The sequence below is a fragment of the Iodobacter sp. BJB302 genome, from assembly GCF_002735645.1.
Taxonomy (GTDB): domain Bacteria; phylum Pseudomonadota; class Gammaproteobacteria; order Burkholderiales; family Chitinibacteraceae; genus Iodobacter.
The window spans coordinates 1-45034 of the sequence record NZ_PDZG01000040.1 but is presented as its reverse complement, the minus strand read 5'-3'; the positions used below and the strand labels follow the sequence as shown (position 1 = coordinate 45034).

Here is a 45034-nt window from a genome sequence, read left to right as displayed (position 1 = left end):
AAAGTCTGGCGACCATAGCGAGGTGGTCCCACTCCTTCCCATCCCGAACAGGACAGTGAAACACCTTAGCGCCGATGATAGTGCAGATTACCTGTGTGAAAGTAGGTCATTGCCAGACACCCCATAGTGAAACCCCGATATCGAAAGATATCGGGGTTTTTGCTATGCGCCGAAGAAATGTGACTACCGCGTAGCGAGCAACTACCCGTGGTTTGCGTGTTGGGACGCGATAAAGCTGCTAACCCAACCTGCACAACCTACAACCGTCATGCCTTTTATGTTTTATTCACCCGTGTTTGCAAGGCTGAGTGCTAGCTCGTTTTGGGCTGTGGGTGTGAATGGGTGCAGGTGCGCCAGAAACTGCTGGCTGGCTGCGGCCCATGAGAATTTTTCTGCGTGTTTGCGTACTTCTTCGCGGCTTAATTTTAAAGAGTCTAAGCAGGCTTTTTGCAAATCAGCATTAAGTGCTCCAGGGCCATCTGCGCCAATCACATCAATCGGGCCGGTAACTGGGTAAGCGGCTACGGGGCAGCCGCAGGCCATTGCTTCGAGCAAAACTAAACCGAAAGTATCTGTTTTTGATGGGAAAACAAAAGAATCAGCCGCGTTATAAACTTTGGCAAGCTCTTCCTGGCTAAGCACGCCCAGCCAGTTGATATCAGGATATTTTGCTCGTAACTGTGCGGCCGCAGGACCATCTCCGCATACCCACTTAGAGCCGGGTAAATCGAGCTCTAAAAATGCTTCTATGTTTTTTTCTACGGCTACACGGCCTACATAGACAAAAATCGGGTGGCGGGTTTGCAGGCGATCTCTGTCGCCCGGGCTGAATATTTTGAGATCTACGCCGCGAGACCACATCACTACCTTTTTAAAACCGCGCGCCTCTAAGTCTTTGACTACAACCTGGGTTGGGGCCATGACGGCTTCTGCTGCATTATGAAAGCGGGCCAGCCAGGCGTAAGTCCATGAAAGAGGAATACCAATACGCAGCTGCACATACTCTGGGAAACGTGAGTGATAGGCCGTGGTAAAGGGGAGTTTGTTGCGGATGCAATAGCGGCGTGCAGACAGCCCTAATGGCCCTTCGGTGGCGATATGGATAGCGTCTGGCTTGAAGGTTTTAATGCGCTGCGCAATTTTTCTGCCGGGAAACATGGATAACTGAATTTCCGGGTAGGTAGGGCAGGGAATGGTTTTGAATTCGAGGGGGGAGAGCACGTCAACGATGTGACCAAGATGCTCCAACTCTTGCCGGGTTTGCTTGAGGGTGCGAACCACGCCGTTTACCTGAGGTTCCCATGCATCCGTCACAATCAAAATATTCATGCTGTCAGTCCTTCGAAAAGGGGTGAATTAGGTGCGTACAGGTTGATAAGCTCTGTTTGCTGCTCATGAAAGAATTTTTGCCAGGTAAGGATGCGTAATTCACCTGTTGGTAATTCAACGAGGGCGGTCAGGCTTTCTACCCAGTCGCCATCATTACAGTAGAGCACGCCATCAATTTCACGCATTTCTGCTTTATGGATATGCCCGCAAATGACGCCATCCAGGCCGAGTGCTTTGGCTTCGGCTGCGACTGCGGTTTCAAAATTGGATACAAAACTCACTGCCGATTTCACTTTATGTTTCAGAAACTGCGACAGAGACCAATAACCCAGACCAAACCTTGCACGGGCCCGGTTAAACCAATGGTTTAGTTTCAATGTAATGGTATAGAGGCGGTCACCGACAATTGCCAACCATTTTGCGCATTGCACAACGCCATCAAAGCGATCGCCATGCAACACCAGAAAGCGTTTACCATTGGCCATGGTATGGATGACTTCATCTTCGATGATGATTTCCCCGAACATCAGCCCTAAAAACTGCCTTGCACCTTCGTCATGGTTGCCGGGGATATACGTTACCCTGGTGCCTTTACGGGCTTTTCTAAGGATTTTCTGGATAACATCATTGTGGCTTTGTTGCCAGAACCATGAGCGTTTTAAGGCCCAGCCATCGATAATGTCGCCAACCAAATAAAGATGATCGGCATCACAATGCTTGAGAAAATCGAGTAAATAAGCAGTCTGGCAGCCTGATGTACCAAGATGGAGGTCAGAGATCCAAATGCTGCGAAACTTGAGAGTGCTCTCCGACATACAGGTAGGCTCTGGTGGGGGATGATCAAATCATGCCGGTTGTTTGTGACAGATCAGTGATAGTGATGTTTGACTGTAATTAGTGATTACTTTCCACCACAAGGAGAACGAATATTGGAAAAAAATCGCCCTGATTCACCATGTATTGCCGTTTGTTCAACCGCGCTTGGGGATGAAATTTGCCGTGGATGTGGCCGTAGCGTCGTCGAGGTATCGACCTGGGTCATGATGAGTGATGAAGATAAAAATAAAATATGGGCGCGTTTGGAAGAGCAATGGCGGCAAGGCGGCAAGGTAGCGCCTTGGCTTAGGGAAGGGTGATGATTTCTATGCAGGCGGGAACCCGGCGGCCCCGAATTCCCAGCTGCTGAGAGGAAGATTGCGGCTTTTTGGGCTTAGGAGCGCCGCTCCCAAACACCATATTCAACGCCGTTTTCTATCACTAAAGCACGCCATGTATAGTGGGGCTCCAGCTGAGCCCTCAGCTGGGAGAATGCTGCCGGCCCGCGGGTTTGATCAAAGCGGCTCCACACGATATAGCGAATGTTCTGGCTGTTGAGCCATGCTTCTGCATTGGGAAGAGATGCATGATAAAAGGCACGGATCTTGCCAGCTTCTGCCTGAATAAAGGGGGCCTGATTACGCCACAGGCTTTCATGATCTGGCCAGCCCAGTGCCGCAGGATGGCCGCTGTGCAGGGCAAAAGCACTGGCTGGTGTGTAAGAGCCTGCATCTAGCCCTTCCAGTACCACGCCTTTTTCTGCCGTACGCAGGTGATTCAAAATTGCTCTGTGGGCGAAGTCATTTTTTAACCAGCCATCCCCTGCAAATTGGCCTGCACTGGTTTTTGGGTGATAGCGCCAGTATTGAGCCTGAGGCAGAGTATAGGCGCAGACGGCGATAAGGGGGATTGCAGCCAGATATTGTTGCCAGCGCTTAGGGCTGCTGAGGGCAATTGATCCCAGCAGTATGAGTGCGGCAGGGTAAAGCCAGGACCACCATTTTAAGGTTGAGTTAAACCGGTTATAGGCGCCTGAGAGCGGATCATCGATAAACACGAACTCCATCAGTGCCAGCAATAATAAAACGCCTGCCCCGCTCCAGAAGGCCAGCCGGTTTTTTCTTCCCTGACTAAGTGCTAAAACAGCCAGCAGCAAGACCGGCCACCAGATGGCCAGGCCCTGGCGTAATGGGGTGTGATCCTCTGCTGCAACTAAGGCAAAGCCAGCAGATAAGGCATTGGGCGCGTAGCTATTGATAAAGGGGTAGAGTAAACCCAGAGCGCAAACGGCCCCGGCGATTAAATATTTTAGGTAATAAAATTGCTGGCCTGCCCGGCGATAGACGCACCATCCCAATACCAGCAAGCCCTGCAAGGGCAGATTCCAAGCATTTACTGCAAGCAATAGTGGCACACTTGCACCTAAAGCAAAGGCGAGTGGCTTTGCTTTAGCCTCATTTTCTAAACGGATGATCAGAGCGAGCGCAAAAAAGAGCAGGGCAAAGCCTGCGAGGGGAGGGTGTAAATCACCGAGGTAGATGTAATAAGACAGCGTTTCCAGTGGTAATTCTCTCGCTGCGACCCCTTCGGTTTTGGGAAAGAGTGCCTGGCCTGCTGCGGTATTGATCTGCTGATCATAGAGCCCCGCAAACCGGGTATTCGCCCAAAGGTGGGTAATGACGGCCTGATCATTGCTTGCGGGCTCAAAAAGCACAGGGAGAAGTGGGGCGACCCCTGTGCCACCGACTAAGAGCGCAGCGATGAGCAAGCCTTTTTTCCAGCGCGCTGCAATAAAGTGGCTGGTGATGCTCCAGGCTAGGCTGATGGTCAGTGCGATCGTCAGGCAAAACCCAAAGTTCATGGCCCGCCCTGCATCCAAGGCTAATACACGCCCCATTAAGGCGGTGGCGTAGTGTAAAAAGCCGTAGTAAATATCGAAGCGGTAAGCGGGTAACCAGACATCCACCGGGGGTAGCTGCGTGCCACTGATATAGTTGGATACAAAAGCCAGATCAGTAAGGTGCTCTGATTGGCCATCAATATCGGGGAAGACAAAGCGCCAGGCAAACACATAGGCAAAGGGCAGCCAGAACGGCAGCTCATCCCGCCAGCCACCCGTTTTCCAGTGCTTAAACAAGAGCGGAACACTGAGTAAAGTGCTGATTGGCCAGATCCAGCTTAAGCGCCCAAGACCAATGAAATGCTCAATAAAAAAGAAGCCCGTCAGCAGAGTAAGCGTTCCGGCTGCTCTTGCAAGCTGTGCATCTGCAAAGTAATTACTAAAGAGGCGGCCAAGAGCGGCTAAGTTCACCAGTAAAATAGCGGCTGTCAGCATCAGGTAAATCAAATGCATCGCTTGCTTCCTTATCAGTCATTTCTGACAGATTGTACATAAGTGCAAGCTTAAAATGATTTAATGCTTAGGCAAGGTCTGTTTTTGCTGACAAATCTATTCACTGTATTGCCTGGCTGTAGTTAAGCTAAGTGAGTACTGGGTCGCTATAAAGATGAAAAGGGGAAAAAGGCGGCTTGCCAACAGGGCTTGATTCCCGTCCAATTCACATTAAACAGATGATTAGGGGCACTATCTCTGCCAGAGACAGGTCAACCGGAAACATCAAATTAAAAATGCTTAGAGGATCTGCAGTGCAACAGCCTGAGAGGGATGCGGTGCTTTAAGCACTCTGTAATGAATTGAACAAAGAGTACTGAATGGAAAAAATACTGAAATCGATGCAGGCCGCTACGGTGGATCAGGCTTTCGGGCTGCTTTGTCAGCTGATAGCTGCATTGCGCCCCGCTAAAGCTGAAAACACCACTCAGGCTGTTAATAATATTCAGGCCTTGTGTTATTTGCTGGAACAGCATATTGAATTGCGCACGGCTTTACGCCGCCATTTGCTGCATTTGCTTTCAACAACAAAGCAGGTTCATCTTTATACCGATACTGGCATTCTTTCAAATGAAAGCCTTTATGATGCACTGGTGCGGCGAATTGGCCATAGCCTGCTGCCGCCGACGGTTAATTTATCCTCATTAAAAGATTTATTTGGCGCTGCATTTAATCGCCATGATGATTACGTATGGTTTGGCAATGTGCCGCACGAGGTGTGGCAGGATTTAGGCAATGCACTGCATTTTCATGATGAAACAGACAGAGACAGTATTAATCTGACTTTAGTGCAAATGCTGGAAGCGATTCAGGTTTTATCCTGCCGTGTTTCAGCAATAGGGCTTGAGCCGGAAATTGTAAAAAACCATCCGGATATCGAACGTTTTGAATCGCCTTTTGTGCGGCAAAATGTAGAAACACTGGCCTGGATTGAGCGTTACCGGCAAGATTTAATTCATGATGGCAAGCCTAGCGAGGATGATTTGCAAATCCGAGTATTGCTGGCGCAATGCGAAGAAGTGATTGCCAAAGTACGCAAAAATGCGGCTAAGCAAGGCGTGTCGGTGAGCTTAACGTATTTGCTTATCCGCTTACGCCAGCATATTGATCGTTTGAAAACTTTACTGACTCTGGCTAATCCTGATCCATCGCCAGAAAAATCAAAAACGCTGCTTAATACCCTGCATGCTTTTGTAACGGCAGAAAATCGAAAATATAGTTTAAAGGACCTTTTCGCAGAAAATACCGAATTACTGGCTTTGCAGGTCACAGAGCATGCCAGCCATACCGGCGAGCACTATATCGCTGAAACGCGCCGTGACTGGGTGGGAATGTTTAAATCGGCGGCCGGGGCAGGGATTATTGTTGGCTTTATGGCCATGCTGAAAATTCTGATTACCAAAGCACATCTGCCTTTATTGCTGGAAGCAATTGCATTTAGTTTGAACTATGCGTTTGGTTTTATGTTTATTCATATCATGCACTTTACTGTGGCAACCAAGCAGCCCGCGATGACGGCCGCTAAAATTGCCGCATCAATTCATTCTTCTGCAAAGCAAAAAGACAGCCTAGGTGAATTGGTTGAGCTGATTGTTAAAGTTTTCAGAACACAATTTGTAGCTATTGCGGGTAATGTTTTACTGGCCATGCCTGTGGCATTGCTGATTGGTATGGCCTGGCAATGGCAATTGGGCGAGGCTTTTGTAAATACTGACAAAGCTAATCATTTGTTGCAGGATTTAAGCCCAATTGCCAGCCTGGCTATTTTTCATGCCGCTATAGCTGGTGTGTGTTTGTTTATGTCGGGGTTAATTTCTGGTTATTACGATAATAAAGCGATTTATAACGATATACCTGAGCGAATTGCTGCGCTGCCCTGGTTAAGTCGTTGGTTTGGAGCGGCCAGAACACAAAGAATAGCCAATTATATTGAGCATAATTTAGGCGCTTTGGCTGGTAATTTTTATTTTGGGATTATGCTGGGATCGATAGGTACAATTGGTGCATTACTGGGCTTACCCATTGATATTCGGCATATTACATTTTCATCGGCTAATTTTTCTTTTGCCTTAGTTGCGCAAAATTTTCAGATGGATTGGCATGTCGTGGTGATCTCGCTGCTTGGCGTAGCGCTGATTGGGATGACCAATCTGGTGATGAGCTTTACTTTAGCGCTTTGGGTTGCACTGCGTTCACGTAAGTTGTCTTTTGGTCAGACCCGGCCATTATTAGGCCAGCTTATGCGCCGCTTTTTGAAACAGCCGGCAGATTTTTTTATCCCTACAAAAGACGTAGTATCAGGCGAAACAAATGGGCATTGATTTAATTCTTGATGATTTGGCAGAGCATGGCTTTACGATTGTTCCTCATTTTTTAGACAGCACTGAAGTGCAAATTCTGGCTTCGGCAATGCAGGAGCGGCGGCATTTATTTTATCAGGCAGGGATAGGCAGAAAAGAAGGCCATATCGTGCAGGAGCAAATCAGGGGCGATAATATTTGCTGGATTGATGCGAATGATCCGATTGCTGCCAGGGCATTAAGCCAGCTGGATGAATTAAAGCAAAGCCTGAATGCCGCATTGTATTTGGGATTAGATGAGCTGGAATGCCATTTTGCTGCTTATCCCGTTGGCAGTTTTTATGCACGCCATCTGGATCAGCACCGGGGTGAAGACAGCCGGGTTGTAACGGTTGTTGTATATCTTAATCCGGAATGGACAGAACAGGATGGCGGAGAATTGCGTTTATATTTAGACGAGCACCGCCATTTGGATATCCTGCCTCAGGGTGGCAAGCTGGTGATTTTTTTATCCAATCGTTTTGAGCATGAAGTATTAATTAGCCAGCGGGAGCGTTTATCTTTAACCGGATGGTTTCGCCGCAGATCTATGTGATTCAGCGCATAGCGGGGGCAGGGTGTAAACTTTACAATTGCCGTGGATAAACTTATATCAGTGCTGCCCTTAAGGATGCTGTATCAATGCTAAATAAGACTTTTCATTCCTTTATTATTTGGGAGTGATATATGAATTTATGCCGATGTCTTTGTGTTTTGATTTTGCTATTTAGTAGCCCGTCTTCATGGGCTATTTCGGTTTTATTTGTTAATCCAGGCAAAGAAAGTGAAACATTCTGGGTCAGTGTGAGCCAAGCGATGGCCGCTGCGGCTAAAAACCTGGGTATGGAGCTGAGGGTTGTTTATGCTGAGCGTGATCATTTGCGCATGCCTTCTTTGCTGCAGCAAACGCTGGATCAGGGCCCGAAGCCGGATTATTTAATTGTGGTTAATGAAAGGCAAATGGCGCCGCCTTTACTGGCCATTGCCGAGCGGGCACGCATCCCTGTTTTGCTGGCTCTGAATGATTTAACGACAGATCAGGTTAAACAATTTGGTACTCCCCGTACACATTTTAAATATTGGATAGGAAGCTTATTCCCAGATAATCAGCAGGCTGGTTATTTAACAGGTAAAGCATTATTAACCCGGCTGGTGCAGACTAAAAAACCAGCGGCAAACGGGCAATATCAATTACTGGCAATTGCAGGGGATAAATCGACTCCTGCATCGCAGGATCGTGTGCTTGGCTTACAAAGGGCGCTGAAAGAGTTTCCCAATGTTGAATTAAAGCAAATTGTTTATGGCAATTGGGGGCGCGGGCTTGCTGCAGAGCAAATGAATGTGCTGCGTGACCGCTATCCTGAGGTTGCGGCCGTCTGGTGTGCTAATGATCTGATGGCTTTTGGTGTGATTGCCAGTTTAGAGCAAAGAAAAAGCCGCAATAAAGAAGTATTAGTTTCTGCAATTAATTACTCCAATGATGCCATTTCAATGATCAAGAATGGCCGTTTAACCGCTTTATCGGCGGGGCATTTTATGGTGGGGGCGTGGAGTATGGTGCTGCTGTATGATTATGCCCATGGTCAGGATTTTAGTGGTCAGCAGGGCGCACAAATGCAATTGCCTTTATTGGGTTTAGTGAGCGCATCGAAAGCTAATTTATTTATGGATCGGTTTAGCGAGGAAGGCGTGCAAAAGATTAATTTTGCCCGTTACAGCAAAGTGCTGAATCCCAAAGTAAAGCAGTATGATTTTTCTTTAGAGTCCTTATTACAATGAGCGCACGTAAGCATTTTCAGCCAATCGCACAGCGGCTGACTAAAATTTTATATCGCATTGGCTTTTTGCTGATGCTGGTGATTGTAATGGTCTATGCGGTGCTTAGTTATTTTGATGTGGCTGAGAATTTGCATGCTCAGCTGGTCAGCCTGGCCCAGGAGCACCGGCCCCGTCTGAGCGCCGCTCTGTGGGATATTGATCCCATTGGTATTACCGAAGAAATTGATACCCTTTCGGCTGTAAGCAGTGTGGCTGGTCTTGCTCTGACTACCCCCAGTGGCGCCCGTTATTTAAGGGGGGATAGCAGTGAGGCCCCCAAGGAATTAAGCTATACAGTTGAATTAATGCATAAAAGCAGCGTTATTCCTGTAGGCAGCCTGACTTTAATCAGCGATCGCTATGAAATCTGGAAGCAGGTTGCATATCGTGTTTTTCCTTTTGCGCTGGCGCAATTACTTTTTGTAACCGGTCTGCTCTTTGCTTTACAACTTTTTTTGCGAAAAGTGGTATTACGGCGGCTGGATGCCTTGACCATTCATACTCATCTTTTGCGGCCCGATCATTTAGATACAGCTCCCCCTCCGCCTTTATTTGAAAGCCCGGTTCGTGATGAATTAGATAATCTGTTGCAAGGTTTTGCTAATTTACAAAATAATTTATTACATCAGCAGCAGCAGCGTGGCCAGCTGATTCATGCTCTGGCAGAGAGCCGTGATCAGTTAGAAGTTGAAGTGGCACAGCGCACTGATGAATCATTTTATTTATCTGGTTTTTTACAGTTGTTATCTAAAGACGCTGCTCGTTATTTGAGTATGCCTTTAGATGGTGCCAAAATTGGATTAGAGCAGACATTAAAAGAAACAGGGCAATTAATGGGGCTTGATGCCTTGATTGCCATTCATTTTGCCGATGACAGCCAAAAAGGCGATATCTATTTTTGGGATAAAGATGATAAAAATATCCGCACTGATTTTAATTTGGGCAAGCGTAGTTTATTTCAATTAAGTAAGCAGAATCTTAATTCGCAGTCTGCATTTATAACGGGTATTGGTGGTGATTTACCTGATGAGGGCGATGAGGCTGCGTTATGCCGCGATTTGCATTTAACGCAATTAGCGGTGCTACAGCTTGATTTTAACGGCGAGCGCTTAGGGCTTTTATTTGCGGGGGTATCTGATCAGGACCGTGCGTATTCCGAGCTGGAAATGCGTTTACTGCCTCTCGTGGCGGGTCTGTGCTCCAATGTATTAGCGCATCGCCGTCAGCAATTATCTTTGAAAGAAGCAAAGAATGCTTTGCTGGCCGCAAATTCCCAATTAGAACGTTTAACCCGCCATGATGCTTTAACCGGAATTGCAAACCGGCGCGTTTTTGATGAGCGGCTTGAGCAAGAAATGGCGAATGCCATCCGGGAGCAGCAGCCGCTATTATTAATCGTCCTGGATGTAGATTCATTTAAGCAATATAACGACAGCTTTGGCCGGCATGAGGGCGATATTGCTTTGCAGAAAGTGGCTGCAGTTTTAGCTAAATTTGCTGAGCGTACGGGTGATTGTGCCGCGCGGATTGATGGCAATGAGTTTGTGCTTTTATTGCCTAATACCGATTTGCATGTGGGGAAATTGCTGGCTGAACGTATTCGCCTTGCGATGATTAAGCTTGGGCTGGTGCAGGAAGACGGCTCAGCCCTGACGATTAGCCAGGGCCTTGCCGTTTATTCGGGAGCAGAAGAAATCAGCGCAGCTAACTTCTTACGCTTGGCGGATAAGGCACTTTATCGTGCCAAACGCAGCGGCAATCAGGTGCAGGTGCTTGAGCCGGTCAGCGACCAAGGCGCTGGCAAACGGTAGAAACGGCACCGGCTGCATTAAGGGTATAAAAATGCAGCCCCGGTGCACCACCGGCCAATACCCGGTCAGACAGCTCGGTGACAAAATCTAAACCAAAGGCGCGGATCGAGGCCGTGTCGTCGCCAAAGGCTTGCAGTCGCAGCCTCAGCCAGCGTGGAATTTCTGCTCCGCACATATCAGAGAAGCGCGCCAACTGGCTGAAGTTTTGGATAGGCATAATGCCCGGCACGATAGGAATCGTTACGCCGCGCGCATTCACTTCATCCACAAAACGGAAATAAGCATCGGCATTAAAAAAGTATTGGGTAATGGCCGAATCAGCACCAGCGCGCACTTTATTTACGAAATTGCGAATATCGGCTTCGGCGCTTTGGGCTTGCGGGTGAAACTCGGGATAGGCAGCCACTTCAATATGAAACCAATCGCCAAATTCATCGCGTAAAAAGCTCACCAATTCATTGGCGTAACGAAACTCGCCAAAATCCCCCATCCCCGAAGGAATATCGCCACGCAAAGCCACAATATGGCGAATGCCGTGGTCTTTATAGTTTTGCACAATCTTGCGGATGCTTTCTTTGGACGAACCTACACAGGATAGGTGTGGCGCAGCAGAATGGCCTTCGGATTGAATATCCAGCACGGCGTTCAGTGTGCCTTCCTGCGTTGTGCCGCCAGCACCAAAGGTGACTGAGAAAAACTCGGGCTTAAATTGCGCCAATTGCCGGCGAGTGGTGCGTAGTTTTTCTGCGCCTTCTGGCGTTCTCGGAGGGAAAAATTCAAAGCTGATCGGGGAGGGCGTCATTGTTTTTTATCCTGGGCGCTAATCGTTTCATCTTAACATTGGCGGTGTATGCATTGCATGCAGGCTATTCATTAAAAGCATGAAAGAAATTAATGTTTTTTTCCGAAAAATAGCCGCTTCATATAGATGACGGTTAACGAGGTTTCAAGAACTATTTTTTTGAATTCAAAGGCTTAGCTGCTTGTTTGCTTGTTGTATGCTGACGCCGTGCTTATAACTGCTTCATAGAAAGTAGTGGGCACTTTCAATATACTTAATAAGGATGGAGTTATGACTAAAAAGACTAGCACTACCCGTGTTGCCATGCTAATTGCCTCGCTGATGCTGAGTATTTCAGCCTTCGCTCAGGATAACTGGCAAGAAGGGAATACCTATAGCAGCGGCACTCAGGTGGCGTATGCGGGCAAAACCTATCAGGCCCTGGTAACGCACACTGCCTACGTGGGGGCCAACTGGAATCCAGCGGCAACACCTGCCTTGTGGAAAGAAATTGCAGGCACGCCAACACCAACGCCAACGCCAACGCCAACGCCAACACCAACGCCAACGCCAACGCCAACGCCAACGCCAACGCCAACGCCAACGCCAACGCCAACGCCAACGCCAACGCCAACACCAACACCAACACCAACACCAACACCAACACCAACACCAACACCAACACCAGGCACGCTGCCCAAGCATGCATTAGTGGGCTACTGGCATAACTTTACCAATCCAGCTGGCGATACTTTTCCGCTGGCTCAGGTCAGTGATGACTGGAATGTGGTGGTGGTCGCTTTCGCAGATAATGCCGGCAGCGGCAATGTGGCGTTTAATCTGGATAAAAATGCCGGAGGCGAGGCGAAATTTATTGCCGATGTGGCGGCGCTGAAGGCTAAGGGCAAGAAAGTGGTGCTGTCTTTAGGCGGGCAGGATGGCTCGATCACATTAAACAGCGCTTCCGATGTCAGCCACTTTGTGGATAGCCTCTACGCCATCATCACTAAATATGGCTTTGATGGGATTGATCTGGATTTGGAGAGCGGCAGTGGTGTTTCGATTGGCGCGCCGATTATTAATAACCTAATTACTGGCGTGAAACAGCTCAAAGCGAAGGTGGGGCCAGGTTTTTACCTGTCAATGGCTCCTGAGCATCCTTATGTGCAGGGTGGGTATATCTCTTATGGCAGCATTTGGGGCGCTTACCTGCCGATTATTGATGGCTTGCGGGATGAGCTGACGGTGCTGCATGTGCAGTATTACAATAATGGCGGCTTTACCTCGCCCTATTCAACCGCCACTTTGAACGAAGGCACGGTGGATGCGTTGGTGGCAGGCAGCATGATGCTGATCGAAGGCTTCTCTGTTAGCTATGGCACGGGCTGGACTTTCAAAGGCTTGCGCCCGGATCAGGTGGCTTTTGGTGTGCCGTCGGGGCCGTATTCAGCAGGGCGTGGTTTTGTTACCGCAAAAGTGGTGGCCGATTCGCTGACTTGCCTGACTAAGCTACAAAACTGCGGCAGTATCAAGCCCGCCAAAGCGTATCCCGATTACCGTGGGGTAATGACATGGTCGGTTAACTGGGATAAGCACGACGGGTATAACTTCTCTAAACCTGCTGCAGCTGCATTAAAAACACTGCCTTAAGCGTTTGCAGGCATATGTTTCAGCTAAGTGAGTGATGGGTGGGGCCGGGTTAGGCGCTAAAACCGCTAACCCGGCCCTGTTCACAAGGCTGGCAAGGCATGTTTGTCAGGCGCAATAATCCGCTGTTTTTCTTTCACTCACAAAATGATTGCCATCGCCTTGCAGCTTCACAATGCGCTGATCACGTTTGACTTCCCAATCATCCACCGGATAGGTTTTGGCCCATGCGCACATCAGCTGCTGGTCTTGCCTAGATAGTTTGAGCTGGTAGCGCTCGTACATATAAAAATGAATGCGGGCAATTCGGCCCCGCACTTCTTCCCGTGGCTGGGCTTTTTTGTTTTTGAAATCAACTATCGTCTTGCACTGGCCATACATAGGCTCGGGATTGCGGGTCCATGCGCTATAGGCAAAGTTGCTGCGATCGCCATTGACTTCGCCCACAGACGGCACCAAGTTCACCAAGTTGCCTTCGGCACTTTTAAATTGCGGATCGTTATCGCTGCAGTTTTTGCGCCCGCCGTTTTGCCAGCATTGACGCTGATGGCCTAATACCCAGGCCGGAACCACGTGCTCCCACTCTAAACGCGAGGCGCGTGTTTCGCTTTTTCTGGGGGTATAACCGCAGCTGGCCAAATCCATTTCTTTGCCCTTATAGGCGCAGCCGCAGTAGAAATCGCTTTCCATGCCGCGAAATACATCGGGCAATACTTGCTTGGCACGGTTGAAATCCCGCTGGCCCGTGGCGGTGCGGCCAGTGACTAATTCAACCGGTTCGTTCGGGGATGGATTGGATTCGGTTTCATTTTTTTGATTAAGCGCTTTATCAATTGCTATTTCACCCAGTTTGGCCAGTGTTTTGGCCTCCTGGCTATGGGCTATTTTCTCAATTTGAGCCATGCTGCTATCGTCACAAGCGCTTAAACTAGAAATCAGAATAATTATGGCAATTGCATAAATGCTGTGTTTTTTATTCAACGACATTGCTTGGGCTTATTCCTATGCGGATGATTGGGCGATTGGCGAATTAACACAGAGGCGTACAGCCTCTGGTAAATGCGGTGCATTTTATGAGATGAAATCGATGGTGTAATGTTTTTACAGGAAGTAAAAGCAGCTTAATAGGTGATTATTTCTTAATTAATTGAATTAATTACTTATTTTTATGCCCGTACGCGGATAAAGCGTTCTTTAAACAAGAAGCCCTGCACCATATCAACATCCAGCTGGCGTGCTATTTCCAGCTGTTCAATGGTTTCTACTCCTTCTAATACGGTGCGTTTGCCGGTGTCTTTGGCGTAGCGAATCAGGTTTTCTAAGGCGGTGCGATGATTAGGCTGATCTAGCTCATTAAACCAGCTTCGGTCAAACTTTAAGCAATCTACGGTAATTAATATTGGGAGCGAAAGCATGGAATGCGGCGAGCCAATATCGTCCAATGCCAGTTGAATATTCTTTTCATGAAATGCTTTTGCCATATTCGCGCTTTGGCGTGCATCAGAGATATTACTGTTTTCTATGATCTCGAGCACGATATGGGTGCGGCAATGGATCAGCTCCAGCAGGGGATTGATTTCACCGGCTATTTCGGTCACAGCATAGGCATCGGGATCAAGATTTAAAAACAATTCACCGCTGGGGGCGTTTTCCAGCTGCAATTGCTTCATCTGATATTCCACCTGAAACAAGGTTAGCGGACTTTCATGCAGCGCATTAAAAAAATGATCAGTACGAAGCAGCTGTTCATCTGCCCGATAAAACCGGGCAAGCGCTTCGTGGGCAATTGTTTCTAAATTTTGTGTATGAATTAATGGTTGATATTCAACGCCAAACCGTTGCTGTTGAATTACATCAAGCAAGAGGATTGGAGATAATTTAGGCATTGATGGTTAAAAATGAGAATAATTTTCATATCTTATAATGACTATGGAGCAGGCGAATAAGAAAATATTGTCTTTGTTTGTAATCAACACGCAGCAACATGCCCGCCTCAGGCAAATAGGGGAGTCAGTAAGGGGGCAATCAGCACCATCACCACGCCAGAAACCATCATGGTGATACAGGCGACCACGCCTTCTTCATTGCCAATCTCCCGCGCCTTGGCTGTGCCCACCGCATGGGCGGCTGCGCCAAATAAAGCACCGCGTGCCAGTCTGGAGCGCAGCGGTAACAGCACCAGCATTAGCTCGCCAAACAGCATGCCCATCAGGCCGGTAATCACCACAAATAAGGCTGTCAGCTCGTGTGATCCGCCCCAAGTATCAGATACGGCCAGGGCAAAAGGCGTGGAGATGGATCTGGGCAACAGGCTGCGGGTCAGCTCTGGCGATAAATGAAATAGTTTTGCCAGCAGAACGCAGCTCAGCAACGCGGTAAAGCAGCCAGCAATGACGCCTGCAGATAAAGCCAGCCAGTGTTTGACCATCAGGGCGCGGTATTCATAGAGGGGCACCGCAAAAGCCACCGTGGCAGGGCCAAGCAGCCATAAAAGCCAGCGGGTATCGGAATAATAAGTTTCGTAAGGGGTATGCGTCAGCAGCATAAACGCTACCAGCAGTACCGGTGTTAACACCAGTGGTGCCAGCCACCAGCGTTGATGGCGCGCATATAAAAACTTAGCCAGTGCGTATGCACCAATGGTCAGTACCAGACAAGCAAGTGCAGAGACAGACAGAGTCATGATGCCGATCGCTTTTTGGCTTTTGCCAAACGCAGCTGATGTTCAATTTTAAAAAAACGGTCTACCACTAAGGCGGTCACGCACATCACCAGTGCCGTACCTAAGAAAATCACCACCAATAACTGCCAGCCTTCACTGATAAAGAGTGCTTTGTATTTCACCATGGCAACCACTGCAGGCACAAAAAACAGCAGCATTTCGGCCAATAGCCACTGAGCGCCATCTTTAACCCAGTTAAGCGGCACGCCTGAAAGCAGGAGTGCAAAGACAATACCCAGCCCTAATACGCCGCCAGGTACAGGTAAGCCGGTACGTCGCACAAACCAGTCGGATACCAGCCAAATGGCAATCAGGAGGCCAATTTGGGCGAGCACACGGAAAAAGGAAAACAGCTTGTCAGACACCACTTCAACTCCTTGTCATAAGCCTTGATATTACGCCCTCTGGATAAATAGCTGAAATGACTTATTATCATGATATCTATTCCAATTTGGCATGTGTCGTGGATATCAAAGCACTGCGCTACTTTATCGAAGTCGTGAATTTACAAAGTTTTACAGCCGCAGCAGAAGCACTGAATGTCACTCAGCCAACCATCAGCAAAATGGTTAAAAATCTGGAAGAAGAGCTGGGAACGCCGCTGCTGCTTCGTGAATACCGCCGTTTTCATCTTACTGACGCAGGGCGTGTGGTGCTGAATCGGGGCCTGGACGTATTAGCTGCAGAGGCTCGTTTGCAAGCCGAGCTGGCCGATTTAAATACCATGGCCGTGGGTGAGCTGACGCTGGGGGTGCCGCCTTTGGCCGGTATGTTATTTATACCGTTGATTGCTAATTTCAAACGGCTTCATCCGCAGATCGAGCTGAGCCTGCGTGAAGAAGGCGGCAAAGCCATTGAAGCTGCGCTGGATTCTGGGGAGCTGGAGATTGGCGGATTGCTGCTGCCCGTCGATGAAAATCGTTTTGAAACACTGCCGCTGTCGGATGACCGCTTAGTTTTAGTCGCCGCTGCCACATCCAAATGGCAGGGAAGGTCTGAGGTGTGCCTGACCGAGCTGAGTATGGAGCATTTTGTGCTTTATAGTGCTTCCTATTCGCTGAACGACAGAGTGCTGGCTGCCTGCCAGACTCAGGGTTTTAACCCGCAAATTGCGGGGCGAAGCGGGCAATGGGAGTTTATGGTGGCTCTGGTTGAAAGCGGTCTGGGTGTGGCATTACTGCCCGAATCCGTTGCCCGCCGTATTCCGGCTGGCCGTTGTGTGATTGCCGCTTTAAACGAGCCTGAAATTCCGTGGCGAATCGCGCTGGGCTGGCGTAAGGATGTGTATTTATCGCATGCAGCAAGGGCGTGGATTGAGGCTTTGCGCTGAAGGGGATGGCTTAAAAAGTGCGGTTTTTTTGCGAGGAGTCGGAGCACAGACGAAAAAAAAGGATTTCAGGCTGATGCCATGAAATCCTTTATTTATCAGTACTTAACGAGTGGTGCCCGGGGTCGGACTCGAACCGACACACCTTGCGGCGGGGGATTTTGAGTCCCCTGCGTCTACCGATTTCGCCACCCGGGCTCGTTCAGTGCAGGAGTCGAATTATGTAGAAGCCCGTCTTGCTTGGCAAGTATTATCTGCCGTTAATTGCGGATATTTTCTGGAATATTACATAAATTATTGTTATTTAAGGCAGATTTATTATTAGAGGGTTTGCAGATTCATACATCAGGCTGAACATAAATCGTATAGCTTGATGGATTTGTCAGCAAACCTCTTGTGCTTTATCCGGCAGAAAAAGGTTTATGCTTCTTTTTTAAGCGTTAAAGCACGTTCATACAGGGCGTTTTTAGGTGCGCCGGTAATGGAAACGGCCAGCGCCACGGCTTGTTTGAGCGGCAATTCAGCAATTAAGGGCAATAAAACGCTGTCGTAATCGGCGCCATCGGCTTTTTCTGCACGGGGCGCAGCATTCACCACCACAACCGATTCGCCACGCTCCTGATTACTGTCGCTGGCAACCCATGCGGCCAGCTCGCCAAGTGGCAGGCGGCGGATGGTTTCAAAGGTTTTGGTGATTTCACGGCAGAGTACGGCCTCACGATCCGGGCCAAATACACTGGCCATATCGTTTAAACAATCCACAATACGGTGTGGTGCTTCATAAAACACGCTGATGAAATTTTGCTCTTTCAGCTCAGTCAAAGCATCACAGCGTTGCTTGGTTTTGGGCGGTAAAAAGCCATAAAACAAAGCGTGCGGGCAGTTAAAGCCACTGGCCGATAATGCGGTTGTCAGTGCAGACGCGCCAGGAACCGGGATAATCCTGCAGCCCGCTGCGTGTGCTGCTGCTGCAAGCAGGGCTCCTGGATCAGAAACGGCAGGTGTTCCGGCATCGGATACTTGCGCGATTGTTTCCCCGGCCAGCATGCGGGCTACCAGCTTTTCAGCCATGCTGTGTTCGTTGTGCTCTCGCAAAGACACCATGGGTGTTGAAATATTAAAATGTTTAAGCAGCTGCCCGGTAACCCGGGTATCTTCGGCCGCAATCACATCGGCTCCTTTTAGTGCGGCAATGGCGCGGGGCGTCATGTCGTTAAGGTTACCGATTGGGGTGGCTACCACATATAATGCGGACTTAATAATAGGATTGGATTCTGTATGCACGCCAAGGCTCTCCTTTTTGCTTCGGAATGGCGCAGTGCGCTAGGGTCCGTACTATACGGTGCTGTACTGCTTACTGCCATAGCCGGTTGTGCTGCTGCGCCTGTTATTGCCCCTGCGGCCGTTAAACCCGCGTTTACCATTGCCTCGCAGGCGGCGGCCTCTGCGGCCAGCCCGGCACAGATCTTACCCCTTGCGCCTGCTGAGGCTAAGCCGGTTCGGCGCGATGGTTTTATTGCGGTATTGCTGCCAGGTAAAAGTAAGGCGATGCGCCCTGCGGTAGATGCGATTAAAGCCGGCGTATTGGCCGCTGAAAAAACCAATGGCAGTGTTGATGTGCCTGCAGTCAGAATTTTTGACACTGATGATGTGCCCTCTGAGGTTTTTGAGCAGTTTCAGCAGCTGCATCAGCAGGGCGCAATAGCGGTTATCGGGCCGCTTACCAAGCCTTCAATTAATTATCTGGCCGATGTGGGTGATTTTGATATCCCTGTCATTGGCTTGAATTCTTTTGATGAAAAAACATTGCGCCGTGCTCAGCTCTATAGTTTTTCCTTATCAATAGAGCAGGAGGCCCAGCAAATTGCCAGACAAATGTTTGATGATGGGCTGCGTATGCCTTTAGTTTTGCAAGGGGACAGCCCTCTAGCTGGCAGGATGGTGCAGGGCTTTGTGGATAGCTGGAAAGAGGCAAATGGCACGCAACCCGCGATCTTCACCTTAAAAGATGCACGCAGCCAGGCGCAGGCTTTGAGGGCTCAGCTGAAAGACGGCGGGCATGATTCGGTCTTTTTTGCCGCTGGCTCCAGGCAAACACGGATTTCCCGTCCATTTGTTGGTAACGAGCGGCCGGTTTATGCCACCAGCCAGATTAATCCGGGTGCTTTAAGCAGGACTGCTCGTGTGGATATGAATGGAATCCGTTATTTAGAAACACCGTGGATTTTGCAGCCGGGCAACAGTGAATACGCTTTACTGAATCGGAATCGTTCAAAGTCGAATGATGTTGAGCGTTTATTTGCACTGGGGGTTGATGCATGGAAGCTGGCTGTTTTATTAAGTAAACAGGCAGAAGTTGATTTTGATGGTTTGAGCGGGCACATCACCTTGGGAAGCGGCGGATTAATTGAGCGGGAGCTCACGCTTAATACTTTTAGCAGCGCAGAAGAGAGCGCTCCGGCAACCCCAATACCATGAACAAGCTGGGCCTTGCCGCAGAAAATGCAGCCGTGATTTTCTTGCAGCAACAGGGTTTAAAAATTATCGGGCGCAACTGGCAATGCCAGCGTGGTGAAATTGACATACTCGCTAAGGATGGTAATACCTTAGTATTTGTGGAAGTGCGGCAGCGGCGAAATGCGCGGTTTGGCGGGGCGGCGGCCAGCATAAGCCCTGCGAAACGCGCTAAACTGCGTGCGACCGCACAATATTACCTAATAAATGTTTCTCCTTTACCGCCTTGCCGCTTCGATGCAATTTGCTTTGAAGGGGAAACAATCAACTGGCTCAAAAACTGTATAGACGCCACTGAGGGATAAAAATGGATTTAGCACAACGTATTCGACAGCATTTTCTGGATAGCATTGACGCCAAGCAAATGGCCATGGAGCTGCTATCCCCAGGGATTCGTATTGGTGCCGAGAAAATGGTGCAAACCTTTATCTCGGACGGCAAGATTTTAACCTGCGGCAATGGTGGCTCGGCTGCTGATGCGCAGCACTTTGCCGCAGAAATGGTGGGCCGCTTCGAGCGTGAACGCCCAGGCTTGGCCGCAGTAGCTTTGTCGACCGATACTTCGGCGATTACCGCCATTGCCAATGACTACGATTACGATCTGGTTTTCTCTAAGCAAGTGCACGCCCTGGGCCGCCCTGGCGATTTGCTGATTGCGATCTCTACATCGGGTAATTCTGCGAATGTGATTTCAGCAATTCATGCAGCACACGACAGGCAAATGAATGTGATTGCCTTTACCGGGCGGGATGGCGGCCAGATTGGTGAAATCCTGTCGGGTGATGACGTGCATTTGTGTGTGCCGGTGCAGCGCACGGCACGCATCCAGGAAGTACATATCACCATGATTCATGCTCTTTGCGACGCAGTTGATTTTATGCTGCTGGGCGGCGAATGATGCGGCTAAAAAGCGCACTACTCGCCCTGGGGCTGGCAGCGTCTTTATCCGCCTGCGTACCCATTCTTCTGGTTGGCGGCGTAGCAGTAGGCGCTATGGTGGGATCGGATCCGCGTAAGTCAGAAGTCATCAAAACAGACTTTGATTTAGGCGCAAAAATTAGCAGCGATATCATCGATACATGGAAAGAAAAAGCCCATATTAATGTCACTGCATTTAATGGAATGGTATTACTCACAGGCGAAGTGCCGGATGAGGCGGCTAAGGCAAAGGTGTATGAAATTGCTCAGCGCCAGTCCAGGGCCCGTAAAATTTACAACGAAACCGTTGTGTCTGTGCCTTCCACTGCCGCTAATCGTCTGTACGATACGCAGCTGACCGCCAGAGTGAAAACCGCCTTGCTGGCGGATGCCAACGATGCCGATGTCGTGCATTTGCAAGTCATTACCGAGCGCAGCGTGGTTTATCTGATGGGCGTAAGCAGGCCTGATATCGCCGAATCTGCTGCCCGTGCTGCCAGCCGTGTTTCGGGTGTGCGTCAGGTTGTGAAGCTGGTTGAGCCTTTAGCTGTAAATTAAAGCTTTGGGATGCTTATTAAAAGCGAGCGGATAGGCTCGCTTGCACTGCATAAAAATCATGACCGATGGTCTGCAAGATGGGCAAAGTTTTGCGCGTGCAGTGCTTTTGCTTACAAGGAAAAGGCCGTGTGTGGGCCTGACCATGCTAAAATTGCTAACTGTAAAGTGTGCTTTTAGCGCATTGCCAGCCGTCTTGCTTTCTTACTGTCACCATGCTGTTTAGAGAGCCAGATTGCTTTCACGCCTTCCCAATTACTTTTGCTGGAGTACAGGATGACATCCTCGATTTTTACCGCAGTAGAAATGGCACCTCGTGACCCGATTCTGGGTCTTAATGAAGCCTTCAATGCCGATACACGTGCTGGTAAGGTTAATCTGGGTGTGGGTGTGTATTACGATGATAATGGCAAGATTCCATTGCTGGCTGCGGTAAAAGCGGCAGAAAAAACCCGTATGGAAGCCCAGCCACCACGTGGCTACCAAGCCATCGAAGGCTTGGGTGCATACAATCAGGCCGTACAAAATCTGGTGTTTGGTGCGGGCAGCGAGCTGGTTTCATCCGGCCGCGTAGTCACTGCAGAAGCTTTAGGCGGCACGGGCGCTTTGAAAATCGGCGCTGATTTCTTAAAGCGTCTGAATGCAGATGCCAGCGTTTATATCAGCGATCCAAGCTGGGAAAACCACCGCGCATTGTTTGAATCAGCGGGTTTCAAGGTAGAAAACTACCCTTACTATGATGTAGCCACTCGCGGTGTGAATTTCACTGCCATGAAGGCGGCGCTGCTAGGCCTGCCTGCTGGCTCCATCATCGTATTGCACGCCTGCTGTCATAACCCGACTGGCGCAGATATGAGCGATGCACAGTGGGCCGAAGTGGTTGAAGCCTGCCGTGAGCGTAATCTGGTGCCTTTCCTTGATATGGCTTATCAGGGCTTTGCCGACGGCATCGATGCGGATGCGGTTGCTGTGCGTTTATTTTCTGCTTCTGGCTTGCAATTCTTTGTTTCCAGCTCTTTCTCTAAGAGCTTCTCGATGTATGGCGAGCGCGTAGGTGCTTTGTCCATCGTGACAGAAAGTAAAGAGGAAGCGGGCCGGGTATTAAGCCAGCTGAAACGCGTGATTCGTACCAATTATTCCAACCCGCCAATTCACGGTGGTGCTGTGGTCGCTGCAGTACTGGCAAACCCGGAATTGCGTCAGCAGTGGGAAGACGAACTGGCCGGTATGCGCGATCGCATTCGTGCCATGCGTACCAGCCTGGTTGCTAAGCTGGCAGAGCGCGGCGTAGCACAAGACTTTAGTTTTGTAGCGGCTCAGCGCGGTATGTTCTCTTATACCGGCCTGACAGCGGCGCAGGTTGAAGTGTTGAAAGACGAATACGGTATTTACGCGGTTTCAACTGGCCGAATTTGCCTTGCTGCACTCAATACAAAAAACATTGATTATGTAGCGGATGCGATTGCTAAAGTGCTGTAATTTAGCGGGCACCTAATAAAAACCCACGAAGCGATTCGTGGGTTTTTTATTGGGAAAATGTAATGGCTTGGACCTTGTTGCAAGGCTTTTTATTCAGCCGCCGCACCAAGAAAAATACTTTCCACTTTCTTTTTTTCCTGGCTAAAGATGAGTCCGCCATAGATGCTGCCCGCTATAAAATGATTGGCGTCACTCTCCTCTTTATTCCAATAGGGTTTGTAGGCTTTCATTACATCCTGCATGCTGCTGCCAATCCTGATGCCACGGCGGGTACTTAAAGTACTGGGTGCAAATATGGTAATTGCTGCTATTTTTTTTGCGCCGCGTTTTTTCTCTGAAACCATATCCAGCGTAATACCACAATCGGTATAAGACCACTCCTGATGATAGGCCCCGTCTGCATCCCACAATTTATCAGGCCCGCGTTTTTCCTTGCAGCTGATTGTTTTTATGACTTCTTTTTCAGGAAGATCAATCCGCAGATTGCCTATTTTTTCTTCCCGCAGCAGAGCAAATTCGTCTGCTGCCAAAGTCGTATGGCCAATCAATCCCAATATCATGCCAATCATGATTGTTCTGAGTGGTTTCATTAAGACCTCTGTTTAGCTTGAAATGAGTATAGGGTCAGCAGGTGAAGTTTTTTAAACCTGCCTGATAAGTTATTCACTAATCCGTAATCGCTTTGCGTGAAAAGTCTTTTGGTCTGAAGCCGAGGGCAAAGAGTGCTGCAAAGTAAGCCCCCGCACCGGTGACGACCAATACACTAAGCCAGCCTGCTCTGAGCAGCTTATGCATCCCTGCAAAGGCGGGCATATAGTGCAGCAGCACAAAGAGCAGGGCGCTCATGGTGGCGACGCCCAGAACGATGCGCAGCATAAAACCTTTCCATGCTGCTTGTGGGGCGTAGTAGCCCCGTAAACGAAGCGTGCGGTATAGCAAGCCTGCGTTCAGACACGCCCCTAAGCTCATCCCCAGCGTGAGCCCTGCGTGTTTAAATGGCAGGGTGTACAAGAAGATCAGGTTGATCGCCAGGGTGGCCAGAAGCGTGATAATGCCGATACGCACCACGGTTTTAATATCCTGGCGGGCATAAAACGCCGGGGCGAGGATTTTAATCAGGATCAGCCCGATTAAGCCCACGCTGTAGCCCACCAGCGCCTGCTGTGTCATTAGGGCATCGTGCATAGAAAACTTGCCGCCCTGAAACAGGGTAAGCACTAAAGGCTCAGCAAGGATGGCTAAAGCTACGGTGGCAGGCAGGCAAAGCATGATGCACAGGCGCAGCCCCCAATCCAGTAAGCGGTCGTAGCTGGCCTGATCGCCGCTGGCATGGCTGCGGGCCAGGCTGGGCAGCAGAATCGTTCCTAAGGCCACGCCAAGCACGCCCGTCGGGAATTCCATCAGCCGGTCGGCATAGTAAATCCATGAAACACTGCCAGAAGCTAAAAAAGAGGCAAGGTTGGAGTTAATAATCAGGCTGATTTGTGCAACCGATACGCCAAAAATGGCCGGGCCCATTTGCTTGATAACCCGCCATACGCCCTCGTCTTTCATATCCAGCTTGGGCCACATCAGCATCCCCAGCTTAGCGAGGTGGGGCAGTTGGTAACAAAGCTGGGCTACGCCACCAATCAGCACGGCAATAGCCAGTGCAAAAATCGGGCGATCCATCAGCGGGGCAAGCCAGAGTGCGCAGGCAATAAATGAAATATTTAAGAGCGTGGGAACAAAGGCGGGGACAGAAAAACGGTTGTAGGTATTTAAAATGCTGCCGGCCAAAGAAGAGAGCGAAATCAGCAAAATATAGGGAAACATATAGCGGAGCAGCTCGACTGCCAGATTAAATTTATCCGGATTTTTGGCAAAACCAGCCGCAGAAAAATAAATAATTGCAGGGGCCGCTAAAACACCCAGCAAGGTGACTAAAACCAGAACTAAAGTCAGCATACCGGCAATTTTTGCGACAAAATCTTTGGTTGCTTCTTCACCTTTGCGCGTTTTGTACTCGGCCAGAGTCGGCACAAAGGCTTGTGAAAATGCACCTTCGGCAAAAATTCTGCGCAGCATATTCGGCAGTTTAAAAGCAGTAAAAAAGACGTCCGTGGCAGCACCTGCGCCAAATACATGGGCAATAATGGTGTCGCGGACAAAGCCTAATATGCGTGAAACCAGCGTCATGGAGCTGACTGCAGCCAGTGTTTTAAGAAGGTTCATACCGGAGGGTCTGAGTAGTGAGGGCGCAATTATAAGGCCGTATCTTATCCCTGTAGCAAGCCAGGCGGTGACTCACTGAATTTATGGGAAAAATGAGGTTTTTTCGTACTCTGAGCAGAATCAAGTTGATCATTGCTTGCCAGAACGTAAAAGTGGCGCTATCATCGCCGGTTTCCGAATTAGCCCGCTTTTTGGGCAAGCCCGTCAGGAGTTTCAAAACATGGCTAACAGTGCCCAAGCTCGCAAGCGTGCACGTCAGGCTGAGAAAGCCCGCCAGCACAATACCAGCCAGCGTTCCGCTTTCCGCACCGCGATCAAAAAGGTGCTGAAGGCTGTGGAAGCAGGTGATAAAGCTGCGGCTCAGACTGTCTTCCAACAGTCCGTCAGTATCATTGACCGTATCGCTGACAAAGAAATCTTCCACAAGAACAAAGCAGCTCGTCATAAGAGCCGTTTGTCTGCAGCAATCAAGGCTATGGCCTGATTCTACGGATGTTCGAGTGAAGAAAACCCCAGCCTCGGCTGGGGTTTTTGTTTGCCCGCTATTTACAGATCAGCGGCGTAAAGGTGGCATTCGCAGGCGGAAGGCAGGCATAAGCCGATGATAGTCTGGTTCTTCAAAGGTAAAAAGATGCTCTGCTGCTTCGGTATCAACAAGACAGCTCAGGCGCACAAACCGGCCTGTTTCTTTCCATACGGCGGCGGCTAAGCGCTCGCTCAGCCACTCTGGGCTTTCAGAGCTTGCGCACTCTGCACTTAAATTAAGTAAGCAAGTATCATTACTTAATGGGCGCTGATCTTGCCATAGCGTTACAATGCCTTCTCGCGCAAGCTGAGTGAGGCAGCGCTGAGCTTCAAAGCAAGAAAGCGGTGCAATGCTTAACTGAAGCTGCAAATTTATAGACATAAAGCTCGCTCCTTACATGGGCTGGCCGCTTGTGATATGAATGCAATGCTTGCGGGGGGACGGAGGATTCGCTTAATTTTATGCGCTTTAGAGGTAGCTTACCGCTGGCAAACGAAAAAACTGCAGCAGGTTACAGCAGGGTTTCCTTTCGGGGCCCAATTTAAAACCGGTGGATGCTTGAATATTATCGGATTTATCGCTGCTTACTTGACCGTATATCGGCAGAGCTGACGCGTTTATGCTAAATTTTATCAACGATGCAAGACGAGCATGATTTGATGTCGCAAGTGGATTCAGAACAACTTCATTTACCCCGCATTCTTGTTGTGGATGATTCCCGCATTGTGCGGGCGACAATCAAGAAGCATCTTGCCACCAGCTATGACGTGGTCGAAGCGGCCAATGGCGAAGAGGGCTGGCAGCAGCTGCTGGCCGATGAAACGATTCAGCTGCTTATTTCCGATTTAAGTATGCCGGAGCTTGATGGGCTGGGCCTTTTGGCCCGCGCACGGAGCGCCGGGGATGGCCGGCTGTATTTGCTGCCGGTGATTATTATTTCTGGTGAAGAAGACGACGCAATCAAGCAAAAATGCGTTGAATGTGGCGCGACAGATTTTATTTCTAAATCAACAGACAGAACAGAACTGTTGGCGCGTGTGGCTGCGAATATTCATCTTGCTGCCATGCAGCATGAGCTGGCCATAGTCCGCACAGAACAGGCTCAGGTTGCATCCAGAGATCACACCACAGGGGTGGCCAGCTCGCATTTGCTGATGCTGCAAATGGAGCAATCCATGGCCTACGCCATGCGCCATAATTCTGAAGTGACTCTTTTACTTTTAGAGATTGATCATTATCAGCCGTTAAAGCAAAAGCTGGGTGATAGGCTGGCAGACCAGATGCTCAGCCTGCTAGCTAAGCTGCTGGCGGCAAAATTGCGCCGTGAGGATACGCTGGCCCATGTGGAAGGGCCGCAGTTTGCTATTGTGGCGCCTGGTACTTCATTAAGCGAAGTACGCGTCATGGCCGAGCGTTTAAGGCAATGCGTATCGGCTGCGCGGATTAATTTTCGTGATGAGCGTTTAGAGGTTAGTGCCAGCGTTGCGGTTGCTAACTCTTGGCATGACGATACGCATCTGGCACCGGCATTATTCAGTAAGGCGATTACACGTCTTTATGGCTCTTCAGGCGAAGGGCGGATTTTAATGCCGGATGAGAACGTCAACCGCCTGCCTTTATTGCCGCTGTCTGATGCGCTGCTGATGCTGCATAAAGGGCATAAGGAAGAAGTGCGTCCGCATCTTCCTGCTTTATTAGCAGGGCTCGCGCCACTGATTCATTTGGCGAATGAAGAATACGGCCTGGATTGGTCGCTTGATTTTTTGCAGCAGGCTGAGGCGGTCAGTGATCAGGCATAAAGCCAGGTTCAGGTTAGGCCAGCTGCGCCTCCTGATGGGCCAACTGGCGTTGCTCAACAAATAAGCTGTTCCCCATTTTACTTTTGGCCAGATGCTTGGCATGGGTCGCGGCTGCAGCAACTTCATGGTGCGTTAAATACACGCCGGTATGCGCTTCAATTACTCCGATCGATAAGCTGCTTAGTGGAAAATGCTGCAGCTCGCCGCGGCGGTCTGTGCTGCTATAGCCATTTTGCTGCTGGTGCTCGGGCTTAAATAAGCTTTGCACCTTAAGCTCAAATTCTTTGAGTAAATTCTGGCAGCGCTGCTTCCAGTCTTCTGAACGAAACAGAATCATAAAATCATCCCCACCGATATGCCCGACAAAATCCATTTGAGGATCGGCCACGCTGAGGAGCAACTCTCCCAGCATGCGTATCATTCTGTCACCGCAGGCATAACCATACACATCGTTATAGGGTTTGAAGTGATCCAGATCGATGTAGGCGGCTGTAAAATTACGCTGTTCTGTAAGTAAAATTTCTATTTGTTCTTCGATAGGTACATTGCCGGGTAATAAGGTAAGCGGGTTTGCATGGCGTGCGGCCCGAATTTGTAATTCGGTAATGGCACGCATCAAATCATGGCCTGTTCCCATCCCTAAATAATGCCCCTGTCCGGTGATGATAAAGCCATCGGCAAGGTGCCTGTGATCTGCTGCGGTGACGAGCTGGGATAATTCTTGCAGGCTGGTTGAGTGCTCAACAATCAGAGGCGTGCAATCCATTAATGCTTTGCAGGGTTTATTGCCATACAGCTCGTTGGCAAAAGGCCGTCCAAAAAACTCAATAACTTCATGGCGGCGCAAAAGCCCGACAGGCCGGCCTTCATCAATCACTGGCAGGGCATGAACCTGAGGATATTTGCTGAAGATACGGCAGATTTCTGTGCCGCTTTGTTTGGGGACCACGGTAGGTACTTCAACGAGCAGCTGTCCGGCGCTTTGTTCTTTGAGCCCGCCAGGCCGGTGGTCTTTTTCCTGCAGATTAAGATTGAGCTGCCTTGGCGGGTGGGCATTAGGCCGCGCAATAAAATAACCCTGTACATAGCCAATCCCAATTTTTTGCACAACTTGTAAATCGGGCTGGTTTTCTATGCCTTCGGCAATGGCGCGGGTGCCGGTATTGAGCGCGATATGCTGAATAGATCGTACAAACTGCCTTTTTTGCGCATCGTCTGCCAAGCCCTGGATAAAGTATTTATCAATTTTAACAAATTCAGGCTTGAGCTCTGACCACAGCCGGAGTGAAGAAAACCCTTCTCCCAGATCATCGAGCGCAATTTTAAAGCCCATATTCCGGTAATGCAGCAGCGCTTCTTTAAGCAGATTGTAATCGTGAGTGGGTTGGGTTTCGGTGAGCTCAATGACAACACGTTGTGGTGTAAGGCCTGCATCGGTTAATAGGGCCAGCGTTGCGCCTGGTTCAAAGTCTTGCCCGGCAAGACAGGATGGAATCACATTCAGAAACAGCCGCCCGGATAATTCTTCTTTTACAAATGCCTTAATTACGGCTTTGCGGCAGGCAAAATCCAGTGCATGCAAACAGCCCAGCTCTTCGGCAACGCGGAAAAGATTGATAGGAGAATGCAGAAAACTGGCTGAAGGGCCACGGATAAGCCCTTCATAGCCAAAAATTTCGCCGTCCCGGGTTGATGCAATAGGTTGAAAAAGAGCCGTTAACTGGTTTTGGCTGATAATATTTTCAAGTTCGTGCTTGAGCGACTCAAGGCAGGGTGATTCATTCATATGAAGCCAAATATGCAACGTGAATTGTAAGAATAACAGTGGTGAGTTACGTTCGCGTTACAGATGACTCCAGCCAGTCATCCGGTAATTTAGATGAACTAAATCAATTCGGCAGCTTTAAGCTCTTGTTTTAAGTAAGCATAGAAAATGGGAGCCGCTACCAGGCCGGGTAAGCCGAAGATCGCTTCCATTAACAGCATGGCCAGTAAAAGCTCCCATGCAAATGCATGAATACGTCCGCCAACGATACGGGCATTCAGGAAGTACTCTAATTTATGAATGATCACTAAAAAGGCCAGTGAGCCTGCGGCGACGGATGCCGAAACACTCATGCTGACGGCCACAATGGCGGTATTAGAAAGAAGATTACCAATAACAGGTAATAACCCTGCCAGGAAGGTAATCACAATCAAAGTTTTAGTCAGCGGTAACGATACGCCGAGCGAGGGCAGGATAACGGCCAGATAGATCAGCGTAAAAAAGGTATTCAGCGCGGAAATGCGAACTTGGGCAAAAACAATTTGCCGGAAAGAATTGGCTAAGCGGGAGCAACGTGTTTGCAGTGCGCCGAGTAAGGGGGCCTTGTCATCACTATTGTGATGTAAAGACAGCATGGCACCAATCACCATGGCAATCAGCATTTGTGCCAGTGTATGGCCTGTGCGTGCGCCAATTTGCTGCAGCTGGGCGATATGCTTATCTGACCATTGATAGAACGCGGTTTTCCATGCACTTACATCTTGCGGAAGGCTTTCCAGCATCCAGGCGGGCAGCCAGTTGGCCAGCTCAAGGTGCAGTGCTTCGGCGATCTCGCCCGATTTTCGCATTATGCTGGGCATGGATGCCGACTCGCCATGAAACACCGACGCTAGGCTAAACCCCATTAAGACCAGAAGCAGAATGATGATTGCAGAAAAAATAATCAGTGCCACAGGTTTGGCGTGTTTAGGGGGGAGGCGTGAAACAAGGGGGGCTTGTGCCGCTTGGGCGACTAATTCATAGACTAAAAGACCAATCAGCAAGGCAGGAAGTAAGTGATTGAGCATCACTAAGAGCAGAAATAGCCCGATGATAAAATAACTGGCAATGCGCGAGTAACGGTCGAGCTTGAGCATGATTTAATCCGGGAGTCGGTAGATCGGGTTAAGTGTGAGGGGATGGCTTTGGGAGGGGCCGCCGTTGAGGCCACCCGCTCCCTGCTCACCAAAAGCTACATCGAAAAGCGATTGGTAATCGGCATGCGCCAGTCTTTGCCGAAAGCGCGGTGGGTAATACGCGGGCCTACCGGAGCCTGACGGCGCTTGTATTCATTGATGGTGAGTAAATGCACCACGCGATCCACATCCGCCTTAGCAAAGCCTTTGGCAATAATGTCGGCACGGCTCAGGTTTTCTTCCACATAGGCTTGCAAAATCGCGTCCAGAACTTCATAAGCAGGTAATGAATCCTGATCGGTTTGATCCGGGCGAAGTTCCGCTGATGGCGGGCGGGTGATAATGCGTTCCGGAATCACTACGCCTTGCGTATTGCGCCAGCTGGATAACTGGTAAACCAGTGTTTTTGCCACGTCTTTCAGCACGGCAAAGCCACCCGCCATATCGCCATAGAGCGTAGCGTAACCGGTGGTCATTTCGGATTTATTGCCCGTGGTGAGCACCAGCTTGCCTGATTTGTTTGAAAGCGCCATCAGGAGTGTGCCACGTGCGCGGGCTTGCAGGTTTTCTTCGGTGGTATCCGCTGCCAGGCCTTCAAATTCAGCAGAAAGGCCGTTCATAAAGGCTTTGTAGATCGGCCAGATTTCGATCTCTGAATACTTGCAGCCCAGGATTTTAATCATCTCGCGCGAGTCATTCACGCTGATATCCGCGGTGTAGCGGGAGGGCATCATGACCGCATGCACCTTATCTGCACCTAAGGCATCCACAGCAATGGCGAGCGTGAGTGCAGAATCAATGCCGCCAGATAAGCCAAGCAGCACGCCAGGAAAGCGGTTTTTGCCGATATAGTCTTGTACGCCCAAAACAAGGGCCTGATAGGCGCTGGCTTCATCGCTTAAATCCGGGGTAATTTCAGCGGTTTGCAGATCACCTTTTTGATATTCAACGATTGCCACTTGCCCGCTGAATGCGGGTAGCTGTGCAACCAGTTCGCCTGATTTATTCAGGGCAAAAGACTGGCCGTCGAAAATCAGCTCATCCTGCCCGCCCACCATATTGCAATACACCATCGCCATGCCTGTTTCGTCCACACGCTGGCCGACTACTTCGCGGCGGGTGGATTGCTTGGCCTGGTTGTACGGAGATGCATTCAGTATCAGTAATAATTCAGCGCCTTCGTCATCTGCGGCTGAGGCAGGCTCTACATCCCAGATATCTTCACAAATGGCTAAGCCAATTTGCACGCCATCCTGTTCGAATACAAAGGGCGAATAGCCGGGTGAGAAATAACGTACTTCATCAAATACCTGATCATTAGGCAGCAGCAATTTGTCGTAGCGGCCTAATACATTGCCATCCCGAATCACGATGGCGCTGTTAAAACGCTCGTCGCCACTGGCGCGCGGATAGCCCAGCACCAGCGTAATGCCGTCCAGCTCGTCAATAAAGCGGCCAACACACTGGGCGCACTCGGCTAAAAAGGCCGGGCGCAGCAGCAGGTCTTCCGGTGGATAGCCGCTTAATGCCAGCTCTGGCGTGAGCAAAATATCAGCGCCTTTGGCCTTTGCCTCGGCGGCGGCCGCAAAGATTTTGGTCGTGTTGCCGGCAAGATCGCCGACGATGGAGTTGAGCTGGGCAAGGGCGATTTTCATCGGATGGGTTTCGGCTGGAAGCAAAAAACCTATTTTAAGCCAGAACGCTGCGGGAATGTACGCTGGCCTCAGTTTTATCGCTGCTCTGCAGAACGCTCAGATGATCACCTCATCCTGCCGGTAGCGGGAGACAATGCTTTGCATATCCTGCGCCATATTTTGCAGGCAGGCTGCGGTGTTTGCGGCCTCACCGGCTGCCTCGTGTTGTTGCACCTGCGTATGGTTTTCATTATGCCGGTCCAACAACCTCCCGTGGCTTATTCCTCGTCCGGCATAATGCTTTCGGCGTAATCAAAGAGCGCAGAAAGAATTTCAGCCTGCTGCTCATTGACGTTTTCCGATAGCGTATCAATTGCATCGCCAAAGGCCTCTAAGGTACGCGCACCGCCTGCGCCGTCAAATAATCTGGCCGCTCGATGCTGCTCCCAGCGGCGCAATTCGGCAGGGCTAAGGCTGTGCGGGAAGTTTCTGGCGCGGTAGCGAAAAAACACTTCTTCAAGGCGGCGGTCTTCAAAGCTCACCCGCTCTTTTGCCAGCTCTTCAGGGCTGAAGTGGCGGAGTTTGGCCAGCAGGCGCTTATCGTTATTGCCGATAAACCCGCCGTATAAATCTTCATCCACATCGGCTTGGGCATGCTCGCTGGTAAATACCTGCTGCCAGATTGCGCTCATATCGGGAGCGCTTTCGGCGATTTGGGCGTGGGCTAAGGCCTGCTCTACATCGATATTCCAGTGGGCTGCCCGCTCGCTGCTTAAGGTTTTGAGGTTGCCGATCACAATCGGGGACTTATTAATATGAATGCTTTTAACCGGCAGGCGGGTGACACCCTCGGGCAAATCAGCCGTTTTGCTGAACATGCGCAGGCGTATGGTTTCCGCATCTAAAGTGAAAATCTCGCTTGGATCAAAGGCTAAATCCCAGACTATGATTTCGTTTTTATTGCTGGGGTGCATGGCGAGAGGCCAGACCAGCGCAATGCAGCCACGCTCGGCAGAAAACATGCCGCTGATATGCAGAAATGGCTTGCTGTTAGGCAGGCCGATTTGCTCCAGCACCTTGTCTTTTTTACGAAGTGAAAAGCAAAAGTCGAATAGTTTGGGTTGTTTCTCACGGATCAGCCGTGCCAGAGCGATGGTGGCGCGTACATCAGACAGCGCATCATGAGCCGCTTCGTGGCTGATGCCGTTGGCTTGGGTGAGGTGTTCTAATTTGAAGGAAGGGCGGCCATCGTCGTGTGTGGGCCAGATGATTCCTTCAGGGCGCAGCGCATAGGTGGTGCGTACCACATCGAGTAAATCCCAGCGGCTGCAATCATTTTGCCATTCACGCGAGTAGGGCTCGATCAGATTACGCCAGAACATAAAGCGTGTGACTTCATCGTCAAAACGAATGGTGTTGTAGCCCAAAGACACGGTTTCGGGCGTGGCCAGCTCCGCCTCAATACGGGCGGCAAATTCAAATTCATCCATGCCATTTTCTAAGCAATGCTGCGGCGTAATGCCGGTCAGCAGGCAGGCTTCCGGGTCGGGCAGGTAGTCGGAGGCGGGTTTGCAGAAAATATTGAGTGGCTTGCCGATTTCATTTAACGCTGCATCGGTGCGAATGCCGGCAAATTGCGAAGGGCGATCACGGCGCGGGTTGATGCCAAAGGTTTCGTAATCGTGCCAGTAAAAGGTATGCATATAGATAAAGCCTCAAAGAATCGCTGTCCGATTATAAGGCTTTTGACTTTGCATGGCGCTGTAAACGAATACGCCACAGCGGAAGCGCCATCCCTGTGCAAAACCTGTTTTTGAAACCGCAAGTCCACAGAGAACACGGAGTTCCTCGGAGAAAAACTTGTTTGTGTTTTTCTCCGTGGCTTAAGGTTGGGGTGAGTAGCGTGACCTTACTATGGGGATTTATTGCTTGCGCGGGCTAAGGCTGCGAAACGGCGCGGCCAGCGGGTCACCAATAAATACGCCCTGAGCAGGCCATTCCACACTTTTCCAATAGGCCTCAACGGCAGAGGCTCCGGCCAGATAGTGAAAGAGCAAAACCTGCGGGTGAGGGAATTTTTGCGGATACGAATAAGGCTCGCTTACTGTGCCGTAGCTGGCGGTAGCGCCGGCTTCCAGCCATTTTAAGCTGCTCATCTGGCCGCTGTCGGTCAGCATGCCGCCATAAGAAGTCAGGTGATCGGCCAGTGCGCCGGGTAAAAATTGCAGGGTTTCCAGCTTATCAACCTTTGCCAGCCCTGTTTGATAAATCAGTACATCTTTTTTATTACTAAGGGCATCACTGGGCAGATTTTCTATTCTGACTGGCGGGTGCTGCAGGGTTTGGTTTTTGGGGAATAAGGGCGCTCTGGCGCTGCGCGTTGTATCGCTGGTTGTTAAATAATAAGCAGTGCCCCGTGGGAAATTCCCCCATGCCTCATTGCCCCGGTCAATCAACTTTTTTGCCTCTGCCAGATTATTGGCCGCTAGCATCATACTGGGCCGTATCCCCAGATCACTGAAAGGCAGGGTACTGGCGTGGTTAAAGTAAGGAGAGGCAGGCGTAGGCTTGCCACTTTCCTGGCAAAGCCCCTCTTTATATCCCAGCGTAAAGACATAGGTCATCCCAAGGCAATTGACCCGATAAGGCCTGGCCCATGCGAGCGCCAGTGCCTGAATATGCGCGGGCAGCGCTGCATCCAGCTCAGCCTTAGCCACTGCAAATTCACCTTCACTGACCCAGGTGCGATCAATCGGCAGGCTGATTTCAATAATCTGCTCCGCTTTTAAACCATGTTTTTGAACGTAATAACGGGCAATCTCGGCAGAGAGCGTATCGTTACGATTCACCACCACTGCCAGCTGGCTGGCATTGAGCTGATAAAAAGGCAATTTGGGTGGCGCGGCCCAAAGCGATGCAGAAATAAGCAAAGAAAAAAGGCCGGTCAGTGGCTTCACGATATGGGGGTCCGAATCTTTGAATGAGAGCGATGTTATGTCAGTCAAAGTTGGAATACCAGCTGCTTAAGAAAGGAATCAGTTTTAAGCCTGTGAGCGTATATGCAACAAAGACATATCATTTTTAATTTGAGGAAATGAACTGATGGTTATTTTAAATATGAATATTTATTATTTTTTACTATTAAAAAAGCAATTTTGTTGCGGATTGGTAAAAAAATAAACTTCGGAAGGACACAAATGCCCCCAATTTATTGAATGCTGAAATGCTTATATTAATGTCTTCTTATTCTTAAAAATCTATGGTTTTAACTTGTCTGTGGTAGCGTTTATTCTCTGAAAAAATATTTATGAGGGCTTTTACATGATAAAAAAACTAACGCTTGCAGTTTTACTTGTTTCTTCTGCTTCACATGCTGCTGTGTTTGACTTCAATGGCACCATTAATTTCCACAAAGATGTTGTAAAGCTCGGGTTTACCCTGAATCAGACGAATACAGACGTAAAAGTCTGGACCGATTCGTTTCGTAATGGTGTGAATTTTGATCCAATCACTGCTGTTTGGAAAAAGTTAGGTCAGGAATGGAAGTTGCTGGAACAGAATGATGATGATGGCAGCATTGCAGCCGGGCAAACCCGCTACGACTCTGGCTTGAAATTTACAAGTCTGGGCGCGGGTGATTATCTGTTTACAATTGCAACATATAATAATTCTGCAATTGGCCCGTTGCTAAGCAATGGCTTTTTATTTGATGGCCAGGCGCCGATTCGGCTTGAAGATTGGGATCAGCCGGCAAATGGTCTGAACAGAGGAAAAGAGTGGAGCGTGCACTTAAGCGGGGTAGATACCGTGACCCCGGTGCCGGAGCCAGAAACCTATGCACTGATGGGAATGGGCTTGTTAGGATTATTAGGCGCTGCCCGTCGTCGCAAAGCAGCAGCCTAAGTTTATTATCTGGTTAATAACCAGCAAAGCAAAAAGCCCAACCTTGCGGATGGGCTTTTTGCTTTCTTACTGGGGTGGCTGATGGGGCTCGAACCCACGACAACAGGAATCACAATCCTGGACTCTACCAACTGAGCTACAGCCACCGCTGAGCGGTGCGTTTAAGACTTAAAAATACTACAAGTCTGAAACAAAAAATTTGGTTCGTTTTAATAGTCGATCACACACTTGGCGCACCCGACAGGAATCGAACCTGTAACCTACGGCTTAGAAGGCCGTTGCTCTATCCAGTTGAGCTACGGGCACACTGTACAACCGTACTATAAATCTTCTTATCTGGGTGGATAAGATTTTACTTTAAAACAACTTATCGCATAAGGATAAGTTCTGGTCGGGGCGGTGGGATTCGAACTCACGACCCTCTGCTCCCAAAGCAGATGCGCTACCGGGCTGCGCTACGCCCCGAACAGAGGACGCAATATACTGTGAGGATTTTTTTGCGTCAAGCACCTTCGCGATCTTTTTTCATGATGGTGGGGAAAAAATCATGGGTTAACGGGGGTTTTTCTTACGCTACTTATTGTTTTTTAAGATGATTTTTGCCTGGAAAAATATTTTAATTCTAGACTAAATTTTTTGATATTTCTTACTTGGTTCAATGAGGCTTAGTTTGAAAAATATGCAGGAAATGTTTGGGCTGGAGGCTTTTGCATGAGAAAATGCGTTTTTTGCGATCGTTACAGCAGGAGTTTTACCCATGACAGCCCAAATTCTCGACGGAAAAATCATTTCGGCCGAAATTGTTAGTGATGTTCGTGCCAAAGTAGATGCCCGTGTGGCAAGTGGCTTGCGTGCTCCTGCACTTGCCGTAATTTTGGTTGGGGCAGATCCTGCATCCCAGGTTTATGTAGGTAATAAGAAGCGTCAGTGTGCTAATGCAGGTATTCGCTCTATTGATATCGATTTGCCAGCAGAGACTTCAGAAGCAGATTTGCTGGCTCTTGTGGCCAAGTTTAATCAGGATGATGAGATCGACGGTATCCTGGTGCAACTGCCTTTACCTAAACATATCAATGCAGAGAAAGTGATCGAGCTGATTGATCCGGTAAAAGATGTGGATGGCTTCCATCCTTATAATATTGGCCGCCTCGCTTTAAAAATGCCTTTGCTGCGCCCGTGCACCCCTCGTGGCGTGATGACTTTATTAGAGCGCACCGGTATTGATATCGTTGGTAAAGACGCTGTCATTGTGGGCGCATCTAATATCGTAGGTCGCCCGCAGGCTTTAGAGCTGTTGCTGGCGCGCGCTACCGTCACGGTCTGTCATAGCAAAACGCAAGACTTAGAAAGCAAAGTTCGCGGTGCAGATATTGTGGTGGCCGGCGTAGGCATCCCTAATTTTGTGAAGGGGGACTGGATTAAGGCGGGCGCGATTGTGATCGACGTGGGTATTAACCGCTTAGAAAATGGCAAGCTCTGTGGTGATGTTGAATTTGATGTGGCCAAAGAAAAGGCCGCATGGATTACTCCTGTGCCGGGTGGCGTGGGCCTGATGACTGTGGCTACCCTGATGCAAAACACTTTTGATGCTTGCGTCAACCGCAAGGGTTGATTGAGCATTTAGTCTTATCTGTGTAACCCTTTTCCCCTGTGTGATTGCACATTGGAAAAGGGAAGCCAGCAGCGCCTTTAGTGCAGTTTTGCCTATCAATTGCCGGATTTCCTGCCTCATGTCTTATCAGTTAGCTAAACCTTTTCTTTTTTTGCTCGACGCCGAAAAAGCGCACGCTGCAGCATTCACCGGCTTGCATGCCTTACACAGCCTGGGATTTTTGCGCACGTTTACGCCTGCGGTGCCTGAATGCCCTGTGTCTGTGATGGGGCTGGACTTCCCTAATCCTGTTGGTCTGGCCGCAGGCTTAGATAAAAATGGCGATCATATCGATGCGATGGCTGAGCTGGGCTTTGGTTTCCTGGAGATCGGAACCGTCACACCACGCCCGCAGCCGGGCAATCCCAAGCCACGCCTGTTTCGTCTGCCAGAAGCCGAGGGCATTATTAACCGTATGGGTTTTAATAATGATGGCGTGGATAAGCTGATCGAGAACGTTAAAAACAGTAATTATCAAGGCATTCTGGGCATCAATATTGGTAAAAACTTCGACACTCCGATTGAGAGTGCGGCTGATGATTATCTTATCTGCCTGGATAAAGTGTACGAACACGCCAGCTATGTCACGGTTAATATCTCCAGCCCGAATACAAAAAACTTGCGCCAGCTGCAAGGCGCGGATGAATTGGGGCGGTTACTGAAGGCTTTAAAGCAAAAGCAAACAGAACTTGCGGACCGTCATGGCCGCTATGTACCCCTTGCCCTCAAAATAGCGCCCGATTTAGACAGCAATCAGGTGCAGGATATTGCCGAGCGCCTCGTGGCCAGCGGCATTGATGCCGTGATTGCCAGCAACACCACCTTATCCAGGGTGGGTGTAGAGCACTTAAAACACGGCAATGAAGCGGGCGGTTTGTCGGGCTCGCCGGTCAGGGCCAAATCAACCAAGGTGATCCGTGATCTGGCTGAGGCACTGGATGGTGCTTTGCCTATTATTGGTGTGGGTGGGATTTTCAAGGGCGAGCACGCGGCTGAGAAAATCCGTGCGGGTGCCAGCCTCGTGCAAGTGTACAGCGGCCTGATTTACGAAGGCCCGCAGATGGTCAGTGATTGTGTCGAGGCGATTGCGGCTCTTACGGCTTGATGAATTAAAAGCGTAAATGGTGAGGGCTTTGAAGCTGCCATAAATTGGCAGGCGGGAAAAAGCCACTGCTGGAAGCCCGCCTGATCAGAAAGCTTTACTGCGGTTTATCCATCATCCTGCCTATTTAAGTAAAAAAGCCGGATTTTTTGCACCCGTGGTACCTGCTGCGAAAGCGTTTTTTAAGCGATCTGGGGCGGATAGCCGCTCCAATGGCGTGTGTACTTAAGCAGATTGGATTTTCACCCGCTCTGCGGAAGGATTTTAAATCATGGATTTTCAACACTACCTGCTGCTGCTTTTGGGCGCGGTGCTGGTTAATAATGCGGTGCTGGTGCGTATTTTGGGCTTATGTCCGTTTATGGGCGTGTCTAAAAAGCTGGAAGCATCGATCGGCATGGGCCTTGCCACGGCTTTTGTGCTGACGCTGGCCTCAGGCACCTCGTGGATGATCGATCAGATCCTGATCTTCTGGCAGCTGGAATACCTGCGCACGCTGGCTTTTATTGTGGTGATTGCCGCGATTGTGCAATTTACTGAAATGTTTATTCATAAAGCCAGCCCTGTGTTGTATCAGGCGCTGGGCATTTATCTGCCGCTGATCACCACCAATTGCGCGGTATTGGGCGTGCCTTTGATCAGCTCTGCGCAAAAATATAATTTTGTCGAATCGCTATTATTTGGCTTTGGCTCGGCAGTGGGTTTTAGTTTGGTGCTGATCCTGTTTGCCGCCATGCGCGAAAGGCTGGAAGGCGCGGATATCCCTGAATTCTTTAAAGGCACACCGGTGGCTTTTATCACCGCAGGGCTGATGAGCTTAGCGTTTATGGGGTTTGCTGGCTTGGTCCGGTAAAACCCAAATCTTTAACCACGGAGAGCACGGAGGACACAGAGTTACACGGAGAAAACCAATACGATATCAAGACCTGATGAAGGTATTACATGGGAATGGATTTGTTTTTCAATCTACGCCTTCTTCGGGAGATCCTTTGTTTATTATCACACCATTCATTCCTAGGTTTCCTCCGTGTTCTCTGTGTCCTCCGTGGTTCAAGATTTGGGTTTGTGATCTGTAATCATTATTAGGAAAGCTATGTCTTTTTTACTGGCCATTTTGTTAATGGCTGTTCTTGCTTTGGTGCTGGGTGCGGTGCTGGGCTTTGCTGCGATCAAGTTCAAGGTGGATGAAGATCCGCTGGTGGATAAGATCGACGCCATCCTGCCGCAAACTCAGTGTGGCCAGTGTGGTTTCCCTGGCTGTAAGCCCTATGCCACGGCGATTGCCAATGAAGAAGCCGATATCAACTGCTGCCCGCCAGGGGGTGAGGATGGCATTCGTAAACTGGCCGATTTGCTGGGCAAAGAATTTAAGCCGCTTAATGCAGAGAATGGCGTAGAAAAACCCAAATCCGTAGCGCTGATTGATGAAGCCGTTTGCATCGGTTGTACGCTCTGTATTCAGGCCTGCCCTGTGGATGCCATTGTGGGTGCGGCCAAGCAGCTGCATACCGTGATTGCGGCTGAATGCACAGGTTGTGAGCTATGCGTAGCGCCTTGTCCGGTGGATTGCATTGATATTGTTCCGCTTGGTACCACAGTGAATAACTGGCGCTGGCGCTATCCTGTTATCCCCATTAAGTTACACTCGGATGCTTCATAAATGGTCACCCGTCCTCACTTGTCCTTTGTGCGTACTGGGGCGTTTTACTCAGTCGGGCGTATGAATCACTACGCCGCTCCTTCACAAAATCCCCATTACGAACAAATTCCTGCGCGATCATCGTGCGAATTTATGAAACATCCGAGTGGCTCATGACCAGGCAAATCATCACCTTTCACGGCGGTGTACATCCGCCCGAACATAAAGCCGAATCCAGCCATTATCCGATCAGAACAGCAGCACTACCTGCACGGCTGATTTTATCCCTGCAACAAAGCATAGGCAGCGCCGCCAAGCCCGTGGTTAAAGCCGGGGAACAAGTCGCTAAGGGCCAGCTGATTGCTGCGGCAGACGGCATGATCTCGGCCGCTTTACACGCGCCGACTTCGGGGCGGATTGAAGCGATAGAGTTGCAGCCGGTGGCCCATCCTTCGGGCTTAAGCGATAACTGCATTGTGCTGATCCCCGATGGCCAGGATCAGTGGCAGGAGCGCCCGCTGTTTGACTGGCGCAATGCAGAGCCCAATGCGGTGCGCACTTACTTGCGCGATATGGGCGTGGTGGGTCTGGGCGGCGCGGTGTTTCCATCGCATCTTAAATTAAGCAGCAATTTAGATGGAAAAAAGCCACTCGATACCCTGATTATTAATGGCGCAGAGTGCGAGCCGTATATCACTTGTGATGACAGGCTGATGCAGGAGCGCGCTGCCGAAATCATCGCCGGTATTTTGATGGTGCAGTCTTTGCTCAATGCGAAGCAGGTGTTGATTGGTATTGAAGACAATAAACCTGAAGCTGCAGCAGCGCTGCGGGACGCGATTAAAGCCAGCCGCAGCCAGGCTGTTGCAGCTATTGAAGTGGTGCAAGTGCCTACGCTTTATCCATCGGGAGGTGCTAAACAGTTAATCAAGTTATTGTGCAATATCGAAGTGCCAAGCGGCATGCGCTCTACAGACTTGGGCGTGCAGTGCTTTAACGTGGCTACCATCCACAGTATTTACTGCGCGCTGGCCCATGCCGAGCCGGTGATTCGCCGTGTGGTAACGATTACCGGCAATGTAGAGCGCCCAGGCAATTACGAGGCGCTGATTGGTACGCCGCTGGCAGAGCTATTAAAAGCTGCGGGAGATAAAGGCAGCAGCGGTTATATCTATGGCGGCCCGATGATGGGCTTTGAGCTGCCGTCTTTAGCCGTGGGGCTGAGCAAGGCGGGCAATTGTGTAATCGCCAAAACGCCTGCAGATTTCCCCGCGCCACCGCGCGAAATGCCCTGTATTCGTTGCAGCAAATGCGCCGAAGCCTGCCCTGCCGAACTGCAGCCTATGGATTTATTCTGGTTTGCTAAAAGCAAAAACTTTGGTAAAGCGCAGGAGCGCAATCTGTTTGATTGCATCGAATGCGGCGCTTGCGCCTATGTTTGCCCCAGTAATATCCGCCTCGTGGATTACTACCGCTTTGCAAAATCTGAAATTTGGGCCGCTGAAAAAACCAAACAGGCCGCTGATTTAGCGCGCGAGCGTTTCGAATTCAGAGAGTTCAGGGCTGAGCGCGAGAAACAAGAAAAAGCCGAACGCTTGGCCGCTAAAGCGACACAAAAACTAGCGCAAGCGGTGGAATCAGATGATCCGGAAGACGCCGCCATCCGCGCAGCCAAAATTAAAGCGGCGATGGCTAAGGCCGCGGTGGCCAGCGAAGCGCCTGTAAGTGACAGTACAGCTACACCAGAAGCGGATCAGGCCGAGCAATTAGCGGCTGAGAAAAAAGCCAAAATTGCCGCTGCAATGGCCAGAGCAGCCGCGAAAAAAGCCGAGGCCGAAGCCGCTGCACCGGCGGTGCGCAGCGAAGCGCAGCCTGTGGCACCATCACAAACCCTGCCTGCCAGCAGCCTGGATAAAACTGACCGCACCAAAGAAATCCTGGATAAGCGGCGGGAAGAGCGTGCCCGTATTGCCGCGATGAGCCCGGAAGAGCGCAGTGCGTGGGAAGCGGCCAAGCAAGCCGAAATCGCCGAAGCCAAAGCCGCTGCTGCATTAAGAAAAGCAGAAAGCGCTGTGCCTGCAGAAGTGCCAGCGCCTTCTCTGGACGAAGAAAAAGCCGTCAAAATTCGGGCCGCTATGGCCAAAAGAGATGCAGAAAAAGCCCGGCTTGCCGCAATGAGCCCTGAGGAAAAAGCAGCACTGGCCGCAGAGCGCCAGGCGCGTATTGATGCAGCGATGGCGGCAAAAGCAGCTAAGGCGGCGAAAGATGAATGATCTTGAGGCAATGCGAAAGCAATATCATTTACGCTCATCAGAGCAGGGCTTAAAGGCCTGGGACGTGCACCGGCTGATTAAGCTGAGCGTAAAGTTTGCCGAGATCAGCGTGCCGCTGGAGCAGATTGCTGAGTTAGATCAGAGCTATTGGTTTGATGAGGGCGGAGCCGCGCCCACTTGCCGGGCTATTTCTGAGCACGCCAAATTAATCAATGAAACCGATCTGCGCTTCCCTATTATTTTGTCGCAAAACGGCAGGGTAATGGACGGCATGCACCGGGTGGCTAAAGCCTTAATGCTGGGCATGGCAGAAATTAAGGCCGTACAGTTCAGCCAGGACCCGGAGCCCGATTTTATCGGCATCGATGCGGATGATTTGCCTTATTAGCAGGTGTGATGCGAATAAAACCCACGTCTTGAAACACGGAGGGCACAGAGAACACGGAGTTTCACGGAGAAAAGCATTTGTTAAAAATCTTTTTGTGCTTTGAATATTTTCAGAGCTATAAGGTGCGAACAAACGCTAGTTTTCTACTTATGATTTCTCCGTGTTCTGTTTTTAAACTCTGTGTTCTCCGTGTCTACAGATTTTAGGTTTTTCTGGCGTACCTGAGTTTTTACTTTTTTGGAATCAAATGAACACATCGCCGTTTTTTATTAAACCGACGCCGCTGCAAGTTGTCATGCTTAAAGTGGCGGCGGCTTTGTTGCCGGGGATTATTGCGCTGACCTGGGCTTTTGGCGTGGGCGTGCTGGTGCAAATTACGCTGGCTCTTGGCACAGCTTTGCTGGCCGAGGCGGCTTGTTTAAAGCTGCGTAACTATCCGGTTAAACCATTTATCAGCGATGGCTCGGCAGCGGTGACTGCGGTTTTGCTGGCGCTTTCTATGCCGCCTCTCGCCCCTTGGTGGATGGTGGTGCTGGCCACTTTAATTGCCATTTGCTTAGCCAAGCATCTCTATGGCGGCCTGGGGCAGAATCCGTTTAACCCGGCCATGGTGGGTTTTGCGGTGATGATCGTGTCTTTCCCCGCGCAAATGTCGCGCTGGGCAGCACCTTTGCCGCTGGATATGCCGCATCTGGACAGCTTGGCTCAGATCTTCACCATTTTTAGCGGCCAGCTGCCACAGGCTTTTGACGCCATGGCTTCGGCTACACCGCTCGATACGGTTAAAACGGCGCTCCTTCAGCAACATGCTTTAAGCGATATTTTTCAGCAGCCTATTTTTGGTGCGGTAGCAGGGGTCGGCAGCGAATGGGCCGCGGCGGGATTTTTGCTGGGGGGGCTGTATTTGCTCTGGTCTAAGCTGATCCCATGGCAAATTCCGGTGGGTTTTCTCGGCGCATTTATGCTGACCGCCACATTGTTTTACGGGGTGGACCCCGCCCATTACAGCCCGCCCTGGTTTCATCTGTTTAGCGGCGCGGCCATCTTGGGGGCATTTTTTATTGTGAGCGACCCTGTTACCGCGCCAACCACACCACGCGGCAGGCTGATTTTTGCCGCTTTGGCGGGCGTGCTGACTTATATGATCCGTGTGTTTGGTGCTTATCCGGATGGTGTGGCGTTTGCAGTATTGATCATGAATATCGCTACGCCCTTTATCGACCAATACACCCAACCCCCAGTCTTTGGGCGTAAAGCGAAATAAACAAACCCAAATCTTGAACCACGGAGAGCACGGAGAAAATCGATTCCTTGAGTTAACACAAGAGTTAATGCCAATTGCATTCCTTCTGTGTTTAAACGGCGAGTTTCTTTAATGAAACTGACTGTTATGAATATGATTTGTTTTTCTCCGTGAAACTCCGTGTTCTCCTTTTCCTCCGTGGTTCAATGTGTGGGTTTTATAATTTTCGCTGTGTTAGTGGTCTGTAAGAGTTAAGTGTTTCAAGATTTGGGTTGCGCTTGTAGATATTTTGGAGAATTAAATGAAAACCATGTTTGCCAATGGGGTGCGAGGTGCGGCGACGCTGTTTTTGTTTGCGGTGGTGTTTACGGCCTTAATGGCAGGCACTTATCAGCTGGCCCGCAAGAAAGTCTTGTTTAATGAAGAAAAAGCCAAAGTGGCGCTGATTGCCCAGGTGTTGCCCGCCAAAAGCTTTGATAACAATCTGCTGAAAGACGCCCACGCCTTGTCGGCAGCGGATGGCAAAGCTTTGGGTAACGATGGCGATAGCTCTTTTTATCTGGCAAAAAAAGCCGGTAAAACCGTCGCTGCCGTATTTGAAGCCACTGCACCAGATGGCTATGCAGGCAAGATCAAATTGCTGGTGGGCGTGGATATTGATGGCCAGGTGCTGGGCGTGCGGGTTGTGGCGCATAAAGAAACACCGGGCTTAGGGGACTATATCGATGCGGCTAAATCGTCTTGGATAGAGCAATTTAAAGGCAAAGAGCTGACCGCCCAAAATGCAGCGGCATGGAAAGTTAAAAAAGACGGCGGTGGTTTTGATTACATGGCCGGCGCCACCATCAGCCCGCGCGCGGTGACTGCAGCAGTAAAACGAGTATTGGAATACGTGGCCAGCAAGCCGCAGCTTTGGAGTGCGGTGAATTAAAAAAATATGTAGGCACAGAGTCCCCAAAAAGAAAATATTAAGTTTGGCCGTTGAAGTTTATCTCTTGCTAAATCTTGAACCACAGAGGGCACAGAGAGCACAGAGTTTCACAGAGGAAATTCAAAACAGAGCTTAGGTTTTCTCTGTGGAACGTAAGCGCCTAGCCCTCCCATCTAAACGCCCTTTCCTTTTTTCGTCATGCTGAGGTTTTTATCAAGGAGGATTTATGGGGGATTTGCAGACGCGGCGCGGGGAGTGGCTACTGCGCGTGGCTCAGTGGCGGGAGAGCGGCTTGTCGCAAAGTGCTTTTTGTCGATTGCACCACCTCAAACTGGCGACGCTT

The 45034-nt window shown here is 49.8% G+C and carries 41 protein-coding genes, 4 tRNA genes and 1 rRNA gene; 24 read left to right on the top strand and 22 right to left on the bottom strand.

The features are described 5' to 3' along the window. Positions 1–4: 4 nt before the first annotated feature. Positions 5–118: ribosomal RNA gene (gene rrf / locus CSQ88_RS13685) — 5S ribosomal RNA — on the top strand. Positions 119–282: 164 nt separating this feature from the next. Here the strand turns inward: rrf and CSQ88_RS13680 are convergent. Together CSQ88_RS13680 and CSQ88_RS13675 are read right to left on the bottom strand one after the other, a co-directional pair. Continuing rightward, positions 283–1329 (bottom strand): glycosyltransferase family 1 protein, encoded by a 1047-nt coding sequence (locus CSQ88_RS13680; RefSeq protein WP_099398648.1) that lies wholly within the window; start codon positions 1327–1329, stop codon positions 283–285. Next, the gene (locus tag CSQ88_RS13675; protein WP_099398647.1) at positions 1326–2144 is read right to left on the bottom strand and encodes a UDP-2,3-diacylglucosamine diphosphatase; all 819 of its coding nucleotides are present in this window, start codon (positions 2142–2144) and stop codon (positions 1326–1328) included. Before CSQ88_RS13675 ends, CSQ88_RS13680 begins: the two co-directional genes overlap by 4 nt. 114 nt (positions 2145–2258) lie before the next feature. Between CSQ88_RS13675 and CSQ88_RS13670 the strand changes: the two genes are divergently transcribed. Beyond that, positions 2259–2465 (top strand): DUF1289 domain-containing protein, encoded by a 207-nt coding sequence (locus tag CSQ88_RS13670; RefSeq protein ID WP_205836497.1) that lies wholly within the window; start codon positions 2259–2261, stop codon positions 2463–2465. Positions 2466–2539: 74 nt separating this feature from the next. Here CSQ88_RS13670 and CSQ88_RS13665 read toward each other — a convergent pair whose 3' ends face one another. Further along, complete coding sequence (locus tag CSQ88_RS13665) at positions 2540–4498, bottom strand: DUF2298 domain-containing protein (protein WP_099398646.1); 1959 nt, start codon at positions 4496–4498, stop codon at positions 2540–2542. A 359-nt stretch (positions 4499–4857) separates the two neighbouring features. Between CSQ88_RS13665 and CSQ88_RS13660 the strand changes: the two genes are divergently transcribed. The 4 genes from CSQ88_RS13660 (at position 4858) to CSQ88_RS13645 (ending at position 10505) form a co-directional block, all read left to right on the top strand. Beyond that, a complete protein-coding gene (locus CSQ88_RS13660) occupies positions 4858–6858 on the top strand; it encodes a site-specific recombinase (RefSeq protein ID WP_099398645.1) in 2001 nt (666 codons plus the stop codon). Then, a complete protein-coding gene (locus CSQ88_RS13655; protein ID WP_099398644.1) occupies positions 6848–7432 on the top strand; it encodes a 2OG-Fe(II) oxygenase in 585 nt (194 codons plus the stop codon). The genes CSQ88_RS13660 and CSQ88_RS13655 overlap by 11 nt, the downstream gene beginning before the upstream one ends. 131 nt (positions 7433–7563) lie before the next feature. Then, positions 7564–8655 (top strand): ABC transporter substrate-binding protein, encoded by a 1092-nt coding sequence (locus CSQ88_RS13650; protein ID WP_099398643.1) that lies wholly within the window; start codon positions 7564–7566, stop codon positions 8653–8655. Next, complete coding sequence (locus tag CSQ88_RS13645; RefSeq protein ID WP_099398642.1) at positions 8652–10505, top strand: GGDEF domain-containing protein; 1854 nt, start codon at positions 8652–8654, stop codon at positions 10503–10505. The genes CSQ88_RS13650 and CSQ88_RS13645 overlap by 4 nt, the downstream gene beginning before the upstream one ends. Here CSQ88_RS13645 and metF read toward each other — a convergent pair. Beyond that, the gene (gene metF / locus CSQ88_RS13640; RefSeq protein WP_099398641.1) at positions 10477–11307 is read right to left on the bottom strand and encodes a methylenetetrahydrofolate reductase [NAD(P)H]; all 831 of its coding nucleotides are present in this window, start codon (positions 11305–11307) and stop codon (positions 10477–10479) included. The genes CSQ88_RS13645 and metF overlap by 29 nt on opposite strands. 270 nt (positions 11308–11577) lie before the next feature. Between metF and CSQ88_RS13635 the strand changes: the two genes are divergently transcribed. Further along, positions 11578–12936, top strand: a complete 1359-nt coding sequence (locus CSQ88_RS13635) for a chitinase (RefSeq protein WP_099398640.1) — start codon at positions 11578–11580, stop codon at positions 12934–12936. Positions 12937–13041: 105 nt separating this feature from the next. Here CSQ88_RS13635 and CSQ88_RS13630 read toward each other — a convergent pair whose 3' ends face one another. From CSQ88_RS13630 to CSQ88_RS13615, 4 genes are all read right to left on the bottom strand, one after another. After that, the gene (locus CSQ88_RS13630; RefSeq protein ID WP_099398653.1) at positions 13042–13836 is read right to left on the bottom strand and encodes an endonuclease; all 795 of its coding nucleotides are present in this window, start codon (positions 13834–13836) and stop codon (positions 13042–13044) included. A gap of 263 nt (positions 13837–14099) precedes the next feature. Then, positions 14100–14819: an EAL domain-containing protein gene (locus tag CSQ88_RS13625; protein WP_099398639.1), complete on the bottom strand. Its 720-nt coding sequence runs from the start codon at positions 14817–14819 to the stop codon at positions 14100–14102. Between the two features lie 107 nt (positions 14820–14926). Continuing rightward, a complete protein-coding gene (locus CSQ88_RS13620) occupies positions 14927–15616 on the bottom strand; it encodes an LrgB family protein (protein WP_099398638.1) in 690 nt (229 codons plus the stop codon). Next, complete coding sequence (locus CSQ88_RS13615; RefSeq protein WP_099398652.1) at positions 15613–16020, bottom strand: CidA/LrgA family protein; 408 nt, start codon at positions 16018–16020, stop codon at positions 15613–15615. Before CSQ88_RS13615 ends, CSQ88_RS13620 begins: the two co-directional genes overlap by 4 nt. A gap of 56 nt (positions 16021–16076) precedes the next feature. Here CSQ88_RS13615 and CSQ88_RS13610 point away from each other — a divergent pair, with 56 nt between their 5' ends. Next, positions 16077–16985 carry a LysR family transcriptional regulator gene (locus tag CSQ88_RS13610; RefSeq protein ID WP_099398637.1) on the top strand — a complete coding sequence of 303 codons (909 nt, stop codon included), beginning with the start codon at positions 16077–16079 and terminating at the stop codon, positions 16983–16985. Positions 16986–17095: 110 nt separating this feature from the next. On the opposite strand, the gene CSQ88_RS13605 is transcribed toward CSQ88_RS13610, so the two are convergent. Further along, a tRNA-Leu gene (locus CSQ88_RS13605) sits at positions 17096–17180 on the bottom strand. 222 nt (positions 17181–17402) lie between these two features. Beyond that, on the bottom strand, positions 17403–18266 hold the full coding sequence (rsmI, locus tag CSQ88_RS13600) for a 16S rRNA (cytidine(1402)-2'-O)-methyltransferase (RefSeq protein ID WP_257212600.1): 864 nt from the start codon (positions 18264–18266) through the stop codon (positions 17403–17405). Between rsmI and CSQ88_RS13595 the strand changes: the two genes are divergently transcribed. The 5 genes from CSQ88_RS13595 (at position 18261) to CSQ88_RS13575 (ending at position 22448) form a co-directional block, all read left to right on the top strand. Then, positions 18261–19460, top strand: coding sequence for a penicillin-binding protein activator (locus CSQ88_RS13595; RefSeq protein WP_099398636.1), 1200 nt, complete (start codon positions 18261–18263; stop codon positions 19458–19460). The genes rsmI and CSQ88_RS13595 overlap by 6 nt on opposite strands. After that, positions 19457–19801 carry a YraN family protein gene (locus tag CSQ88_RS13590; RefSeq protein WP_099398635.1) on the top strand — a complete coding sequence of 115 codons (345 nt, stop codon included), beginning with the start codon at positions 19457–19459 and terminating at the stop codon, positions 19799–19801. Before CSQ88_RS13595 ends, CSQ88_RS13590 begins: the two co-directional genes overlap by 4 nt. A 2-nt stretch (positions 19802–19803) precedes the next feature. Beyond that, positions 19804–20394, top strand: a complete 591-nt coding sequence (locus CSQ88_RS13585; RefSeq protein ID WP_099398634.1) for a phosphoheptose isomerase — start codon at positions 19804–19806, stop codon at positions 20392–20394. After that, positions 20391–20972 (top strand): BON domain-containing protein, encoded by a 582-nt coding sequence (locus CSQ88_RS13580; protein WP_099398633.1) that lies wholly within the window; start codon positions 20391–20393, stop codon positions 20970–20972. Before CSQ88_RS13585 ends, CSQ88_RS13580 begins: the two co-directional genes overlap by 4 nt. Positions 20973–21245: 273 nt before the next feature. Further along, a complete protein-coding gene (locus CSQ88_RS13575; RefSeq protein ID WP_099398632.1) occupies positions 21246–22448 on the top strand; it encodes an amino acid aminotransferase in 1203 nt (400 codons plus the stop codon). An 89-nt stretch (positions 22449–22537) separates the two neighbouring features. Here CSQ88_RS13575 and CSQ88_RS13570 read toward each other — a convergent pair whose 3' ends face one another. Together CSQ88_RS13570 and murJ are read right to left on the bottom strand one after the other, a co-directional pair. Next, positions 22538–23038: a hypothetical protein gene (locus CSQ88_RS13570; protein ID WP_099398631.1), complete on the bottom strand. Its 501-nt coding sequence runs from the start codon at positions 23036–23038 to the stop codon at positions 22538–22540. 76 nt (positions 23039–23114) lie between these two features. Beyond that, on the bottom strand, positions 23115–24662 hold the full coding sequence (gene murJ / locus CSQ88_RS13565) for a murein biosynthesis integral membrane protein MurJ (protein ID WP_099398630.1): 1548 nt from the start codon (positions 24660–24662) through the stop codon (positions 23115–23117). A gap of 220 nt (positions 24663–24882) precedes the next feature. On the opposite strand from murJ, the gene rpsT reads away from it, so the two are divergent. Further along, entirely contained in the window at positions 24883–25146 is a 264-nt protein-coding gene (rpsT, locus tag CSQ88_RS13560) for a 30S ribosomal protein S20 (RefSeq protein WP_099398629.1), read from the top strand. Between the two features lie 69 nt (positions 25147–25215). Here the strand turns inward: rpsT and CSQ88_RS13555 are convergent, their stop codons facing one another. After that, entirely contained in the window at positions 25216–25569 is a 354-nt protein-coding gene (locus CSQ88_RS13555) for a hypothetical protein (RefSeq protein WP_099398628.1), read from the bottom strand. A gap of 278 nt (positions 25570–25847) precedes the next feature. On the opposite strand from CSQ88_RS13555, the gene CSQ88_RS13545 reads away from it, so the two are divergent. Then, entirely contained in the window at positions 25848–26987 is a 1140-nt protein-coding gene (locus CSQ88_RS13545) for a diguanylate cyclase domain-containing protein (protein WP_180273656.1), read from the top strand. A gap of 13 nt (positions 26988–27000) precedes the next feature. Here CSQ88_RS13545 and CSQ88_RS13540 read toward each other — a convergent pair whose 3' ends face one another. From CSQ88_RS13540 to CSQ88_RS13520, 6 genes are all read right to left on the bottom strand, one after another. Further along, the gene (locus CSQ88_RS13540) at positions 27001–28773 is read right to left on the bottom strand and encodes a GGDEF domain-containing protein (protein ID WP_099398625.1); all 1773 of its coding nucleotides are present in this window, start codon (positions 28771–28773) and stop codon (positions 27001–27003) included. A 98-nt stretch (positions 28774–28871) separates the two neighbouring features. Then, positions 28872–29888, bottom strand: a complete 1017-nt coding sequence (locus CSQ88_RS13535; RefSeq protein ID WP_099398624.1) for an AI-2E family transporter — start codon at positions 29886–29888, stop codon at positions 28872–28874. A 95-nt stretch (positions 29889–29983) separates the two neighbouring features. Further along, entirely contained in the window at positions 29984–31582 is a 1599-nt protein-coding gene (locus CSQ88_RS13530; protein ID WP_099398623.1) for an NAD+ synthase, read from the bottom strand. A 96-nt stretch (positions 31583–31678) separates the two neighbouring features. Then, the gene (locus tag CSQ88_RS23010) at positions 31679–31825 is read right to left on the bottom strand and encodes a hypothetical protein (protein ID WP_180273655.1); all 147 of its coding nucleotides are present in this window, start codon (positions 31823–31825) and stop codon (positions 31679–31681) included. A 14-nt stretch (positions 31826–31839) separates the two neighbouring features. Then, positions 31840–33264, bottom strand: a complete 1425-nt coding sequence (sbcB, locus tag CSQ88_RS13525) for an exodeoxyribonuclease I (RefSeq protein WP_099398622.1) — start codon at positions 33262–33264, stop codon at positions 31840–31842. 219 nt (positions 33265–33483) lie between these two features. After that, on the bottom strand, positions 33484–34518 hold the full coding sequence (locus CSQ88_RS13520; protein WP_218963088.1) for a TIGR03790 family protein: 1035 nt from the start codon (positions 34516–34518) through the stop codon (positions 33484–33486). A 364-nt stretch (positions 34519–34882) separates the two neighbouring features. Between CSQ88_RS13520 and CSQ88_RS23415 the strand changes: the two genes are divergently transcribed. Continuing rightward, the gene (locus CSQ88_RS23415) at positions 34883–35464 is read left to right on the top strand and encodes a DVUA0089 family protein (protein ID WP_099398621.1); all 582 of its coding nucleotides are present in this window, start codon (positions 34883–34885) and stop codon (positions 35462–35464) included. Positions 35465–35534: 70 nt separating this feature from the next. On the opposite strand, the gene CSQ88_RS13510 is transcribed toward CSQ88_RS23415, so the two are convergent. From CSQ88_RS13510 to CSQ88_RS13500, 3 genes are all read right to left on the bottom strand, one after another. After that, positions 35535–35610: transfer RNA gene (locus tag CSQ88_RS13510), tRNA-His, on the bottom strand. An 83-nt stretch (positions 35611–35693) separates the two neighbouring features. Continuing rightward, a tRNA-Arg gene (locus tag CSQ88_RS13505) sits at positions 35694–35770 on the bottom strand. Positions 35771–35852: 82 nt separating this feature from the next. Next, positions 35853–35929: transfer RNA gene (locus CSQ88_RS13500), tRNA-Pro, on the bottom strand. Positions 35930–36221: 292 nt separating this feature from the next. Here CSQ88_RS13500 and folD point away from each other — a divergent pair. The 8 genes from folD (at position 36222) to rsxG (ending at position 44691) form a co-directional block, all read left to right on the top strand. Continuing rightward, positions 36222–37076 carry a bifunctional methylenetetrahydrofolate dehydrogenase/methenyltetrahydrofolate cyclohydrolase FolD gene (gene folD, locus CSQ88_RS13495; protein WP_099398620.1) on the top strand — a complete coding sequence of 285 codons (855 nt, stop codon included), beginning with the start codon at positions 36222–36224 and terminating at the stop codon, positions 37074–37076. A gap of 118 nt (positions 37077–37194) precedes the next feature. After that, positions 37195–38220: a quinone-dependent dihydroorotate dehydrogenase gene (locus CSQ88_RS13490; protein ID WP_099398619.1), complete on the top strand. Its 1026-nt coding sequence runs from the start codon at positions 37195–37197 to the stop codon at positions 38218–38220. A 268-nt stretch (positions 38221–38488) separates the two neighbouring features. Further along, positions 38489–39070: an electron transport complex subunit RsxA gene (gene rsxA / locus CSQ88_RS13485; protein WP_046351388.1), complete on the top strand. Its 582-nt coding sequence runs from the start codon at positions 38489–38491 to the stop codon at positions 39068–39070. Between the two features lie 240 nt (positions 39071–39310). Further along, positions 39311–39877, top strand: coding sequence for an electron transport complex subunit RsxB (gene rsxB / locus CSQ88_RS13480; RefSeq protein WP_099398618.1), 567 nt, complete (start codon positions 39311–39313; stop codon positions 39875–39877). A gap of 152 nt (positions 39878–40029) precedes the next feature. Next, the gene (gene rsxC, locus CSQ88_RS13475; RefSeq protein ID WP_099398617.1) at positions 40030–42129 is read left to right on the top strand and encodes an electron transport complex subunit RsxC; all 2100 of its coding nucleotides are present in this window, start codon (positions 40030–40032) and stop codon (positions 42127–42129) included. Further along, on the top strand, positions 42122–42517 hold the full coding sequence (locus CSQ88_RS13470; RefSeq protein ID WP_218963087.1) for a hypothetical protein: 396 nt from the start codon (positions 42122–42124) through the stop codon (positions 42515–42517). The genes rsxC and CSQ88_RS13470 overlap by 8 nt, the downstream gene beginning before the upstream one ends. Positions 42518–42764: 247 nt before the next feature. Then, complete coding sequence (locus CSQ88_RS13465; protein ID WP_099398616.1) at positions 42765–43781, top strand: RnfABCDGE type electron transport complex subunit D; 1017 nt, start codon at positions 42765–42767, stop codon at positions 43779–43781. 280 nt (positions 43782–44061) lie between these two features. Beyond that, on the top strand, positions 44062–44691 hold the full coding sequence (rsxG, locus tag CSQ88_RS13460; RefSeq protein WP_099398615.1) for an electron transport complex subunit RsxG: 630 nt from the start codon (positions 44062–44064) through the stop codon (positions 44689–44691). The last annotated feature ends 343 nt before the right edge of the window (positions 44692–45034 follow it).

Bases quoted from the DNA above. Each gene is read 5' to 3' on its own strand.
- CSQ88_RS13680 (WP_099398648.1), bottom strand. From the start codon at position 1,329: ATGAATATTTTGATTGTGACGGATGCATGGGAACCTCAGGTAAACGGC.
- CSQ88_RS13675 (WP_099398647.1), bottom strand. From the start codon at position 2,144: ATGTCGGAGAGCACTCTCAAGTTTCGCAGCATTTGGATCTCTGACCTC.
- CSQ88_RS13665 (WP_099398646.1), bottom strand. From the start codon at position 4,498: ATGCATTTGATTTACCTGATGCTGACAGCCGCTATTTTACTGGTGAAC.
- CSQ88_RS13660 (WP_099398645.1), top strand. From the start codon at position 4,858: ATGGAAAAAATACTGAAATCGATGCAGGCCGCTACGGTGGATCAGGCT.
- CSQ88_RS13655 (WP_099398644.1), top strand. From the start codon at position 6,848: ATGGGCATTGATTTAATTCTTGATGATTTGGCAGAGCATGGCTTTACG.
- CSQ88_RS13650 (WP_099398643.1), top strand. From the start codon at position 7,564: ATGAATTTATGCCGATGTCTTTGTGTTTTGATTTTGCTATTTAGTAGC.
- CSQ88_RS13645 (WP_099398642.1), top strand. From the start codon at position 8,652: ATGAGCGCACGTAAGCATTTTCAGCCAATCGCACAGCGGCTGACTAAA.
- metF (WP_099398641.1), bottom strand. From the start codon at position 11,307: ATGACGCCCTCCCCGATCAGCTTTGAATTTTTCCCTCCGAGAACGCCA.
- CSQ88_RS13635 (WP_099398640.1), top strand. From the start codon at position 11,578: ATGACTAAAAAGACTAGCACTACCCGTGTTGCCATGCTAATTGCCTCG.
- CSQ88_RS13630 (WP_099398653.1), bottom strand. From the start codon at position 13,836: ATGGCTCAAATTGAGAAAATAGCCCATAGCCAGGAGGCCAAAACACTG.
- CSQ88_RS13625 (WP_099398639.1), bottom strand. From the start codon at position 14,819: ATGCCTAAATTATCTCCAATCCTCTTGCTTGATGTAATTCAACAGCAA.
- CSQ88_RS13620 (WP_099398638.1), bottom strand. From the start codon at position 15,616: ATGACTCTGTCTGTCTCTGCACTTGCTTGTCTGGTACTGACCATTGGT.
- CSQ88_RS13610 (WP_099398637.1), top strand. From the start codon at position 16,077: ATGACTTATTATCATGATATCTATTCCAATTTGGCATGTGTCGTGGAT.
- CSQ88_RS13595 (WP_099398636.1), top strand. From the start codon at position 18,261: ATGCACGCCAAGGCTCTCCTTTTTGCTTCGGAATGGCGCAGTGCGCTA.
- CSQ88_RS13590 (WP_099398635.1), top strand. From the start codon at position 19,457: ATGAACAAGCTGGGCCTTGCCGCAGAAAATGCAGCCGTGATTTTCTTG.
- CSQ88_RS13585 (WP_099398634.1), top strand. From the start codon at position 19,804: ATGGATTTAGCACAACGTATTCGACAGCATTTTCTGGATAGCATTGAC.
- CSQ88_RS13580 (WP_099398633.1), top strand. From the start codon at position 20,391: ATGATGCGGCTAAAAAGCGCACTACTCGCCCTGGGGCTGGCAGCGTCT.
- CSQ88_RS13575 (WP_099398632.1), top strand. From the start codon at position 21,246: ATGACATCCTCGATTTTTACCGCAGTAGAAATGGCACCTCGTGACCCG.
- CSQ88_RS13570 (WP_099398631.1), bottom strand. From the start codon at position 23,038: ATGAAACCACTCAGAACAATCATGATTGGCATGATATTGGGATTGATT.
- murJ (WP_099398630.1), bottom strand. From the start codon at position 24,662: ATGAACCTTCTTAAAACACTGGCTGCAGTCAGCTCCATGACGCTGGTT.
- rpsT (WP_099398629.1), top strand. From the start codon at position 24,883: ATGGCTAACAGTGCCCAAGCTCGCAAGCGTGCACGTCAGGCTGAGAAA.
- CSQ88_RS13555 (WP_099398628.1), bottom strand. From the start codon at position 25,569: ATGTCTATAAATTTGCAGCTTCAGTTAAGCATTGCACCGCTTTCTTGC.
- CSQ88_RS13545 (WP_180273656.1), top strand. From the start codon at position 25,848: ATGTCGCAAGTGGATTCAGAACAACTTCATTTACCCCGCATTCTTGTT.
- CSQ88_RS13540 (WP_099398625.1), bottom strand. From the start codon at position 28,773: ATGAATGAATCACCCTGCCTTGAGTCGCTCAAGCACGAACTTGAAAAT.
- CSQ88_RS13535 (WP_099398624.1), bottom strand. From the start codon at position 29,888: ATGCTCAAGCTCGACCGTTACTCGCGCATTGCCAGTTATTTTATCATC.
- CSQ88_RS13530 (WP_099398623.1), bottom strand. From the start codon at position 31,582: ATGAAAATCGCCCTTGCCCAGCTCAACTCCATCGTCGGCGATCTTGCC.
- sbcB (WP_099398622.1), bottom strand. From the start codon at position 33,264: ATGCATACCTTTTACTGGCACGATTACGAAACCTTTGGCATCAACCCG.
- CSQ88_RS23415 (WP_099398621.1), top strand. From the start codon at position 34,883: ATGATAAAAAAACTAACGCTTGCAGTTTTACTTGTTTCTTCTGCTTCA.
- folD (WP_099398620.1), top strand. From the start codon at position 36,222: ATGACAGCCCAAATTCTCGACGGAAAAATCATTTCGGCCGAAATTGTT.
- CSQ88_RS13490 (WP_099398619.1), top strand. From the start codon at position 37,195: ATGTCTTATCAGTTAGCTAAACCTTTTCTTTTTTTGCTCGACGCCGAA.
- rsxA (WP_046351388.1), top strand. From the start codon at position 38,489: ATGGATTTTCAACACTACCTGCTGCTGCTTTTGGGCGCGGTGCTGGTT.
- rsxB (WP_099398618.1), top strand. From the start codon at position 39,311: ATGTCTTTTTTACTGGCCATTTTGTTAATGGCTGTTCTTGCTTTGGTG.
- rsxC (WP_099398617.1), top strand. From the start codon at position 40,030: ATGACCAGGCAAATCATCACCTTTCACGGCGGTGTACATCCGCCCGAA.
- CSQ88_RS13470 (WP_218963087.1), top strand. From the start codon at position 42,122: ATGAATGATCTTGAGGCAATGCGAAAGCAATATCATTTACGCTCATCA.
- CSQ88_RS13465 (WP_099398616.1), top strand. From the start codon at position 42,765: ATGAACACATCGCCGTTTTTTATTAAACCGACGCCGCTGCAAGTTGTC.
- rsxG (WP_099398615.1), top strand. From the start codon at position 44,062: ATGAAAACCATGTTTGCCAATGGGGTGCGAGGTGCGGCGACGCTGTTT.